General features: G+C 64.3%; 46 protein-coding genes, 3 tRNA genes, 1 pseudogene and 2 riboswitches (1 of these 52 running past the window's edge). Of the genes and pseudogenes, 27 read left to right on the top strand and 23 right to left on the bottom strand.

Annotation, left to right across the window (positions count from 1 at the left end):
- Positions 1-88 precede the first annotated feature (88 nt).
- Entirely contained in the window at positions 89-985 is an 897-nt protein-coding gene (locus ACZ2IA_RS15195) for an ATP-binding cassette domain-containing protein (RefSeq protein ID WP_470293434.1), read from the bottom strand.
- 138 nt (positions 986-1123) lie between these two features.
- Here ACZ2IA_RS15195 and rnk point away from each other — a divergent pair, with 138 nt between their 5' ends.
- Positions 1124-1537 carry a nucleoside diphosphate kinase regulator gene (rnk, locus tag ACZ2IA_RS15190; RefSeq protein ID WP_470293433.1) on the top strand — a complete coding sequence of 138 codons (414 nt, stop codon included), beginning with the start codon at positions 1124-1126 and terminating at the stop codon, positions 1535-1537.
- Between the two features lie 69 nt (positions 1538-1606).
- On the opposite strand, the gene ACZ2IA_RS15185 is transcribed toward rnk, so the two are convergent.
- From ACZ2IA_RS15185 to ACZ2IA_RS15170, 4 genes are all read right to left on the bottom strand, one after another.
- Positions 1607-2218 (bottom strand): alpha/beta hydrolase, encoded by a 612-nt coding sequence (locus ACZ2IA_RS15185; RefSeq protein ID WP_470293432.1) that lies wholly within the window; start codon positions 2216-2218, stop codon positions 1607-1609.
- The gene (locus ACZ2IA_RS15180) at positions 2218-2526 is read right to left on the bottom strand and encodes a (2Fe-2S) ferredoxin domain-containing protein (RefSeq protein ID WP_470293431.1); all 309 of its coding nucleotides are present in this window, start codon (positions 2524-2526) and stop codon (positions 2218-2220) included. The genes ACZ2IA_RS15185 and ACZ2IA_RS15180 overlap by 1 nt, the downstream gene beginning before the upstream one ends.
- A gap of 43 nt (positions 2527-2569) precedes the next feature.
- Positions 2570-3973: a replicative DNA helicase gene (dnaB, locus tag ACZ2IA_RS15175; RefSeq protein WP_470293430.1), complete on the bottom strand. Its 1404-nt coding sequence runs from the start codon at positions 3971-3973 to the stop codon at positions 2570-2572.
- Between the two features lie 109 nt (positions 3974-4082).
- A complete protein-coding gene (locus ACZ2IA_RS15170; protein WP_470293429.1) occupies positions 4083-5258 on the bottom strand; it encodes a BaiN/RdsA family NAD(P)/FAD-dependent oxidoreductase in 1176 nt (391 codons plus the stop codon).
- A gap of 113 nt (positions 5259-5371) precedes the next feature.
- Here ACZ2IA_RS15170 and ACZ2IA_RS15165 point away from each other — a divergent pair, with 113 nt between their 5' ends.
- Positions 5372-5953 carry a superoxide dismutase gene (locus ACZ2IA_RS15165; protein ID WP_470293428.1) on the top strand — a complete coding sequence of 194 codons (582 nt, stop codon included), beginning with the start codon at positions 5372-5374 and terminating at the stop codon, positions 5951-5953.
- 93 nt (positions 5954-6046) lie between these two features.
- Here ACZ2IA_RS15165 and ACZ2IA_RS15160 read toward each other — a convergent pair whose 3' ends face one another.
- From ACZ2IA_RS15160 to tig, 8 genes are all read right to left on the bottom strand, one after another.
- Positions 6047-7879 carry a SurA N-terminal domain-containing protein gene (locus ACZ2IA_RS15160; RefSeq protein ID WP_470293427.1) on the bottom strand — a complete coding sequence of 611 codons (1833 nt, stop codon included), beginning with the start codon at positions 7877-7879 and terminating at the stop codon, positions 6047-6049.
- A gap of 78 nt (positions 7880-7957) precedes the next feature.
- Positions 7958-8034: transfer RNA gene (locus ACZ2IA_RS15155), tRNA-Asp, on the bottom strand.
- 5 nt (positions 8035-8039) lie between these two features.
- A tRNA-Val gene (locus ACZ2IA_RS15150) sits at positions 8040-8116 on the bottom strand.
- Positions 8117-8146: 30 nt separating this feature from the next.
- On the bottom strand, positions 8147-8416 hold the full coding sequence (locus ACZ2IA_RS15145) for an HU family DNA-binding protein (RefSeq protein WP_470293426.1): 270 nt from the start codon (positions 8414-8416) through the stop codon (positions 8147-8149).
- Positions 8417-8573: 157 nt separating this feature from the next.
- Complete coding sequence (gene lon, locus ACZ2IA_RS15140) at positions 8574-10991, bottom strand: endopeptidase La (protein WP_470293425.1); 2418 nt, start codon at positions 10989-10991, stop codon at positions 8574-8576.
- A gap of 154 nt (positions 10992-11145) precedes the next feature.
- Positions 11146-12426, bottom strand: coding sequence for an ATP-dependent Clp protease ATP-binding subunit ClpX (gene clpX, locus ACZ2IA_RS15135; RefSeq protein ID WP_470293424.1), 1281 nt, complete (start codon positions 12424-12426; stop codon positions 11146-11148).
- Between the two features lie 23 nt (positions 12427-12449).
- Positions 12450-13076, bottom strand: coding sequence for an ATP-dependent Clp endopeptidase proteolytic subunit ClpP (gene clpP / locus ACZ2IA_RS15130; RefSeq protein WP_470293423.1), 627 nt, complete (start codon positions 13074-13076; stop codon positions 12450-12452).
- A 22-nt stretch (positions 13077-13098) separates the two neighbouring features.
- A complete protein-coding gene (gene tig / locus ACZ2IA_RS15125; protein ID WP_470293422.1) occupies positions 13099-14406 on the bottom strand; it encodes a trigger factor in 1308 nt (435 codons plus the stop codon).
- Positions 14407-15521: 1115 nt separating this feature from the next.
- On the opposite strand from tig, the gene ACZ2IA_RS15120 reads away from it, so the two are divergent.
- From ACZ2IA_RS15120 to ACZ2IA_RS15105, 4 genes are all read left to right on the top strand, one after another.
- Entirely contained in the window at positions 15522-17030 is a 1509-nt protein-coding gene (locus tag ACZ2IA_RS15120) for a M4 family metallopeptidase (RefSeq protein WP_470293421.1), read from the top strand.
- Positions 17031-17122: 92 nt separating this feature from the next.
- Complete coding sequence (locus tag ACZ2IA_RS15115; RefSeq protein WP_470293420.1) at positions 17123-18391, top strand: M28 family metallopeptidase; 1269 nt, start codon at positions 17123-17125, stop codon at positions 18389-18391.
- Between the two features lie 193 nt (positions 18392-18584).
- A tRNA-Leu gene (locus ACZ2IA_RS15110) sits at positions 18585-18669 on the top strand.
- A 281-nt stretch (positions 18670-18950) separates the two neighbouring features.
- Positions 18951-19646: a Bax inhibitor-1/YccA family protein gene (locus tag ACZ2IA_RS15105; protein ID WP_470293419.1), complete on the top strand. Its 696-nt coding sequence runs from the start codon at positions 18951-18953 to the stop codon at positions 19644-19646.
- A 136-nt stretch (positions 19647-19782) separates the two neighbouring features.
- On the opposite strand, the gene ACZ2IA_RS15100 is transcribed toward ACZ2IA_RS15105, so the two are convergent.
- Positions 19783-21240, bottom strand: coding sequence for an aminoacyl-histidine dipeptidase (locus ACZ2IA_RS15100; RefSeq protein WP_470293418.1), 1458 nt, complete (start codon positions 21238-21240; stop codon positions 19783-19785).
- Positions 21241-21403: 163 nt separating this feature from the next.
- A riboswitch (TPP riboswitch) is annotated at positions 21404-21498 on the top strand.
- Positions 21499-21540: 42 nt separating this feature from the next.
- Between ACZ2IA_RS15100 and thiM the strand changes: the two genes are divergently transcribed.
- From thiM to thiD, 3 genes are read left to right on the top strand one after another with little or no spacing between them, the layout of a single operon-like run.
- Positions 21541-22341, top strand: coding sequence for a hydroxyethylthiazole kinase (thiM, locus tag ACZ2IA_RS15095; RefSeq protein WP_470293417.1), 801 nt, complete (start codon positions 21541-21543; stop codon positions 22339-22341).
- Entirely contained in the window at positions 22338-22988 is a 651-nt protein-coding gene (thiE, locus tag ACZ2IA_RS15090; RefSeq protein ID WP_470293416.1) for a thiamine phosphate synthase, read from the top strand. Before thiM ends, thiE begins: the two co-directional genes overlap by 4 nt.
- The gene (gene thiD, locus ACZ2IA_RS15085) at positions 22985-23782 is read left to right on the top strand and encodes a bifunctional hydroxymethylpyrimidine kinase/phosphomethylpyrimidine kinase (RefSeq protein ID WP_470293415.1); all 798 of its coding nucleotides are present in this window, start codon (positions 22985-22987) and stop codon (positions 23780-23782) included. Before thiE ends, thiD begins: the two co-directional genes overlap by 4 nt.
- A gap of 89 nt (positions 23783-23871) precedes the next feature.
- On the opposite strand, the gene ACZ2IA_RS15080 is transcribed toward thiD, so the two are convergent.
- Both ACZ2IA_RS15080 and apaG read right to left on the bottom strand, forming a co-directional pair.
- Positions 23872-25668 carry an ABCB family ABC transporter ATP-binding protein/permease gene (locus ACZ2IA_RS15080; protein ID WP_470293414.1) on the bottom strand — a complete coding sequence of 599 codons (1797 nt, stop codon included), beginning with the start codon at positions 25666-25668 and terminating at the stop codon, positions 23872-23874.
- Between the two features lie 224 nt (positions 25669-25892).
- Positions 25893-26270 (bottom strand): Co2+/Mg2+ efflux facilitator ApaG/CorD, encoded by a 378-nt coding sequence (gene apaG, locus ACZ2IA_RS15075; protein WP_470293413.1) that lies wholly within the window; start codon positions 26268-26270, stop codon positions 25893-25895.
- A 179-nt stretch (positions 26271-26449) separates the two neighbouring features.
- Here apaG and rpe point away from each other — a divergent pair, with 179 nt between their 5' ends.
- The 8 genes from rpe to trpE all read left to right on the top strand — a co-directional run bounded on the left by rpe (position 26450) and on the right by trpE (position 33052).
- Positions 26450-27130, top strand: a complete 681-nt coding sequence (rpe, locus tag ACZ2IA_RS15070; protein WP_470293412.1) for a ribulose-phosphate 3-epimerase — start codon at positions 26450-26452, stop codon at positions 27128-27130.
- Entirely contained in the window at positions 27130-27885 is a 756-nt protein-coding gene (locus tag ACZ2IA_RS15065) for an SDR family NAD(P)-dependent oxidoreductase (RefSeq protein WP_470293411.1), read from the top strand. The genes rpe and ACZ2IA_RS15065 overlap by 1 nt, the downstream gene beginning before the upstream one ends.
- On the top strand, positions 27882-28787 hold the full coding sequence (locus ACZ2IA_RS15060) for an RluA family pseudouridine synthase (RefSeq protein ID WP_470293410.1): 906 nt from the start codon (positions 27882-27884) through the stop codon (positions 28785-28787). Before ACZ2IA_RS15065 ends, ACZ2IA_RS15060 begins: the two co-directional genes overlap by 4 nt.
- Before the next feature lie 108 nt (positions 28788-28895).
- Positions 28896-29447: a fasciclin domain-containing protein gene (locus tag ACZ2IA_RS15055; protein WP_470293409.1), complete on the top strand. Its 552-nt coding sequence runs from the start codon at positions 28896-28898 to the stop codon at positions 29445-29447.
- 97 nt (positions 29448-29544) lie between these two features.
- Entirely contained in the window at positions 29545-30108 is a 564-nt protein-coding gene (locus ACZ2IA_RS15050) for an RNA polymerase sigma factor (protein WP_470293408.1), read from the top strand.
- Positions 30105-30773, top strand: coding sequence for an anti-sigma factor (locus ACZ2IA_RS15045; RefSeq protein ID WP_470293407.1), 669 nt, complete (start codon positions 30105-30107; stop codon positions 30771-30773). Before ACZ2IA_RS15050 ends, ACZ2IA_RS15045 begins: the two co-directional genes overlap by 4 nt.
- Positions 30774-30790: 17 nt before the next feature.
- The gene (locus tag ACZ2IA_RS15040) at positions 30791-31459 is read left to right on the top strand and encodes a phosphoglycolate phosphatase (protein WP_470293406.1); all 669 of its coding nucleotides are present in this window, start codon (positions 30791-30793) and stop codon (positions 31457-31459) included.
- Positions 31460-31588: 129 nt separating this feature from the next.
- Complete coding sequence (gene trpE, locus ACZ2IA_RS15035; RefSeq protein WP_470293405.1) at positions 31589-33052, top strand: anthranilate synthase component I; 1464 nt, start codon at positions 31589-31591, stop codon at positions 33050-33052.
- 65 nt (positions 33053-33117) lie between these two features.
- On the opposite strand, the gene ACZ2IA_RS15030 is transcribed toward trpE, so the two are convergent.
- Positions 33118-33708, bottom strand: a complete 591-nt coding sequence (locus tag ACZ2IA_RS15030) for a TMEM165/GDT1 family protein (protein WP_470293404.1) — start codon at positions 33706-33708, stop codon at positions 33118-33120.
- A riboswitch (yybP-ykoY riboswitch) is annotated at positions 33709-33883 on the bottom strand.
- Positions 33884-34042: 159 nt separating this feature from the next.
- On the opposite strand from ACZ2IA_RS15030, the gene dmeF reads away from it, so the two are divergent.
- A complete protein-coding gene (gene dmeF / locus ACZ2IA_RS15025) occupies positions 34043-35320 on the top strand; it encodes a CDF family Co(II)/Ni(II) efflux transporter DmeF (RefSeq protein ID WP_470293403.1) in 1278 nt (425 codons plus the stop codon).
- A gap of 38 nt (positions 35321-35358) precedes the next feature.
- Here the strand turns inward: dmeF and aguB are convergent, their stop codons facing one another.
- From aguB to ACZ2IA_RS15010, 3 genes are read right to left on the bottom strand one after another with little or no spacing between them, the layout of a single operon-like run.
- Entirely contained in the window at positions 35359-36249 is an 891-nt protein-coding gene (gene aguB, locus ACZ2IA_RS15020) for an N-carbamoylputrescine amidase (RefSeq protein WP_470293402.1), read from the bottom strand.
- Between the two features lie 21 nt (positions 36250-36270).
- Entirely contained in the window at positions 36271-37368 is a 1098-nt protein-coding gene (locus tag ACZ2IA_RS15015) for an arginase family protein (protein WP_470293401.1), read from the bottom strand.
- Between the two features lie 10 nt (positions 37369-37378).
- Positions 37379-38470 (bottom strand): polyamine ABC transporter substrate-binding protein, encoded by a 1092-nt coding sequence (locus ACZ2IA_RS15010; RefSeq protein WP_470293400.1) that lies wholly within the window; start codon positions 38468-38470, stop codon positions 37379-37381.
- A gap of 125 nt (positions 38471-38595) precedes the next feature.
- Between ACZ2IA_RS15010 and ACZ2IA_RS15005 the strand changes: the two genes are divergently transcribed.
- On the top strand, positions 38596-39522 hold the full coding sequence (locus ACZ2IA_RS15005; protein WP_470293399.1) for a LysR family transcriptional regulator: 927 nt from the start codon (positions 38596-38598) through the stop codon (positions 39520-39522).
- A gap of 472 nt (positions 39523-39994) precedes the next feature.
- A complete protein-coding gene (locus tag ACZ2IA_RS15000; RefSeq protein WP_470293398.1) occupies positions 39995-40687 on the top strand; it encodes an ETEC_3214 domain-containing protein in 693 nt (230 codons plus the stop codon).
- On the opposite strand, the pseudogene ACZ2IA_RS14995 reads toward ACZ2IA_RS15000, so the two are convergent.
- The 3 genes and pseudogenes from ACZ2IA_RS14995 to ACZ2IA_RS14985 form a co-directional block, all read right to left on the bottom strand.
- A pseudogene (locus tag ACZ2IA_RS14995) lies at positions 40684-40743 on the bottom strand (hypothetical protein); the annotation flags it as partial. The gene ACZ2IA_RS15000 and the pseudogene ACZ2IA_RS14995 sit on opposite strands and share 4 nt — an antisense overlap.
- A 408-nt stretch (positions 40744-41151) precedes the next feature.
- Positions 41152-43017, bottom strand: a complete 1866-nt coding sequence (locus ACZ2IA_RS14990; protein ID WP_470293397.1) for a M3 family metallopeptidase — start codon at positions 43015-43017, stop codon at positions 41152-41154.
- Positions 43018-43172: 155 nt separating this feature from the next.
- Entirely contained in the window at positions 43173-43931 is a 759-nt protein-coding gene (locus ACZ2IA_RS14985) for an FCD domain-containing protein (RefSeq protein ID WP_470293396.1), read from the bottom strand.
- Positions 43932-44241: 310 nt separating this feature from the next.
- Between ACZ2IA_RS14985 and ACZ2IA_RS14980 the strand changes: the two genes are divergently transcribed.
- From ACZ2IA_RS14980 to ACZ2IA_RS14950, 7 genes are all read left to right on the top strand, one after another.
- Positions 44242-45024, top strand: a complete 783-nt coding sequence (locus ACZ2IA_RS14980) for a (Fe-S)-binding protein (protein WP_470293395.1) — start codon at positions 44242-44244, stop codon at positions 45022-45024.
- Entirely contained in the window at positions 45021-45719 is a 699-nt protein-coding gene (locus ACZ2IA_RS14975; RefSeq protein WP_470293394.1) for a LutC/YkgG family protein, read from the top strand. The genes ACZ2IA_RS14980 and ACZ2IA_RS14975 overlap by 4 nt, the downstream gene beginning before the upstream one ends.
- Positions 45716-47167, top strand: coding sequence for a LutB/LldF family L-lactate oxidation iron-sulfur protein (locus ACZ2IA_RS14970; protein ID WP_470293393.1), 1452 nt, complete (start codon positions 45716-45718; stop codon positions 47165-47167). Before ACZ2IA_RS14975 ends, ACZ2IA_RS14970 begins: the two co-directional genes overlap by 4 nt.
- A gap of 13 nt (positions 47168-47180) precedes the next feature.
- The gene (locus ACZ2IA_RS14965) at positions 47181-48671 is read left to right on the top strand and encodes an FAD-linked oxidase C-terminal domain-containing protein (RefSeq protein WP_470293392.1); all 1491 of its coding nucleotides are present in this window, start codon (positions 47181-47183) and stop codon (positions 48669-48671) included.
- Between the two features lie 9 nt (positions 48672-48680).
- Complete coding sequence (glcE, locus tag ACZ2IA_RS14960) at positions 48681-49754, top strand: glycolate oxidase subunit GlcE (protein WP_470293391.1); 1074 nt, start codon at positions 48681-48683, stop codon at positions 49752-49754.
- 14 nt (positions 49755-49768) lie between these two features.
- A complete protein-coding gene (gene glcF / locus ACZ2IA_RS14955; protein ID WP_470293390.1) occupies positions 49769-51004 on the top strand; it encodes a glycolate oxidase subunit GlcF in 1236 nt (411 codons plus the stop codon).
- 175 nt (positions 51005-51179) lie between these two features.
- Positions 51180-52114, top strand: the 5' portion of a protein-coding gene (locus tag ACZ2IA_RS14950) for a lactate permease LctP family transporter (protein ID WP_470293389.1). It continues 760 nt past the right edge of the window; only the first 935 of its 1695 coding nucleotides appear in the window; its start codon is at positions 51180-51182; its stop codon lies beyond the right edge, outside the window.

Genomic DNA, 52114 nt, shown 5'->3' with positions numbered 1-52114 from the left:
AGCAAGCTTCGATCCATGCTCTGCACCCCAAAAGGCTGAATCAGAGCACAAATCCTCTACTGTGAACACGCCCTAGGGCGAAAGTCACTCAGTCGCGCAATTCGCGCCCGGTCAGCTTCAGGAACACGTCCTCCAGGTTGGCCGGACGGCGCACATAGCGCAGCCCGGTTTCGGGCAATTGAGCGACCAATCGGTCGAGTTCTTCGCCGTAGAAAAACACCGTTTCGCCGCTTTCCTCGCGCCGGGTGCCGGGGTGCAGCAGCGGCATCCAGCCGAGCGCACCGTCGCCATAGACCTCCAGCACGTCCGGCTCGATATGGCTGTTGATTAGCTCGCGCGGGCTGCCTTCGACGATCAGCCTGCCGTTGTCCATCACCGCCAGTCGTCCGGCCAGCCGCTCGGCCTCGTCCATGAAATGGGTGGTCAGCACCAGCGTCTTGCCCTGCTGGGTCAGTCGACGCAGTCGCTCCCAGATCAGGTGGCGGGCCTGCGGGTCGAGGCCGGTGGTAGGCTCGTCGAGGAAGATGATGTCGGGGTCGTTGACCAGCGCCCTCGCCAGCGTCAGCCGGCGTTTCATTCCGCCGGACAATTCGCCGACCTTGGCGTCTGCGCGGCCGGTGAGGCCGGCGAACTCGAGCAGTCGCGGCACTTGCGCATAGAGGCCGGGGTCGGGCAGGCCGAAGTAGCGTCCCCACACCACCAGGTTCTCCGCCACGGTGAAGTCCGGGTCGAGGTTGTCGAACTGCGGTACCACGCCGACCCGGACCCTGGCCTCGCGCGCTCGTTTCGGAATCGACTCGCCACATAGGCTGATCGTACCGGCGTCCGGATCGATTAGCCCGAGGGCCAGTTTCATTGTGGTGGTCTTGCCGGCGCCATTCGGCCCCAACAGCCCGAAGCATTCGCCGGCTTGGACATGAAAGCTCACATCGTCGACCACGGCGCGGCCGTTGTAGCGTTTCACCAAACCGGCGATTTTTAGCATGTCCGCTCCTTGAGGCTACTCAACAATGCCATACGCAAGCCTTTCGAGCCCGCTGTGAGTTGGATATCATGGCGTCTCGGCCGTGGTGTTTGTCGCATCACGGCCTGCTTTTTTTGATGTTGAACGAGGAGTGTAGTGATGTCGACCCTGCCGCCGATTACCGTTTCCAGTCTTGACTACGATCGCCTGACCGACCTGATCGCGTCGGTATCGGCTCGTGACGTGCCAGGGGTGTCCGCGCTGGAGCGAGAGCTGGAGCGGGCGGAGGTCGTCGAACCTTCCGCCATGCCGGCCAATGTGGTCACGATGAACAGTCGGGTGCTGGTCAGCGATGCCCGTGACGGTGAGGAGCGTGAGCTGACGCTGGTTTATCCGCGCGACGCCGACTTCGAACAGGGGCGGATCTCGATCCTGGCACCGGTCGGCAGCGCCCTGCTCGGCCTGTCGGTAGGTCAAAGCATCGTCTGGCCGCTGCCCGACGACAAGGAAACCCGGTTGACCGTGCTGGCGATCCATTACCAGCCCGAAGCCGCCGGTGACCTGCACCGCTGACGCGCCCATCGCTTGCCCGGTAACGCATTCGGCCAACCTCTGCAGGTTGGCCGAAGTGTTTTTTGCTGCTTACAGGCAGCGCTGGATCATCTGCGCCAGCGGCACCAGCTTGCCGTGGAAGAAGTGGCTGGTGCCAGGGAATACCACCACCGGCAGCCCTTGTGGACGCGCCCAGTCGAGCACCGCCGACAGAGGAATCACCTCGTCTTCCTCGCCGTGGATCACCAGCGTATCGGCCGGCACGTCGGGGGTTGGAATCGGGTACTTGCCGACCGCCACGCCCATCAGCAGCAGCTTGTCGGCGTCGATGCGCGCGCGGGTGCGGGCGGCGACGAAGCCGCCGAATGAGAAGCCGGCCAGCACCAGCGCGGCGTCGGCACCGTGTTCGCGGCGAGCGTGCTCGACCACCGCGATCGCGTCGTCGACCTCGCCCTGGCCGTAGTCGTGCGTGCCCTCGCTTTCGCCGACGCCGCGCAGGTTCGGGCAGTAGCAATGGTAGCCGAGCTGCGACAGCGCCTTGGCGGTAGTCTGTACCACCTTATTGGTGTTGGTGCCGCCCTGGGTCGGGTTCGGGTGACAGATCACCGCGATGCCGCGGACGTCGCCCTGCGCCGGTACTACGATGGTTTCCAGGCCGCCGACCGGGCCGGCGATGGTGATTTTTTCTGGTTGCTTCAGCATCAGACTTTCAGCCTTTCCACCTCGCGGCCGTTGACCAGGTGTTCATCGACGATTTCGTCGATATCTTCCTTGTCGACGAAGGTGTACCAGGTGCCCTGCGGGTAGATCACCAGCACCGGACCGTCGTCGCAACGCCCCAGGCAGCCGGACTTGCTGACCCGCACCTTGCCCGGGCCGTTCAGCCCCAGCGCCTTCACCCGGTCTTTCAGGTGGCCGAGCATCTCGGCCGAGCCGAAGTCGGCACAGCAGCCCTCGCCCGGCGCGCGCTGGTTGCAGCAGACAAACACGTGATTTTCAAAGAAGCTCATTTTCAATTCCGCAGTGTCTCGATAAATCCATTCGGCCGACCGCTTATTCGCTGTCGGCCCAGCCGGTGGCGCCATGCAGTGCGGCGTTCTCGAACTTGGCGTAGTGGCCGACGAAGGCGAGCCGCACCTTGCCGGTCGGACCGTTACGGTGTTTGCCGATGATCGCCTCGGCCAAGCCCTTGTCCGGCGAGTCCGGGTTGTAGTATTCGTCGCGGTACATGAACAGGATCAAGTCGGCGTCCTGCTCGATGGCGCCCGATTCGCGCAAGTCGGACATCATCGGGCGCTTGTCGGTGCGCTGCTCAACGGACCGCGACAGCTGCGACAAGGCGATCACCGGCACCTGCAGCTCTTTGGCCAGGCCCTTCAGGCCGCGCGAGATCTCGCCCAGCTCCGACGCCCGGTTGTCGTTGCGACCGGAGCCGCTCATCAGCTGCATATAGTCGATCACGATCAGGCCGAGCTTGCCGCCGAACTGGCGGGCCAGGCGGCGGGCCCGGGCACGCAGTTCGAGCGCGGTCAGCGCCGGCGTTTCGTCGATGTACATCGGCGCCTCGGACAGCTTGCCGATTGCGGTGGTCAGCTTGCTCCAGTCCTCGTCCTGCAGACGGCCGGTGCGTAGCACGTGCTGGTCGAGTCGCCCCACAGAACCGAGCATACGCATCACCAACTGGGTGCCGCCCATCTCCATCGAGAACACGGCAACCGGCAAGCCCGCTTCGACCGCCACGTGCTCGGCGATGTTCATCGAAAACGCGGTCTTACCCATCGACGGGCGACCGGCCACGATAATCAGGTCACCCGGTTGCATGCCGGAGGTCTTGGCATCGAGATCGACAAAGCCGGTCGGGATCCCGGTCACCTCGTCCGGGTTGTCACGGCTGTAGAGCATGTCGATGCGGTCGACCACTTCTTTCAACAGTGCCGGCATCTCGAGGAAGCCCTGCTTCGACTTGGCGGTGCTCTCGGCGATCTGGAACACCTTGTTCTCGGCTTCATCGAGCAGCTGCGCCGCGTCGCGTCCCTGCGGGTTGTACGCCGATTCGCTGATTTCGGTGCCGACCTGCGCGAGCTGGCGCATGACCGAACGCTCGCGGACGATCTCGGCGTAGCGGCGGATGTTGGCGGCAGACGGCGTGTTCTGCGCCAGCGTGGCGAGGTAGGACAGGCCGCCGATATTGCCGAGTTCGCCATTCTGGTCGAGGTGCTCAGACACGGTGACCACGTCGGCGGCACGTGCTTGCTCGATCAGCCGGGAGATGCTGCGGTAGATCAGCCGGTGGTCATGGCGGTAGAAGTCGCCCTCGCTGACCACGTCCGCGATCTTGTCCCAGGCCTGGTTGTCGAGCATCAGGCCACCGAGCACGGATTGCTCGGCCTCGATCGAATGCGGTGGTGTGCGCAACGCCACCATGGCGCTGTCGGTACTTAGGTCGAAATCGTTCATCAGGAAAACTGGTTGGCGTGCCGTTTGCACGGTGCGATGTGGGGAGGCAGTGATTTTATCATCGAAGCGGGTAGCCTCGCCGGGTGGATACGGGCTGGAATGTACGCGCTCAGCAATGTTGCCCCGCCACATAGCCGGACGACCACGCCCACTGGAAGTTGTAGCCGCCCAGCCAACCGGTCACGTCGACCACCTCGCCGACGAAGAACAGCCCCGGCACCGACTTGGCCATCATCGTTTTCGAGTCGAGCTGCTTGGTGTCGATGCCGCCGCGGGTGACCTCGGCCTTCTTGTAGCCCTGCGTGCCGTTCGGCAACAGCGTCCAGCGCGCTACCGTTTCGGCCAACTGGCGGCGGCGCTTGGCCGACAGCTCGCGTACCCGGATGTCCAGCCCCTGCCCGGCCAGCCACACTTCGGCGAACCGCTTCGGCCAGCCCAGCTCGGCCAGTGCGTTGGCGAGCTTCTGCTCGCTGCCCTCGCGTTCGGCCAACTCGGCGTCCAGATCGACGCTCGGCAGTAGGTCGAGCGTCAGCGATTCGCCCGGTCGCCAGTACGACGAGGCCTGCAGGATCGCCGGGCCGGACACGCCCTTGTGGGTGAACAGCACGTTCTCGCGGAACTTTGCCTTGCCGGCACGGGCCTCGACGTCGAGCGCGATGCCGGCCAACGGTGCGAAACGCTCAGCATCGTCGACGTGGAAGGTCAGCGGAACCAGCGCCGGCGCCAGCTCGGTGACGGTCAGGTCAAACTGTTCGGCTAGCCGATAGCCAAACGGCGTCGCGCCGATCTGCGGGATCGACAGGCCGCCGGTCGCCACCACCAGCGATTCGCATGCGAACTCCCCGAGCGAGGTCTTCAGCATGAAACGATCGCTTCGGCCGACCTCGTGGACGATCACCCCCATCGCCCGCTCGACATTGCCGGCGCGGCACTCGGCGTCGAGCAGGCCGATGATCTGTTGGCTCGATTCGTCGCAGAACAACTGGCCGAGCGTCTTCTCGTGGTGGGCGATGCCGTAGCGATCGACCAGCGCGATGAAGTCGTGCTGGCTATACTGCGCCAGGGCGGAGCGCACAAAGTGCGGGTTGGCCGAAAGGTAACATTCCGGACGTACATTCAGGTTAGTGAAGTTGCAGCGGCCGCCGCCCGAGATGCGGATCTTCTCTGCCAGCTTGACCGCGTGGTCGAGTAGCAGCACGCGTCGACCGCGTTGGCCGGCGCTGGCGGCGGCCATCAGGCCCGCCGCACCCGCGCCGAGCACGATGGCGTCGAAATATCGAGACATAACGAGATAAACCCTAGTTATTTAGTCAACTATTGGCGAGAGTCTGCTAATTCCAGTAATATTTCCCCTGTCAGTCGAATCATGCTGATTAATTCAACAACAAGGAGCTTTAGATGGAACACAAACTCCCGGAACTGCCCTACGCGCTTGATGCCCTCGCCCCGTACATCTCCAAGGAAACCATGGAATACCACTACGGCAAGCACCACCAGACCTACGTTACGAACCTGAACAACCTGATCAAGGGTACCGAGTTCGAGAACGCTACTCTGGAAGAGATCGTCAAGAAATCGTCCGGCGGCGTGTTCAACAACTCGGCACAAGTTTGGAACCACACCTTCTACTGGTTCGGCATGGCTCCGAACGCCGGCGGTGCACCGACCGGTGCCCTGGCTGACGCGATCAACGCCAAGTGGGGCTCGTTCGACGAGTTCAAGAAAGCCTTCAACGCCGTAGCGGCCGGCACTTTCGGTTCCGGCTGGGCCTGGCTGGTGAAGAACACCGATGGTTCGCTGGACCTGGTTTCGACCAGCAACGCCGCTACTCCGCTGACCACCGACAAGACCCCGCTCTTGACCTGTGACGTGTGGGAACACGCCTACTACATCGACTACCGCAACAGCCGCCCGAACTACCTCGAGTCGTTCTGGAAGCTGGTGAACTGGGACTTCGCCGCGAAAAACTTCGCGGCCTGATCGACCCGGTAGTACGATAAAAAACGCGAAGCCTTCGGGCTTCGCGTTTTGTTTTGGGTGTGGCGGGCGACGCGGTACGCCCCCGCCTTGCCGTCACGGCTGTTCGGCCACCTGTTTCGGCTGGGTGACCTTGTACGTTTCGCGCAGCGTCTGCAGGTAGGCTGCCAGCTGCGCGTTAGCCGACACTTCGCCCAACACGTTGCCCAGTTGCGCGCGCTCGGCGTCGCTGGCGGCCGGCACCGGGGTTACCGCATTGATCTGGTAGATCACGTAATCGCCGTTGTCGTGTTTCACGCCAGCGTAGGCCGGCAACTTGGCGGTCGCGATCGAGAACACGCTACGGGCATCGACCGGCGGCAGACCCGCCAGGTTGTTCCGCGATACCTGGTGCGAGGTGCTCCAGGTCAACGTCGGCGAACCACCCTTCTGCAGTTCAGCCAAGGCGGCTTGGCCGCGCTTCTCGACCAGCTTGGCACCTTCGCGGGCGATCAGCTCGCTGCGAACCTGGGGCTTCACTTCGTCCAGCGTCAACTGGCGCTCCGGTTGGTGCTCGGCGACGCGCACTACCAGCAGCGTGTTATTGCCGATGTCGATCGGCTCGCTGTTGTGCTTCTTCGTCAGCACGTCGGCGCTGAACGCCGTTTCCAGCACCTTCGGATTGGCCAGGCGCGGGTCGCTACCGCCTTTGCCGCGACTGAGCCAGTCGCTGGTTTCCGGCTTCAGCTTCAATTTGTCGATCAGGACCTGCAGCGAGTCGCCATTCTGGTACGCCAGTTCGGTCAGCTGCTCGGCCTCTTGGCGGTACTGCGCACCGGCCTTGTTCTGCTTCAGGCGGTTGATCACTTCGGCTTTGGCAGCAGCGAAGTCCGGGGTCTTAACCTCGTCCAGTTTCAGGATGTGATAACCGAACGGCGTTTCGACCACTTCGCTGATCTGGCCCGGCTTCATCTGGAACGCTACATCTTCGAACGGCTTCACCATCACGCCGCGGCCGAAGAAGCCGAGGTCGCCGCCGTTAGTGGCCGAGCCCGGGTCTTGCGAGCGCGTCTTGGCGATCTCGGCAAATCTCGCCGGATTGGCGCGCACTTCCTTCAGGATAGCGTCGGCCTGTGCCTTGACCTGCGCCTTTTGCGCCGCGGTGGCATTCTGCGGTACGGTCAGCAGGATGTGCGACACGCGTCGCTCCTCCTTGGCAAAGTCGGCGCTATGCTCGCCGAAGTACTTCTGTGCTTCGGCATCGCTGACGGTGATCGCATCGGCGAGTGCCGCCTGCGACAGCACGACATACTGCAGCTTGACCGCTTCCGGAGCACGGAACCGTTTCGCGTTGGCGTCGTAGTAGGCCTTCAGCACGGCGTCGTCGAGCTTCAGGTCGGCGGCCACGCTCTGCGGCTGCAGTACGGCCGCCTGCACGGTGCGTTGCTCACCCAGCAATTTGGCCAGCGCTTCGACCTGGGTGCGCGACACGAACTGACCCGCCACAAAAGTCGATACCTGACCTTGCAGCAGCACCTCACGGGCAATCTGCGCCTCGAAGGCCTCGGGGGTCATGTACCGTGCCTGCAGGAACTCCTTGTAGCGCGAGGCACTGAACTGACCGTTTTCCTGAAGCGTAGGGATCGCGGCGATGGCTCGGCGGATTTGGTCGGGCGAGGCGGCAAGACCAGCTTGCTTGGCGTCGGCCAGCAGCAGGTCCTGGCGAATCAGGTTTTCCAGTGCGGCTTGACGGGTGGCGGCATCGGCCGGCTGCCCCCCCAAGGCGCGATCCAGGTCCTTCTTGTAGATCTTGGTGCCGTCTACCTTGGCAAGGTAGTGGTCGTCGACGATTGAGGTGTAGCTGCTCACGCCAAAGCCGACAAAAGTCAGCGCGACGGCGCCGAGAATGACTTTGATGGCAACGCTGTTGTTTTGTACAAAATCGAACATGGCAATCCGAATAGCTGAGCGTACCGAGACGGGTGAAAAAAAAGGTGAACGCGAGTTCGTTCACCTTTTTTGCTTGACTGGCGGAGCGGACGGGACTCGAACCCGCGACCCCCGGCGTGACAGGCCGGTATTCTAACCAACTGAACTACCGCTCCAGATTTGGTGGGAGATACTGGACTCGAACCAGTGACCTCTGCCGTGTGAAGGCAGCGCTCTACCAACTGAGACTAATCACCCAAACGCCCTATTGGTCCAGGGCGGAACAAATTATAGCGCGTCTTTCAGGGCTTTGCCAGCGCGGAATTTCGGGGAGCGGGCCGCCGGAATGGTGATGGTTTGACCGGTCTTGGGGTTGCGGCCGCTACGCTCGGCGCGTTCGCCAACGTAGAAAGTGCCAAAGCCAACCAGCGTTACCGAGTCACCTTTTTGCAGAGCTTCGGTTACGGCAGCAACGACGCCATCCAGTGCTTTGGTGGCCGATGCCTTGGAGATATCGGCGTGTGAGGCGATAGCGTCGATCAATTCAGACTTGTTCACGTAAGTCCCCTTTCGTCGTTCTTCGTTGTACGTCGTTCGGATAAAAACCGCTTGCTTTATAGCAAGGCTAAAATCCTTGTGTCAAGCGGCTTCCAGGGGCATTCTGCCACTTCGCAGCGCCGACTGGAAGCCCTCTTTTTGCCAGGAAAATACCCGCTCAGTGGGTCAGTTTGGCGGTCGCCGTCGCACCCTCTTCCGCTTTGATGCCAGGAAGATCGGCGACGTCATCCACGTCGAGCGGTTCGGGCTGTCGCTCGAGCGCCAGGGCCAACACTTCGTCGATCCACTTAACCGGATGAATTTCCAGCTTTTGTTTGATATTGGCCGGAATCTCGACCAAGTCCTTGGCATTGCCTTTCGGAATCAGCACGTGCTTGATGCCGCCGCGATGCGCCGCCAACAGCTTCTCCTTCAGGCCACCGATCGGCAATACTTCGCCGCGCAGGGTGATCTCGCCGGTCATCGCGACATCGGCGCGCACTGGGATGCTGGTCAACACCGAGACGATAGCCGTCGTCATCGCAACACCGGCACTCGGACCGTCTTTAGGCGTGGCGCCCTCCGGCACGTGGATGTGCATGTCGCGCTTCTCGTAGAAGTCGGGCTTGATGCCCAGCGCCCCGGCACGGCTGCGCACCACCGACAGCGCGGCTTGGATCGACTCCTGCATAACTTCGCCGAGCTGGCCGGTGCGGATGATGGCGCCCTTGCCCGGCAGCGCCACCGCCTCGATGGTCAGCAGCTCGCCACCGACCTCGGTCCAGGCAAGGCCGGTCACTTGGCCGACACGGTTTTCTGCCTCGGCGACGCCGTAGTCGAAGCGCTGTACGCCAAGGTACTTGTCGAGGTTCTTTGCCGATACGGTGGTCTTGGTGGTCTTGCCCTTCTTCAGCGACTGTGCCGTGACCACCTTGCGGCAGATCTTGGCGATCTCGCGGTCGAGGCTGCGCACGCCGGCCTCGCGGGTGTAATAGCGGACGATGTCGCGCAGCGCCGACTCCTGGATGGTAACCTCTTCTTCACCCAGACCGTTGGCCTTAACCTGCTTCGGCACCAGGTACTTCAGTGCGATGTTGACCTTCTCGTCCTCGGTGTAGCCTGATAGGCGAATGATCTCCATCCGGTCGAGCAGCGCTGGCGGGATACTCAAGGTGTTGGCGGTGGCGACGAACATCACGTCCGACAGGTCAAACTCGACTTCGGCATAATGGTCGACGAAGGCGTGGTTCTGCTCCGGATCGAGCACCTCCAGCAGCGCCGACGACGGGTCGCCGCGGAAGTCCGCGCCCATCTTGTCGACCTCGTCGAGCAGGAAGAGCGGGTTCTTTACGCCAGCCTTGGTCATGTTTTGCAGCACCTTGCCCGGCATCGAGCCGATGTAGGTGCGGCGATGGCCACGGATTTCCGACTCGTCGCGCACGCCGCCGAGCGCCATGCGCACGAACTTGCGGTTGGTGGCACGGGCAATCGACTGGCCGAGCGAGGTCTTGCCGACCCCCGGTGGGCCGACCAGGCACAGGATCGGCGCCTTCAGCTTGTCGACGCGCTGCTGCACCGCGAGGTATTCGAGGATGCGTTCCTTGACCTTTTCGAGGCCGAAGTGGTCCGCTTCGAGTACTTGCTCGGCGTTGGCCACGTCCTTGTTGATCTTGGTCTTTTTCTTCCAGGGCAGATCAAGCAGGGTGTCGATATAGTTGCGAACCACGGTGGCTTCGGCCGACATCGGCGACATCATGCGCAGCTTTTTGAGCTCGCCCAGCGCCTTTTCCTTGCCTTCCTTGCTCATGCCGGCCGCGTCGATGCGCTTTTCCAGCTCGTCGAGCTCGCTGGTTTCGTCGCCTTCGCCGAGCTCTTTCTGGATCGCCTTGACCTGCTCGTTCAGGTAGTACTCGCGCTGACTCTTTTCCATCTGCCGCTTAACGCGGCCGCGGATGCGCTTTTCAACCTGCAGGATGTCGATCTCGCCTTCCAGCTGCGCGAGCAGGTGCTCGAGGCGCTTCTTGGCCTCGAACATCTCGAGCACTTCCTGCTTCTGCTCGAGCTTGAGTGGCAGGTGGGCGACGATGGTGTCGGCCAGTCGGCCGCCCTTCTCGATGCCCGATAGCGACGACAGAATTTCCGGCGGAATCTTCTTGTTCAGTTTGACGTACTGTTCGAACTGGGCGAGCAGCGCACGGCGCATCGCCTCGGTTTCGGTACCCTCGTCGTCTTCGAGCGGCACGAACGACAGATCGGCGACGAAGCAGCCATCCTCGTCGCGCACCTCTTTCACCAGGGCACGCTGGCGGCCTTCGACCAGCACCTTGACGGTGCCGTCCGGCAGCTTGAGCATCTGCAGCACCGACGCGACGGTGCCGATGCTATAGAGATCGTCGGCGCTAGGCTCGTCCTGCGACGCCGAACGCTGGGCAACCAGCAGGATCTGCTTGCCTTCGTCCATCGCGGTTTCGAGCGCGCGAATCGACTTGGCGCGCCCGACAAACAGCGGGATCACCATGAATGGGAAGACAACCACGTCGCGCAATGGCAGCAGTGGCAAGGTTGTCGGTTCGTTCAGTTCGGTGGGTTGCGGCATATCACCTAACCTTTATTTTCGTCATTGTGTATGGCTTGATTTTGGGGGTGGGGAGTAAAAATCAAGTTCTCCCATACTAATTCAGATCGCCGGGGGCGCAAATAAAAAACCGCCCCGTTAATCGGAGCGGTTTTGAGTGGCGCATCGATGCGAATCAGGCCGACTGGGCAACCTCGCCCTTGTCACGGTAGATCAAGAGCGGCTTGTCACCCTTCTCGATCACCTTCTCATCGACCACCACCTTGACCACGTCGGTCAGCGCTGGCAGCTCGTACATGGTGTCGAGCAGCGAGCGTTCGATGATCGAGCGCAGGCCGCGGGCACCGGTCTTGCGCGCCAGTGCCAGCTTGGCGATGACGCGCAAGGCCGACGGGCGCATCTCCAGCTCCACCCCTTCCATCGAGAACAGCCGCTGGTACTGCTTGACCAGGGCGTTCTTCGGCTGGGTCAGGATGGTGACCAGCGCTTCCTCGTCCAGCTCTTCGAGGGTAGTGACCACCGGCAGACGGCCGATCAGCTCCGGAATCAGGCCGAACTTGATCAGGTCTTCCGGCTCCACTTCCTTGAACAGCGTGGACAGGTTCTTGCTCTCGTCCTTCGACGCCACCTGGGCGCCAAAGCCGATGCCGCCCTTTTCCGAACGCTGGCGAATGATCTTGCCGAGGCCGTCGAAGGCGCCGCCGCAGACGAACAGGATGTTGGTCGTGTCGACCTGGATGAATTCCTGATTCGGATGCTTGCGGCCACCTTGCGGCGGCACCGACGCCACCGTGCCCTCGATCAGCTTCAAGAGTGCCTGCTGCACGCCCTCGCCCGACACGTCACGGGTGATCGACGGGTTGTCCGACTTACGCGAAATCTTGTCGATCTCGTCGATGTAGACGATACCGCGCTGCGCCTTCTCCACGTCGTAGTCGCACTTGGCGAGCAGCTTCTGGATGATCTGCTCGACGTCTTCGCCTACATAGCCGGCTTCGGTCAGCGTGGTGGCGTCTGCCATCACGAACGGCACGTCCAAGAGGCGTGCCAGCGTCTGCGCGAGCAAGGTCTTGCCCGAGCCGGTCGGCCCGATCAAGAGGATGTTGCTCTTGGAGAGCTCGACCTCGTCCTTGTCCGACGCCGGAGTGTAGAGCCGCTTGTAGTGGTTGTACACCGCCACCGCCAGCGATTTCTTGGCGTGCTCCTGGCCGATCACGTACTGATCGAGCGTGGTGCGGATTTCCTGCGGAACCGGCAGCGGTTGCGCATCGGCACTCTCCGTCACCTCGCCCAGCTTGGCCTGGTTCAGTTCTTCACGCACGATGTCGTTGCACAGCTCGACGCACTCGTTGCAGATGAAGACCTGCGGGCCTGCGATCAGGCGCTGCACTTCGTGCTGGCTTTTGCCGCAGAACGAGCAAAACAGCAGTTTGTCGTTACCGGATTTGTCTGACATGCGTTGGTTTCCGTGCCTGGGGCTTAGCCCTGTACATCTGCGCGACTGGTCAGTACCTTGTCGATCAGGCCGTAGGCCTGCGCTTCGGCAGCCGACATGAAGTTGTCGCGGTCGGTGTCGCGCTCGAGATCCTGAACGGTGCGGCCGCTGTGCTGCGCCATCAGCGCATTCAGGTGGGCCTTGATCTTCAGGAGCTCGCGCGCATGAATTTCGATATCCGAAGCCTGACCGCCCAAGCCGCCAAGTAGCGGCTGGTGGATCATGACTCGGCTGTTCGGCAGCGCATAGCGCTTGCCCTTCGCCCCTGCCGACAGCAGGAACGCCCCCATGCTGGCCGCTTGGCCGAGGCACAGCGTCGAGACGTCCGGCTTGATGAAGTTCATCGTGTCGTAGATCGACATGCCGGCGGTGACCGAGCCGCCCGGGGAGTTAATGTAAAAATAGATGTCCTTGTCCGGGTTTTCCGACTCAAGGAACAGCAGCTGTGCTGCCACCAGGTTGGCCGATTCGTCGGTGACCGGCCCAACCAGGAACACGATGCGTTCCTTCAGCAGCCGCGAGTAAATGTCGTAGGCGCGTTCGCCCCGACCACTCTGTTCTACCACCATGGGTACGAGACCCAGTGCTTGCGGATCCATCATCGACTTCATCGGCCACTCCGGTTGATTGCAATTAGGCTTGGTTGCCCATCAGTTCGTCAAAAGCGACGGCTTTCTCAACAACTTTGGTCTTGGACAGCACAAATTCAACCACATTGTCTTCCAGAACCATCGAGGTCGGGCCTTCCAGGCGGTCCGGGCTGGCGTAGTACCACTGGATCACGTCTTCCGGTTGCTCGTAGCTGTCGGCGAACTCTTCGATCATCGCCTTCACTTGTTCCGGCTTGGCTTCCAGCTTGTTGGCCTCGACCACTTCGGCCAGGATCAGGCCCAGGGCGACGCGACGTTCGGCCTGCTTTTCGAACAGGTCGGCCGGCAGCGGCATGTCTTTGGCGTTGATGCCGCGCTGCGCCAGGTCCTGACGAGCTTGCTCCATCAGACGGCCGATTTCGAGCTGAACCAGTGCCTTCGGCAGTTCGATTTCGGTGGTGTCCAGCAGCGTCTGCATCACGTTTTCCTTGATGCGGGCGGCCAGGCGGCGCTTCACTTCGCGCTCGACGTTCTTCTTGATCTCGGCGCGCATCTTTTCCACGTCGCCGTCGGCGATGCCGAGCGACTTGGCGAATTCGGCGTCGACTTCCGGCAGGGTCGCTTCGGCCACGTTCTTCACGGTGATCTCGAACACGGCCGTCTTACCGGCTACGTCCTTGCCGTGGTAGTCCTCCGGGAAGTTCACCTCGACGTTCTTGGTTTCGCCTTCCTTCAGGCCGGTCACGCCGGTTTCGAAGTCGGCCAGCATCTGGCCCTGGCCCAGCACGAACGGGAAGTTCTCCGAGGAGCCGCCGTCGAAGGCGACACCTTCGATGGTGCCCTTGAAGTCGATGATCACGCGATCACCGGTAGCGGCAGCGCGTTCGACGCGGTTGAAGCGGGTGCGCTGCTTGCGCAGGATCTCGATGGTCTTCTCGATCTCGGCGTCGGTCACGTCGGCGGCCGGCTTTTCCACTTCCTTCTCGGCGAGTTCGCCGACTTTCACTTCCGGGTAGATCTCGAAGGTGGCCGAGAACTTGAAGTTCTCCTTGTCAGCCTGTGCGGCGGCCGGTTCGAAACGCGGGTAACCGGCAACGCGCAGCTTCTGCTCGGTCACGGCGCGGTAGAAGCCTTGCTGTACGGCTTCGCCCAGTACTTCGTCACGCACTTCGGCGCCGTAGTTGGCTTCAACGATCTTCAGCGGCGCCTTGCCCGGGCGGAAACCCTGGATCTTGGCGTTGCGTGCCACGCGCTTCAGGCGTTCGGTCACTTTGGCATCGATATCGGCCATCGGCAGGGCGATATCCATGCGGCGTTCGAGATTGCTCAACGTTTCCAATTGTACTTGCATGCTAAATCCTTGAACTTGTGCGAGTTGAGTAACCCAGGAAAGAGTGGCACGACGCTTATCGTGCCGCCAACGCATCACGCTGACTCAAGAGTCTTGCGGCGCGGCGCCAAGAGGCGAAGCCCTGACATTCTGCTTTCGGGTCAAGGGTCAAACCCATGTTTACACGAAGAAAAACCAGTCTGCCGCCCGTTAAGCGGGCGCGGCGAACGGGTGCTTCTCCCGAACCAGCCTGTGTTCCCGACAGTAGCGCCAGCAACCCAGAGCAGAATTATAAAGGACCAAAGTATACAAGGAACGATCGCGCATGGCTAACGTCTGCACCTGTGCGCGGCCTTACTCCGATCCTTAGCCGGCAAGGCTTGGCGCAATGGCAAAGCAGCAGAAGCGGGCCGCCCCGCTTCTGCTGTGCTCAGCTTGCAGTCCGGCCGGCGGGCAGCGTGGGTCGACCTGCGAATTGCGCCGACCCCGGGCCGGCCCGCCCAGCAGCGTCAGTACGCTAGCGGCGCCCTCGGCGCGGCGCACGAAACCGTGCACTTCGTAAACCCAGATGCGCCGGCAAATGGTGCGGCGTGCCTAGCCTGACCAGAACACCACCATTCCGACCCGTTCGCTTCTTGCCGTTTAGGTGCTATCCAACACAGGCTCTTTGGGCGTTCGGCCGACCTAGCGTGGACAGCCCGCATGACGGCTTCACCAATCAGACGGTCCTACGCCCCCTCCGAGTGCTGTCCTGCGCGACGCCATGTTGCGCAAATGCAAATCACTTGCAAATTCAAATGGCATTTTCAAGAAGCCGCGCCAGCTTTTGCGCAAGGAAATGCGCCGCAAATTTCGAAAAACCCCAAAAAATATCTTTATGACAAATTGCCAAAAATTGGGGTTAGACTCAAGTCCATTGTCATATATACATGGCCTATGCCATTTGACTCGCGATCGCTGGTCGATGGCTGTTGCCGCAGCGATGCCGCCACCCTCCATCCAGAGAGCAATGAGTTGGCGGCAAGCGTGCGGTGTTCATCTACCCGTGCGACGTGCCCACAAAGTCGTGCAGCGCGGGCGGATACCGGGGCCTGGGCCCCGGATTAGCCAACACGAATAAGAGGGAGATTCATCTGATGAAGCCACGTTTTACCGTACGTCCACTGGCGCTGATTGGCGCCGCTTTCTTGCTGCCGGTGCTGGCATCGGCCGCCACCCTGGTCGATGTTGCCAAGCTGCCGCAGACACGCACCCTGAGTGGAGCCAGTAGCGCTGGCGGCGAGTTGTACGATGCCTTGGGCGTCAACGCCAGCGACCTCAAGCCGCTGCGCACCGTCGCCCTGCCCAATGGCAAGACGGTGACCCGCTATCAGCAGTACTACCAGGGCGTGCCGGTGTGGGGCGAGGCAGTGGTCGAGGAAAAGGCGCCGGCTGGCATTGCCGCCAGTGCACCGGTGCGCAGCGGCCGTTTCGTTGCCAATATCAGCACCGACCTCGCCTCGGCCAAGCCAGCGCTGAGCCGCCAACAGGTGCTGGCGCAGGCGAAGAGCCTGAAAGCGCCGGGTTACACCACGCAAAACGACAAGGCCGAGCTGGTGGTGAAGCTTGGCAAGAACAATGTGGCTCAGCTGGTTTACCTGGTGTCGTTCTTCGTGCCGGGCAAAACCCCCACCCGTCCGCATCTGGTGATCGACGCCAATACCGGCGTGGTGCTCGACCAGTGGGAGGGCCTGACCCACGCCGACGCACAGGGCCCGGGGGGCAACCAGAAAACCGGACAGTACGAGTACGGCACCAACTACGGCCCACTGAAGGTCACCAGCGACTGCCAGATGGACAGCGGCGATGTGGCGACGGTCGATCTGAAAAACGGCGGAGACGACACGCCAGTCACCCCGTTCAAGTTTGCTTGCTCGCGCAATACCTACAAGCCGACCAATGGCGCGTACGCGCCGCTCAACGACGCGCACTACTTCGGCAACGTGGTGTTCGGCATGTACAAGGACTGGTTCAATCTGCGCCCGATTAGCCAGAAGCTCTACATGAAGGTGCACTTCAGCAGCGGCTACGAGAATGCCTACTGGAACGGCCAGGGAATGGTCTTCGGCGACGGCGCCAGCACCTTCTACCCGCTGGTGGCGCTGGACGTGTCGAGCCATGAAGTCAGCCATGGTTTTACCGAGCAGAACTCGGGGCTGGTCTACAAGGGGCAGTCCGGCGGCATGAACGAGGCGTTCTCGGACATGGCCGGCGAGGCGGCCGAGTACTACATGAAGGGCAAGAACGACTGGAAGGTCGGCCAGGAGATCTTCAAGGCTGCCGGCGCGCTGCGCTACATGGACACCCCGACCAAGGACGGCCGCTCGATCGACAACGCCTCGAAGTACCGGGACAGCCTGGACGTGCACTACAGCAGCGGCGTGTACAACAAGGCGTTCTATCTGCTGGCCACCAAGCCGGGCTGGAACACTCGCAAGGCGTTTGAAGTGTTCGTCGACGCCAACCGCCTGTACTGGACGCCGACCAGCACCTTCAACCAGGGCGCATGCGGCGTGACTCAGGCGGCACAAAGCCGCGGCTATGCGGCGGCTGACGTGACGGCTGCGTTCAAGTCGGTAGGAGTGACTTGCACTAGCAGCCTGTAACCCCTCTCTGAACGGCCGGCCCTGAGGGGCTGGTCGTTTCTCATTCTGCTTCGGCCAACCCTGGCCAGAGCGCCCCAGTCCCGGAGAACACCATGTCCCGACTGAAGCCCCTCTTCGCCCTGATTGCCGGACTCGCCGTGAGCGGCGCCGCCCACGCCGGCCCCAAGGTGTGGATCACCCTGGGCGATGACGCCTACCAGCTGCTGCGCCAGATCAACCCGCAAGCGCAGAGCAGCGAAAGCCGCCGGCTGAATACCGGTGTGGTCGCCAAGGGCCTGACCGGTCAGGCCGCCCCGGTAACGGAAAAAGTCCACGTTGTGGAGGTGGACGAAAGCCTGTTGCCGAAACTGTCTGACGCCATCCATGACAATCGTCGTCATTGCGGCGGCTATATCGTGCACGACACGTTGGCCGACGCCCGCTCGGCACTGGCGCCAGCCGCCAAGCTGGCGGCCACCATTGCACCGAGCTATCAGATCAACGGCCAGGCCGTGGTCAACCAGCTGCTGCCGCAACTGCAGGACAGCAACATCCTGGGCACCATCCAGACCCTATCTGGTTACCAGAACCGCTTCTACACCACCAGCCACGGCAAGGCCGCGTCGGACTGGATTGCCAGCAACTGGAAGCAGCTGGCCGGCAGCCGCAGTGATGTGACGGTCGAGCAGCTGGCGCACAGCGGCTATCCGCAGAAGTCCGTGGTGTTCACGATCAAGGGCAAGGACAACGCGGCCGAGGCCTTGGTGCTCGGTGCTCACCTTGATTCCACCATCGGCAGCAGCACCGGCGAAAACAGTCGTGCACCCGGCGCCGACGACGACGCCTCCGGCGTGGCCAGCCTGACCGAAGTGATCCGCGTGTTGATGGCCGGCAATTACCAGCCGCGCCGCACCATCAAGTTCATGGCCTACGCCGCCGAAGAAGTCGGCTTGCGCGGTTCGAACGATATCGCCGTCCGTCACAAGCAACAGAAGGCCAATGTGGTCGGGGTGCTGCAGCTCGATATGGCCAACTATCAGGGCAACGCCGAGGACATCTTCATCTACACCGACTACACCAACGCGGCGCAGAACGCCTTCCTCGCCAACCTGATCAAGACCTATCTGCCGACGCTGAAGGTGGGTTACGACCAGTGCGGCTACGCCTGCTCCGACCATGCCTCGTGGAACAAGCAGGGCTATGCGGCGTCGCTGCCGTTCGAATCCGGCTTCAGCAATTACAACCCCAATATCCATACCACCCAGGACACCCTGGCCAATATGGGCAACCAGGCGAGGCATGCGCTGAAGTTCTCCAAGCTGGCATTGGCGTATGCGGTGGAGCTGGGTAGTGATGGTCCGGCACTGAAGGCACGGCAGTAAATCCACGGCCCGAGAAAGCACGCTCCGCTAACGGGCGTGCTTTCTCGGGTGCCCGGGCACGGGTTGAAGACGCGGGGAGCCGGTTTGGCCAAGGCAAAGCCGCCGATCGCGTCTTGCCCTCGGCGGCGGCTTTCTGTATGCTCCGTGTTCGCTGATTCGGCCAACTCTATTTGGCGGGTCGGCCATCACACATGCGAGCGTGGCGGAATTGGTAGACGCACTGGATTTAGGTTCCAGCGCCTTATGGTGTGGGAGTTCGAGTCTCCCCGCTCGCACCAGCAGTTTTCAAGCTGTCATTCAGTCTTCTCCCCCTGATTTTCCCTTCTGTTTTTCCTGGTGACACACTGGCATTTATGCGATTCCGGCCCGGACTTGGCGCTTTATTTGCCTGTTTATTCGCACCCGATTTACCCTTGGCATGACGCGTCAATTACTGTGTTACAGAATGTACACACAGCGCGCGCCGGGTTTTGCTAGTCTGCGATAGAAACTCTTTCCTATCTGGCTTGTCATAAACGCACTGCGAGTCACCATCCCGTTTAAGAGGAGACCAATCCTTATGCAACCGAACCTTCAGACGACGGCCTATCGGGCTACAACGCTTGCCGAGGCTCGCAACAAGGTTCTGCGCAATACTTATGCGCTGCTCGCCTTGTCGCTGGTGCCGACCGTGATCGGCGCCGTGATCGGCACCAATATGAGCTTCGCCTTCATGGCGGCCAGCCCGATGATGTCGACGCTGCTGCTGTTGGCGGTGATTTACGGCCTGTTCTTCGCGATCGAAAAGAACAAGGACAGCGGCCTCGGCGTCGTGCTGCTGCTCGGCCTGACGCTGTTTATGGGCGTGCTGCTCGGCCCGCTGCTGCAAGTGGCGCTGCGCCTGGCCAACGGCCCGCAGCTGGTGGTGATGGCCGGTGGCCTGACAGCGGTGGTGTTTTTCGTGATGGCGGGCATCGCCACGACGACCAAACGCGATCTGTCCGGGCTGACCAAGTTCATGACCGTCGGTGCGGTGGTGCTGATGGTGGCGGTGATCGCCAACGTCTTCCTGCGCCTGCCGGCGCTGCAACTGACGCTGTGCGCGGCGTTTTCGATCTTCAGTTCGCTGATGATCCTGTGGCAGGTGAAGACCATCGTCGACGGCGGCGAAACCAATTACGTGTCGGCCACGCTGACGCTGTACGTCAGCATTTACAACCTGTTCACCAGCCTGCTGCAGTTGCTGATGGCCTTTACCGGCAACGACCGTAACTAAGCTGTGCCTGTCAGCAATACAGAAGCGCCGGAATCATCCGGCGCTTTTTTCATGGCCGCTTGAAGCTTGGCCGAAGAGCCCGGCCATGAAAAAAGGGAGCGCATCGCGCTCCCTTCTCTTTCGGCCAACCTTGTCGTCAGGCCTTGGCCGGTACCGCGGCCAGCACGGCCTTGAGTAGCTGCCAGGCCTTGCCGACCGACTCGACGTTGACCCGTTCGCCCGGCGCGTGCGCGCCGCGGATGTCCGGGCCGAACGACACCATGTCGAGGTGCGGGTACTTGCTGCCGAGAATGCCGCACTCGAGGCCGGCGTGGATCACCTGGGTCTTAGCCTCGCCGCCGAACTCCTGACGGTAGACGTCCTGGAACAGCGCGAGCAGTTTCGACGCCGGGTTCGGTGCCCAGCCCGGGTAGCCACCTTCGCGCTCGACGTCGGCGCCGATCAGGTTCCACAGGCTTTCGATTTCATCGGCGAGCGCCACGAAACCGCTGTCGAGCAGCGAGCGCACCATGAAGTTGGCGAACAGCTTGCCGTCGCCGAGCGACACCACGCCAAGGTTGTTCGAGGTCTCGACCACGCCCGGCACGCGCTGACTCATCCGCTTCACGCCGTGTGGCGCCGCGTGCAGCGCGGCGAGGATCGCCACCTGGTATTCGTCGGCCATCATCTTGTCGGCGGCAGCTTCGGTGACGGTCAGCGCAATGCCGTCGTCGACGTCGGCGAGCTCGAAGCGCATCAGCGCCTGGAACGCGTCGACCGCGGCGTCGAGTTTTGCGGCGTCGGCCGCCTGGACGGCCAGCACGGCGAACGCTTCGCGCGCCAGCGCGTTGCGGGCGGTGCCGCCCTTGATCGACGCGACGTGCAGTTCGATCTGGCTCGACAGCTCCTGGATCAGGCGGATAAGGATCTTGATCGCGTTGCCACGACCGAGGTGGATGTCGGCGCCGGAGTGGCCGCCCTTCAGACCGCGCACGGCGATCTGGCGCACCGCGAAGCCGGCCGGCACGTCGACCTCCGGGTATTCGCGACGCACGTTGACGTCGACGCCGCCGGCGCAGCCGAGGTAGAACTCGCCCCACTCTTCGGTATCGATGTTGATCAAGAGTTCGCCGTCGAGGATGCCGGTGTCGAGGCCGAGCGCGCCGCCCATGCCGGCCTCCTCGTCGAGGGTGAACAGCGCCTCGACCGGGCCGTGTTGCAGATCGTCGCTGTCGAGCACCGCCAGCGCAAACGCCACGCCGATGCCGTTGTCGGCACCGAGCGTGGTGCCTTCGGCGATCAGCCAGCCGTCTTTCAGCACCGGGCGGATCGGGTCATTGAAGAAGTCGTGCACGGTGTCCGAGTTGGCCTGGCACACCATGTCGAGGTGGCCCTGCAGCACCACGCCCGGGCGGTTCTCGTAGCCCGGGGTCGCCGGTTTGCGGATGATCAGGTTGCCGACCGAATCGACGTGGGTGGTGAGGCCCTTCAGCTCGGCCCAACCCTTCAGATAGTCGCGCAGCTGTTCTTCGTGCTTGGACGGGCGCGGAATCTCGCACAGGGTCTGAAAATGCTTCCAAATCAGTTCGGGTTGCAGATCGGCAAATACGCTCACGGAAGGGTCCTTATTGTCATACTCGGCGCCGGATCGCGGCAGCCGACTCTCGGTGTGTGTGGGTAGCTCGGCACTCTATCACGGCGCCGGATGTCTATCCATGCGGGGCCGACCGTCGCCGTTGCTGGCGTTGACGGGCGCCGCGGCGCTCTGCACAATGGATTTCGATGACTCGGGGTGCCGCCTTGTGCGGCTGAGAAACACCCGTAAGCACCTGATCTGGATCATGCCAGCGTAGGGAAGTCACGATGGCCATCCTGCCCGGCCGTCGCTTCCCGCGCGATTTGCCGCGAGGATGCGATGACCTACCCTTCCCTGTCCGGCCGCGATGCCGGCTGCGAACTGAACCGCGTGCGCGCCGCCGCGCCGCTGGTGCACTGCCTGACCAATACCGTCGTGACCAACTTCACCGCCAATGTGCTGCTGGCGTTCGGTGCCGCGCCGGCGATGGTGGTGGCACGCGAGGAAGCGGCTGACTTCGCCGCGATCGCCGGCGCCTTGTCGGTCAACGTCGGCACGCTGACCGCGCCGCAGGCCGAGGCGATCCGCCTCGCCGTCGCTTCGGCCAACCACGCGGGCACGCCGTGGGTGCTCGATCCGGTGGCCGCCGGTGCCTTGGCGTACCGCACCGAGTTCTGCCGCGAGCTGCTCGACGCCCATCCCGCCGCGATCCGCGGCAACGCCTCGGAAATCCTTGCCTTGGCGGGGCTGTCCAGCGCCGGTCGCGGCGTCGACAGCCTGGATAGCAGCGAGGCGGCGATCGACGCGGCGCGGACCTTGGCCGAACGCAGCGGCGCGGTGGCGGCGGTGACCGGCGCGGTCGACTATGTGACCGACGGCGGCCGGGTGCTGGCGATCGAGGCCGGCGATGCGCTGTTGACCCGTGTCACCGGCACCGGCTGCTCGCTGTCGGCACTGGTCGCCGCCTTCCTGGCCGGTGCCACCGACAGGCTTGCCGCCGTGGCCGGCTCCTGTGCGACGATGGCGGTGGCCGGCCAGCTGGCCGCCCGTGAGGCGAGCGCGCCGGGCCGCTTCGCCGTCGCCCTGCTCGACCAGTTGTCCCTTATCGATTCCGCCGCCCTGGAGGCCGCCCTGCCATGAAACCCGTTCTCGACCTGAGCCTCTACCTGGTCCTCGACCCCGATATGTGCGGCGGCCACGCCGCGGCGCTGCGCACCGCCGACCTCGCGACCCGCAACGGCGTCACCGTCGTGCAACTGCGCGCACCGGAGTGGAAGAAGCGCGCCTGGCTCGCGCTGGCGCTCGAGCTGAAGGCGCTGCTCGCGCCGCGGGGCGTACCGCTGATCATCAACGACCATGTCGATATCGCCTTGGCCGTCGACGCCGACGGCGTGCATGTCGGCCAGAAGGATCTGCCGGTCGACGTGGTGCGCCGGCTGATCGGCCCGGACAAGCTGCTCGGCCTGTCGGCGTCGAGCCTGGCCGAGCTGCGTGCGGCCGACACGGCGCTGGTCGACTACCTGGGTGTCGGCCCGGTGTTCCCGACCGGCACCAAGAAGGACGCCAACCCGGTGCTCGGCGTAGCGACGTTGGCCGAACTGCTGGCCGAGAAGCCGCTGCCGGCGGTGGCGATCGGCGGCATCGGCATCGCTCAGGCGGCCGAGGTGATCGCCGCCGGTGCCGACGGCGTGGCGGTGGTGTCGGCGATCTGCGCCGCGGCCGACCCGGCCGCCGCCAGCGTGCAACTGAGCGCGACGATCGCCGCCGCGCGCGAGGTGGCGGCATGATTCCGAATGCGTTGACGATCGCCGGTTCCGACTCCGGCGGCGGTGCAGGCATCCAGGCCGACCTGAAGACCTTTTCCGCGCTCGGCGCCTACGGCCTGTCGGTGATCACCGCCTTGACCGCGCAGAACACTCGCGGTGTGCAAGCGGTGCACACGCCGCCGCCGGAGTTCGTGCGCGCGCAGTGCGATGCGGTGTTCGAGGACATCCGCGTCGACGCGGTGAAACTCGGCATGCTCGCCAACGCCGGCATCATCCGCGCGGTGGCGGCGGCGCTGGCCGACTGGCAGCCGCCGTTCGTGGTGCTCGACCCGGTGATGATCGCCAAGGGCGGCCACCCGCTGTTGCAGGACGACGCGACCGTGGCGCTGCGCGACGAGCTGCTGCCGCGCGCCAGCCTGATCACGCCGAACCTGCCCGAGGCGGCGGCGTTGCTCGGCGAGGCCGAAGCGCAGGACGAGGACGCGATGGTGCGCCAGGGCGAGAAGCTGCTGGCGCTCGGCGTCGGCGCGGTGCTGATGAAAGGCGGCCACCTCGGCGGCCCGACCAGCCCGGACTGGCTGATCACGCCCGACGGCGTGCAGCAGTTCAGTGTGCCGCGCTTTACCACCCGCCACACGCACGGCACCGGCTGCACGCTGTCGGCGGCGCTGGCTGCCTTGCGTCCGCAGCAGCCGGACCTGGCCAGTACCGTTGCCGCCGCCAAGCACTGGCTGAACGGCGCGCTCGCCAACGCGGATCGGCTGCAGGTCGGCCACGGCATCGGCCCGGTGCATCACTTCCACGCCTGGTGGTAGCGGAGTGAGGTTGGCCGAACGGTTCGGCCAACCTTGGACACGAAAAAGGCACGCCCATGAGCGTGCCTTTTTCGTGATGGGTCGGCGGATCAAGCTGGCTCTTCTTCCTGATGCTCGCTCTCCTGCTGCAACCGCCACATCTCGGCGTAGCGGCCGCCCTGCTCGACCAGCTCGCGGTGCGTGCCGGCCTCGATCACCCGTCCGCCTTCCATCACCACGATCTGGTCGGCGTCGACGATGGTCGACAGCCGGTGTGCGATCACCAGCGTGGTGCGGTCGGCCGAAATCTCGGCCAGTTCCTGCTGGATCGCCCGCTCGGTTCGCGAGTCGAGCGCGCTGGTGGCCTCGTCGAAGATCAGGATCGGCGGGTTCTTCAGCAGGGTGCGGGCAATGGCGACGCGCTGCTTCTCGCCGCCGGACAGCTTCAGGCCGCGCTCGCCGACCATGGTGTCGTAGCCGTCTGGCAGCGTCACCACGAAGTCGTGGATGTGCGCCGAACGCGCCGCCTCGATCACCTCGTCGCGGCTCGCCTCGGGTCGGCCGTAGGCGATGTTGTAGTAGATCGTGTCGTTGAACAGCACAGTGTCCTGCGGGACGATGCCGATATGCGCGCGCAGGCTGTCCTGGGTCAGGTCACGGATATCGGTGCCGTTGATGCGGATGCTGCCGGCGTTGACGTCGTAGAAGCGGAACATCAGCCGCGACAGCGTCGACTTGCCGGCGCCGCTGGCGCCGACCACCGCCAGCGTTTGGCCGGCCGGGATGTCCAGGCTGACCTTGTCGAGGATCTGCCGCTTGCTCTCGTAGCCGAAGTCGACCTGCTCGAAGCGCACCGCCGCATGCTGGGTGGCGAGCGGCTTGGCCTCGGCCCGGTCGGCGACTTCGGCGCCGGCGCCGAGCAGCTTGAACATCCGCTCCATGTCGGCGAGCGAATGCTTCATCTCGCGGTAGACGAAACCGAGGAAGTTGAGCGGCGCGTACAGCTGGGTCAGGTAGGCCGACACCAGCACCACGTCGCCGACCGTCATCGTGCCTTTCACCACCCCGTCGGCCGACAGCCACAAGAGCGCGGTGACGCCGCAGACGATGATGAAACCCTGGCCGGCGTTGAGCAGGTTGAGCGACACCTGGTTCTTGATCGCCGAGTACTCCCACGACGCCAGGTTGCGGTCATAGCGCTCGGTCTCGTAGCGCTCGTTGCCGAAGTACTTCACCGTTTCGTAGTTGATCAGCGCGTCGATCGCCTTGGCGTTGGCCTTGGAATCGAGGTCGTTCATGCTGCGCCGGTAGACCATCCGCCACTCGGTGACGAGCAGCGTGAACACGATGTAGAACGCGATGGTGCCGAGCGTCACCGCGGCGAACCAGCCGCTGTAGCGCGACAGCAGGATCGCCGTGACCATCGCGATCTCGACCAGGGTCGGCAGGATGTTGAACACCAGGAAGTTGAGCAGGAAGCCGATACCCTTGGTGCCGCGATCGATGTCGCGGCTCATCCCGCCGGTCTGACGCTCCAGGTGGAAGCGCAGCGACAGCGAAAACAGGTGCTGGAACACCGAGTTGGCGATGCGCCTGATCGCACCCTGCGTCACCCGCGCGAACAGCGCATCGCGCAGCTCGCCGAATACGCTGGCCGCCAAGCGCGCGATGCCGTAGCCGGCCAGCGCCGCGACCGGCAGCACCAGCAAGCTGGTCTTGATCGACAGCGCGTCCACCGTGCCCTTCAGGTAGAGCGGCACGCTGACGTTGGCCACCTTGGCGATCACCAGACAAGACAGCGCGAAGATCACCCGCCACTTGAACGTCCAGATGTAGGGCAGCAGGGTTTTAAGGGTTTGCAGGTCGTTACGGTTCGTCGGCGCCGGGCCGGAATGTGTCAAACGCATGAAGTGTATTTCTTGTTAACGCCCCTGTCTTGACCGAAGATGAACCGGGGTTCCGGTTCGGCCAACCTCATTAAGGGGCGGAGGTGAGAATGTGGATTGTGTTGCTCGAGGCGTTGCTGGCTTTGGGGCTGGCGGTGTTCATCGTGTGGTGGACCTGGCCGCGCCGCAAATAGCGCGGTCTGCCTGCAGGCTAGACCTAGCCAGACCCGGCACCCGTCTTGTGCTCAGTGCAGCACGCGCGGCGCGGTCAGCACGAATTCGGGAATCTCGGCGTCGAACCGGGTGCCGTCTTCGGCCAACATCTGGTAGCTGCCGTGCATCGTGCCCCACGGCGTGGTCAGCGTGACACCACTGGTGTATTCGTAGCTTTCGCCGGGCGCCAGGTCCGGGTGCTCACCGACCACGCCCATGCCGCGCACCTCCTGTTTCTGGCGATTGGCGTCGGCGATGATCCAGTGCCGGCTGACCAGCTGTGCCTGCACCGTGCCGGTGTTGGTCATACGGATGCGATAGCCGAATACGTAGCGATCGCCGGTGACGTCCGATTTGTCCGCCAGGTAGAACACCTCGGTTTCCACCTGCAAGCTGTACTGCTTTTCCATTGTCGGTTCCATTGTTTTTCGTGGCGCGGCGCCGGCGGCGCAGCTGAACGACAGTCCTGATACTGACCATCTTAGCCCCAACCGGCGCGATCAGGAATGTGCATTGCCGCGACAGCCCGGCCCGCCCGGCTTTGCGTTAAAATTACGGCTTCGTTGCAAACTGCCTTCACGAGTCCCCCATGCCGAACTTTCGCATTGCCCCGAGCCTGCTGTCCGCCGACTTCGCCCGCCTCGGCGAAGAAGTGAAAAACGTCATCGCCGCCGGCGCCGACATCATCCACTTCGACGTGATGGACAACCACTACGTGCCGAACCTGACGATGGGGCCGATGCTCTGCGAGGCGATCCGCCCGCACACCACCGCGCTGATCGACGTGCACCTGATGGTCAAGCCGGTGGACGCGTTGGCGGCGATGTTCGCCAAGGCCGGTGCCGACATCATCACCTTCCACCCGGACGCGAGCGATCACGTCGACCGCACCCTGGCGCTGATCAAGGAAGCCGGCTGTAAGGCGGGCCTGGTGTTCAACCCAGCCACTCCGCTGCACTACCTCGACCACGTGATGGACAAGATCGACATGGTGCTGATCATGTCGGTGAACCCGGGCTTCGGCGGCCAGAAGTTCATTCCCGAGGCGCTCAACAAGATCCGCAAGGTACGCACCCGCATCGATGAGTACACCGCGCGCCACGGTGGCGAGATCTGGCTGGAGGTCGACGGCGGCGTGAAGGTCGACAATATCGCGCAGATCGCCGCGGCCGGTGCCGACACCTTCGTGGCCGGTTCGGCCATCTTCAACACCCCGGACTACGCCGCCACCATCGCGGCGATGCGCGCCGAACTCGCCAAGGCCGACTGATGACGCACGCCAGCATCGTCACCGGCGCGTCGCGCGGCCTGGGCCTGGCGCTGACGGCCGCCCTGCTCGCCGCCGGCCACCGCGTGGTCGCCGCCGCGTGCAGTCAGAGCAGCGAGTTGGCCGAACTGCAGGCCCGCTACCCGGCGCAGCTCTTCTGGCGGGCGGTCGACCTGGCCGACCCGGCCGCCGCCGCGGCCTTGCTGCCGGCGGCGCTGGCGCAATTGGGCGCCGGGCCGTTTGCCTCGCTGACGCTGATCAACAACGCCGGCGTGGTCACGCCGATCGGTCAGGTCGGCCAGTGGGACGAGACGGCGGTCGCGCAGGCGGTGGCGATCAACCTGACCGCGCCACTGCTGCTGACCAACGCCTTCATCGCGCAGACCGCAGGGTTGGCCGAACGGCGCCGGGTGATCGGCATCTCGTCCGGTGCGGCGGTCAAGGCGATTTCCGGCTGGGGCGTGTACGGTGCGACCAAGGCGGCGCTCGACCACTTCACCCGCCACGCCGCCCTTGAGCAGGCGGAACATGGTGACGGCGTTCGCATCGTGTCGCTCTACCCCGGTGTGGTCGATACCGGCATGCAGGCGACGATCCGCGGCAGCTCGACCGACGCCTTCCCCAATCGCGAGCGCTTCGACGCGCTGAAGGCCGACGGCGCACTGAGCAGCCCGGCCGACACGGCGCAACGCATCCTCGCCTACCTCGACAGCCCGGCGTTCGCCAGCGTGCCGGTGGTCGATATCCGCACGCTGTGAGCTCCGCCCGCAGCCAAACCGTCGCACCGCTGCCGATGCGCGATGGCGTCAGCCCGAGCTACGTCTGGGTGCAGGACGGCGCTGGCGCGGCCTTGTTGCCGTTTCTGGCGGCGCGCTTCCCGGACGTGCCGGCCGCGGTCTGGCTCGACCGGATGGCGCGTGGCGAGCTGGTCGACCGGTACGGCCAGGCGCTCGTGCCGGACAGCACGATCCGGCGCGGCGACTGCCTGTTCTACTACCGCGAGCTGGCGCAGGAGACGCCGGTGCCGTTCAGCGAGACCGTGCTGTTTCGCGACGAGCACCTGCTGATCGCCGACAAGCCGCACTTCCTGCCGGTGATCCCGACCGGCCGCCACCTGCAGGAGACGCTGCTGGTGCGCCTGAAGCGCCGGCTCGGCCTTAACGAGCTGACGCCGATCCACCGCATCGACCGCGACACCGCCGGCCTGGTGGTGTTCTCGCTCAATCCGGCCAGCCGCGGCGCCTACCAGTCGCTGTTCCAGCAACGCGCGATCACCAAGACCTACGAGGCGGTTGCGCCGGCGCTGCCGGGCAAGACCTTCCCCTTCGTTCACCGCAGCCGCATGGTGCCGGGCACGCCGTTCTTTCGCATGGAGGAAGTCGCCGGCGAGCCGAACAGCGAGACCTGGATCGACCTGATCGAGCAGCGCGATGGCGTGTGCCGTTATCGACTGCAGCCGGTCACCGGCCGCAAGCATCAGCTGCGCGTGCATCTGGCCGGCCTCGGCGCGCCTATCGTCGGCGACGTGTTCTACCCCGAGGTGCGGCCGGTGGCGGACGACGACTTCTCACGGTCGCTGCAATTGCTGGCCCGCGCCATCGCCTTCACCGACCCCTTGAGCGGCGAGCCGCGCCGGTTCGTCAGCCAGCGCGATCTCTGACGTATCGCTGTAAATTTTTGCTTCACCCCGCATCCGTTTCGCTTCGGCCAACGTAGTAGCTAGTGCAGACCGTACTGCATCGCTAACTCGAGCCGAAGGAGAAACACCATGAAAACCACCCCCCGTCTGTTGCTCATCGCTGCGCTGTTGGCCACGCCGCTGGCGTTTGCCGAATCGACCGTGTGGGTCGGCGGTCAGCAAATGCTCCCGAGCAAGGACATCGTCGACAACGCGGTCAATTCGGCCGACCACACCATGCTGGTCACCGCCGTGAAGGCGGCCGGCCTGGTCGGCACGCTGAAAGGCCCTGGCCCGTTCACCGTGTTCGCCCCGGTCAACTCGGCGTTCGCCGCGCTGCCGGCCGGCACCGTCGACGGCCTGCTGAAGCCGGAAAGCAAGGACACGCTGATCCGCGTGCTGACCTACCACGTGGTGCCGGGGCGTTACGACATGGCGGCGCTGAGCCAGGCCATCAAGAAAGGCGGTGGCACCGCCGAACTGACAACCGTGTCCGGCGGCAAGCTCTGGTTCATGTGGAACGGCCCGCACAACATCGTGATCAAGGATGAAAAGGGTCAGATCGCCAACATCACCACCTACGACGTCTATCAGAAGAACGGTGTAATCAACGTTGTCGACAAAGTGTTGCTGCCGATGTAAGGCGGGATGAGGCGGCCACGGTGGCGGTCGCCTCGTTGTTTTTTGGTTTTTAGCTGCCACAATCGAATTCAGGCTGCATGAAACCAGGGGCCCCTCTGTGGACCGTCGTCATCCGGATGCAAACGAAGAACTGATCGAACTGCTCGCGCGTACCGCGCTTGGCGAACGCAAGGCCTTCGCCCGGCTCTACCGTCTGGCCGCGCCGCAGTTGTTGGGCATCTTGCGGCGCTACGTGCGACAGCGGGCGTTGGCCGAAGAGCTGCTTCAGGACTGCTTCATCGAGATCTGGCACCATGCGCCCGACTATCGCCCGGAGCGCGGCGTGCCGTTGGCCTGGATGAGCCGGATCGCCCGCAACAAGGCGATCGATGCGCTGCGCCAGTGGCCGGACGAAGTCTCATCGGACGAATTCGAGTTTCCCGAGCCCAGCGCCGCCGCCAGCGATGAACCGCTCGCCGTGCTGAGCGAGCGCAGCGAGGCCAGTACGCTTTTCGACTGCCTGCGCCATCTACCTGCCGCGCAGCGCCAGAGCGTGGTGCTGGCCTATTTTCACGGCCAGTCGCACAGCGAAATCGCCGCCATCCTGGGGAGCCCGCTCGGCACGGTGAAGAGTTGGGTCACCCGGGCGATCGCCCATTTGAGAGAGTGCGTCGGCGTATGAACTACCTGCTCCCCGAACGCTATCAGCCGCTAGCCGCCCGCTACGTCAGCGGCGTGCTGCGCGGCGCCGCGCGCTCCCGATTCGAAAAGCTTGCCAGCGTCCACTCGCTGCTGCAGCAAGAAATCGTCGCCTGCGAGAATCTGCTCGCCCCGCTCGATGCCGCGACCGTGCCGGTGAAACCGCGTCGCCGCACCTGGCGGCAGATTGAGAAACGGTTGGGTTTTCGGCCGCGGCGGCGATCGCATCCGGTGTTCTGGTTCCTCACCGGCACCATCACGGCGTTCCTGATGAGCGCGGCGGTGGTGAACTTCTCGCCGCAGCTGCTGCCGCAACCCGAGCTGCCGACCCCGGTCGCGGTGCTGAACGATCCCACCGGCGTCGCCGGCATGGTGGTCAGCCGCGACGCGGCACGGCGCACGCTGGCCGTGACGCTGCTGCAACCGGTCGACCTACCGGCGGGCAAGGTGCTGGAACTCTGGGCGCTGCGCCGCGACGGTACGCCGCGCTCGCTCGGCCTGTTGCAGGGCAAGACACCGCGGGTGACGATCAGCCGGCCGCTGTCCGACGCTAACCAGCTGGCGGTGTCGATCGAGCCGGAGGGCGGCTCTCCCGAGGACAAGCCGACCGGACCGGTGGTGTATACTGGCCCGCTGATTCTCAGCTGACATGCATTGACATCGCCATGACGCTTTCCAACATCCGCGCCGTTGCCTTCGACCTCGACGGCACCCTGGTCGACTCGATCCCGGATCTGGCCGCCGCTGCCAACGCGATGCGCCAGCATTTTGATCTCGCGCCGCTGCTGGCCGAGCGCATCCAGTCGCACGTCGGCGACGGCATCGCCAGCCTGGTGCACCGCGCGCTCACCGACGAGCGCGACGGCCAGGCGCCGATCGAGACCTGGCAGGCCGGCTTCGCCTTCTTCGTGAAGTACTACCACGAGCACCTGTGCGACTACAGCCACCTCTACCTGGGCGTAGAAGCCGGCCTGGACCTACTGCGTGCACGCCAGCTGCCGCTGGTGGTGATCACCAACAAGAGCGAACGCTTCGCCGTGCCCTTGCTGCAGCAGTTGGGCCTCGCCGACCGCTTCAGCCTGATTCTCGGCGGCGACAGCCTGCCGGAGAAGAAGCCGTCGGCGCAGCCGCTGCTACACGCCTGCGAGGTGCTCGGCATCAAGCCGGCCGAACTGGCGATGGTCGGCGACTCGGCCAACGACATATTGGCCGCGCGTGCCGCCGGCAGCGCGGCGATCGCGGTCAGCTACGGTTACGGTGACGCGGCCCAGCTTGGCGCCGACGCGGTGATCGGCAACCTTGCCGAGCTGTACGATTTGATGAAGAATAACTAACGTTTTTGCCAAGAATCCATTCGATACGAGTCATGAAGTTTCTGCCCAACCTGGCCAGCTGGCGATGGCATCGCTGATCTCGCACCGCCGTTCCGCCTTACGACAACAACGACCTATTGGGAGAAATTCATGACTCACGACGAGTTCCAGACGCTCGCCGCCGCCGGCTACAACCGTATTCCTGTCACCCTCGAACTGTTCGCCGACCTCGACACGCCGCTGTCGGTCTACCTGAAGCTCGCCAACGCGCCCTATTCCTACCTGCTCGAATCGGTGGTCGGCGGCGAGCGCTTCGGTCGTTACTCCTTCATCGGCCTGCCCGCCACGACCCGCTTGCGCGTCAACGAGCGCCGCGTCCAGGTCGAGTACGGCGACAAGGTGATCGAACAGCACGACGGCGACCCGCTCGCCTTCATCGAGGCGTTCCAAGCGCGCTTCCGCACCCCGCCGGTCGAGAGCCTGCCGCGCTTTACCGGCGGCCTGGTCGGCTACTTCGGTTACGACACGGTGCGTTACATCGAGAAGCGTCTGGCCGAGACCCGCAAGCCCGACCCGGTCGGCACGCCGGACATCCTCTTGATGTTGTCCGAGGAACTGGCGGTAGTCGACAACCTGTCGGGCAAGCTGTACCTGGTGGTCTACGCCGACCCGGCGGTGCCGAACGCGCTCGCCAAGGCCGAGGCGCGCCTCGCCGCGTTGCGCACCAAGTTGCGCGAGCCGGTGCCGCTGCCCTTGTCGCTGCCGACCGCGGTGACGCAGGCGCAGTCCGAATACGGCGAAGAAGAATTCAAGCAGGCGGTGGTCGACGCCAAGCGCTACATCACCGAAGGCGACATCATGCAGGTGGTGCTGGCGCAGCGGCTGGCGATGCCGTTTGCCGAATCGCCGCTGGCGCTGTATCGCGCGCTGCGCAGCCTCAACCCCTCGCCGTATATGTTCTTCTACCACTTCGACGACTTCCACGTGGTCGGTGCCTCGCCGGAAATCCTGGTGCGCCGCGAGGGTGAGACGATGACGGTCCGCCCGATCGCCGGCACCCGCCCGCGCGGCAAGACCCGCGAGGAGGACCAGGCTTTGGCCGAAGACCTGCTGGCCGACCCGAAGGAAATCGCCGAACACGTGATGCTGATGGACCTGGGCCGCAACGACGTCGGCCGCGTCGCCGAAACCGGCAGCGTGCGCCTGACCGAGCAAATGGTGATCGAGCGCTATTCGCACGTGATGCACATCGTTTCGAGCGTCGAGGGCACCGTGGCGCCGCAAGTGTCGAACATCGATGTGCTGAAGGCCGCCTTCCCGGCCGGCACTCTGTCCGGCGCGCCGAAGGTGCGCGCGATGGAGATCATCGACGAATACGAGCCGACCAAGCGCGGCATCTACGGCGGCGCGGTCGGTTATCTGGGCTTCTCCGGCGACATGGACCTGGCGATCGCGATCCGCACCGCGGTGATCAAGAACCAGACACTGTACGTGCAGTCGGGCGCCGGCATCGTCGCCGACTCGGTGCCCGAGTCGGAATGGTTGGAAACGCAGAACAAGGCGCGCGCGGTGGTGCGCGCCGCCGAGCTGGTGCAGAGGGGTCTGGACGGCTGATCGCTGATCGAACCGCCATCACGAGAAACGCGCCCGCTGGGCGCGTTTTGCATTGTCAGGCGGAATCACGGCGCCAAGGACGTGCCGGCAAGCGCGTTACGCAGCGCCAAGCCGCCCAGCACGACAAAGATCAATGCGGCGACGATATGGACCGCCTTCGCCGGCAGTCGGTCGGCGAAGCGGTGGCCCAGATAGATCACGGGTACATTGGCCAGCATCATGCCCAGCGTGGTACCGCCGACCACGCCAACGAAGTCATGGAACCGTGCCGCTAAGGCGATGGTGACGATCTGGGTCTTGTCGCCCATCTCGGCCAGGAAGAAAGTGAACACGGTCGTGCCGAAAATGCCCATGGGCCGTTTGGGCATGGCGACTTCGCCTTCGTCGAGCTTGTCGGGCACCAGGATCCAGCCGGCCATCAGGGCGAACGAGGCAACGATGGCCCAATTCAACACCGCGGGATTCAGCACGCCGGATAGCCACGTGCCTATGCCCCCAGCGCCGGCATGGTTGACGAGCGTCGCTACCAGTACGCCAAGAATGATGGGAACAGGCTTGCGGTAACGTGCGGCAAGGACGAGGGAAAGCAGTTGCGTCTTGTCGCCGACTTCGGCCAAGGCGACCACGCTGGTGGAAACGAGGAAGGACTGCATCATGAAGACTCCTGGCCGGCAGAAAACCATGACCGCATTGCTTCCCCGGCCACGCAGAGGCAATGCAGTCAAAGGTCTTGCCAAATCCGGGATCACTTACGCCATGCCGCGAACGGCAAGTCTGTTGACGCAAGTCCCTCTCATAGACGGAGGGCGGCTACTCCCCAATGACGGCCGCCATTCTACCTCGCCGGCCGATCAGAGGAAAGCAGGCCGGTCTGAAAGGAGAGTTCATCCAACGGCGTCGCAGATAGTATACTCCCCCATACTATACGACAGGCGTCATGAGGTATCCCCTCCATGACAAGCCGGGACGTTGTGAATAGCTATTTCAAGTATGAGAGTGATCATCATGCGGGACCAGACACAAGCGGGTATGGCGGGCACACACAGCCATGTATTTCTAGGGGCCGGCCATGAACAGAACGAGCGCAAGACATGGGCGGTGATTGTCCTATGTAGTGTGATGATGCTGGTGGAAATCGTCGGCGGGAGCCTGTTCGGCTCCTTGGCGCTGGTGGCCGACGGCTTGCACATGTCCACCCATGCGGGGGCGATGCTGATCGCCGCGATGGCGTACACCTACGCGCGCCGCCATGCCAACGACCCCCGCTTTGGCTTCGGCACCGGCAAGCTGGGCGATTTGGCGGGTTTCTCCAGCGCCATCGTGCTGGCGATGATCGCGCTGTTGATCGGTTATGAGGCGCTTGTACGTTTCTTCTCCCCGATCCCGATCCATTTCTCCGAAGCCATTCCGATCGCGGTGGTGGGTTTGGGCGTCAACATCGTCAGTGCCTGGCTGTTGAGTGGGGACCATCACGGACACAGCCATGGGCATAGTCATGGCCACGGTCATGATGCGCACGAGCATGGAGACGAGTCCCAGCGCATCGAGAGACGCAACGGCACCGTCGAGCTGTCGGTGTACGAAGACGGCGTGCCACCCCGCTTCCGCTTGGCCTTCGATGGGGAGAAGCCGGCGGCTTCCGCCGTGTCGCTGCAGACGATCCGGCCCGGTGGCGAGAAGCAATCCTTTGCCTTCGTCGATTGCGGAAGCCATCTGGAATCAGTGGACGAGATTCCCGAGCCCCACGCCTTCGAGGTGAGGGTGAGCCTGTCTGGCGAAGAGCATGCGCTAACGTTCGTCGAACACGACCATCATGCCGGGGCGGGGTCGGTTTCCACGCATCGCGACAACAACATTCGGTCGGCGTATCTCCATGTGATCGCCGATGCGGCGGTTTCGGTGCTGGCCATTGTCGGTCTGGTGCTCGCGCGCCTGTTCGGCTGGGTCTGGATGGACCCGCTTGCCGGCATTGTCGGGGCGGTCGTTATCGCCAACTGGTCATACACGCTGATCCGCGACACGGCGGGCGTCCTGCTCGATGTCGTCCCGGATCAACGCATGCAAGGGCAAATCAGGAAGGTCATCGAGCAGGACGGCGATCAACTTGTCGATCTCCACCTCTGGCGCTTGGGGCCAGGCCACCTTGGAGTCATGGTGTCGGTCGTGGCCGAGGCCCAGCGCACGCCGGCCTACTATCGTGCCAAGCTCGACCGCTTCAAGGCGCTGTCACACATCACCGTTGAGGTGCAGCCTCGCGGCAGCCATTAGCAGGATCAGCACCGGCCGGGCGGCCATGCCGAAGACGGTCAGCCGGCCATGCCCCTCTGCGGCTGGTGTCCATCGAGTGTCAGCAGCGTGCGGTAGTGCTCGGGACGGCGGTCGCGAAACACGCCCCAGCTGCGGCGTTTCTCGGCCAGCGCATCCAGATCGAAGCTGGCGAGCAGGATCTGACGCTCGTCGCGACTGGCTTCGGCCACCAGCTCGCCGTCCGGCCCGGCGATGAACGAGCTGCCGTAGAAGGTGATCTGGCCGTCGGCGCCGTGCTCGGTGCCGATCCGGTTGCTGGCGATCAGCGGCATCAGGTTGGCGGCGGCATGGCCGCGCTGGGTGTTCTGCCAGTGGCGGCGCGAGTCGATGCCGGCATCGTGCGGCTCGGAGCCGATCGCGGTCGGGTACAACAGCAGCCCCGCCCCCATCAGCGCCATGCTGCGCGCGCATTCGGGGAACCATTGGTCCCAGCAGATGCCGACGCCGATCCGGCCCACGGCGGTATCCCACACCTTGAAACCGAGATCGCCCGGCGAGAAGTAGTACTTCTCCGTGTAGCCCGGCCCGTCCGGGATGTGCATCTTGCGGTAGTGGCCGAGCAGGCTGCCGTCGGCGTCGATGATCGCGATGCTGTTGAACTGGGTCTGCCCGGCGCGTTCGAAGAAGCTGACCGGCAGCACCACATTCAGTTCGCGCGCCAGAGCCAGGAAGCGCGGCAGCCAGGGGTGGCCCTCGAGCGGGCGCGCCAGCTCGTTGTGGCGGGCGATCTGGTCGATGCAGAAATACGGCGTCTCGAACAGTTCCTGCAGCAGCACGACATTGGCGCCCTGCCCGGCCGCCTCGCGTACCAGCGCCTCGGCGTTGGCGAGGTTGGCGTCAGTATCCCAAGTGCAAGCCATCTGGGTGGCGGCGACGGTAATGTTGCGCATGGTGGGGTCTCCTAAATTCTATTATTCGGCCAACGTCGGCCAGTAGCGGGCATGTTGATGGCGCAGCGCGTCGAGCGTGGCGCGCTCCTGCGGCGCAATCGGCCGAGCCGGGAAATGGTGCGGGTCGGTGAAATCGCAGGCGATGCCGCTCAAGCCCTCGATCACGCCGAGCGTGGCTATCGGCAGGTACGGCAGGCTGTAGCCACCTTCCTGCAGCGCGACCAGCCGGCCATCGCAGATCTGTTCGGCCAACGTTTTCAAGCGTGCCGCCAGCGCGGTGTAGCCGTCGCGGGTCAGCCGCATCCGGCCCAGCGGATCGTAGGCGTTGGCATCTTGGCCGGCCGAGATCAGGATCAACTGCGGGCGATATTGCCGCAGTACCGGCAGCACGATCTCGTCGAACGCGGCGAGATAGCCGCGGTTGCCGGTGCCGGCCGGTAGCGGCAGGTTGAGGTTGTGACCGCGCCCGGCGCCCTCGCCCGCTTCGTCGCTTGAGCCGCCTTCCAGCGGGTAGTTGTCCTCCTCGTGCAGCGACACGAACAGCACCGACGGGTCGTCGTAGAACAGCGACTGGGTGCCGTTGCCGTGGTGCACGTCCCAGTCGATGATCGTGACCCGCTCCAGCCCGTGCATTGCCTGAGCGTGGCGCGCCGCGGCCGCGACATTGTTGTAGTAGCAATAGCCCATCGCGAAGTCGCGGCTCGAGTGATGGCCGGACGGCCGGATTAGCGCGTAGGCATTGTCGACCTGCCCCTGCAGCACCGCGTCGACCGCCGCGCAGGCCGCGCCGGCGGCGAGCCGCGCGGTGCGTTCGGTCGCCTCGTTGCCGCGCGCGTCGTCGCCGAGTTGGATCGTCTTACCGCTTGCGGCGGCGCAGCGGGCAGCGAGGCTCGCCAGATAGTCGGCCGAATGCACGCGCAGCAGCTGTTGGTCGCTCGCCGCGTCGAAGGCCAGCGGCGTGAGCTGCGCCGTCAGACCGACCGCATCGAGCAGCCGCTTGGTGTGTACCAGACGCAGAGGGCTGTCGAATTCTTCGCCGCAGTCGGCGCCTTGATAGACCTGGCGGCCGGCGTTGTGCTCGAGAAAGCGCTCGTCGTAGATGAAACCCGTTGTCGTCATCGCCGCTTCCTCACTGACCGGTCTTGAAACGGGTCCACAGGCGGGTCTGCAGGCGCAGCGTCGCCGGGTCGAACGGGCGCTGCACCCACAGCGTCTCCATCCGCTTGGCGTCCGGGTAGATCATCGGGTCGCTGATCAGCGAGGCGTTGAGCAGCTTCTTCGCGCCGGTATTCGGGCTCGGGTACATCACCGAGTTGCTAATCTTGGCGACCACGTCCGGGCGCAGGATGTAGTTGATGAAGGTGAGCGCGCTGTCGACGTTCTTGGCGTCTTTCGGAATCGCCATATTGTCGAACCACAGCTGGGCGCCGATCGACGGCAGGCTGTAGCCGATCTGCTGGCCGTTCTTCGACGACTGGGCGCGCAGCTTGGCGACCAGCACCGCGCCGGAATAGCCGGTGGTGACGCATACCTCGCCGGTGGCCAGGTCGTTCATCACCGGCGTGGCGATGAAGCGGCGGATGTACGGGCGCACCTTCATCATCATCGCGTAGGCGTCCTGGTAGTCCTTGGGCTTGGCCGAATTGGGGTCGCGGCCGAGGTAGCGCAGTGCCATCGGGAAGATCGCGCTCGCCGAGTCGGTGAGCGCGATGCCACAGGACTTCAGCTTGGCCGCGTACGCCGGGTTGAACACCAGGTCGAAGCTGTTGGCCGGCACCGGCGCACCGAGCGCCTTCTGCACCTTGCCGGCGTTGTAGCCGATCGCGGTGGTGCCCCACATATACGGCACGCTGTACTGGTTGCCCGGGTCGGACTGTTGCGCTTTTTGCATCAGCACCGGGTCGAGGTTGGGGTAGTTGGACAGCTTGCTCTTGTCGAGCTTCAGGTAGACGCCGCTCTGGATCTGCCGCGCCAGGAAGTCGTTGGACGGGAACACCAGGTCGTAACCGGTGTGGCCGGTGAGCAGCTTCGATTGCAGCACTTCGTTGCTGTCGTACACGTCGAGGCGCACTTTGATGTCGGTTTCTTTTTCGAAATTGGCAATGGTGTCAGGCGCGAAGTATTCGCCCCAGTTGTAGATGTTGAGCTCCTTGGCGTTGGCCGAACCGGCCAGTCCCAGTGCCAGCAAGGCGAGCCAGAGCGGCTTTCTTCCTGTGTTCATCGCTTTCTCCTCTGCTTGTTATCCGGCCGCATCGTGGCTGCCGTGCTTTCGATTCTAGGCAGTGGGCGAGAAATGATAAGACAATGGATCGGAACTACTTTTTTTCCTGACAGGAAATACTGGCCATGGACATGCTCGCCGCACTCGACGCCTTCATCGCCGTTGCCGACACCGGCAGCCTCAGCCGCGCCGCCACCCGGCTCGGCAAGACCCCGTCGGCGATCACCAAGGCGATCCACGCGCTCGAAGCGTCGCTAGGCGTGCGGGTGCTGGAGCGCACCACCCGCCACGTGGCGCTGACCGAGGCTGGACGCATTTATCTCGAAACCGCCGGCGAGGTGCAGCAACGGTTGGCCGAAGCGCGCCAGCGCATCGCCGAACTGGACGGCCGGCCGCGCGGGCTGCTGCGGTTGACCGCACCGCTGTCGTTCGGCCGCGCGGTGCTCGCCGAATTCGGGCCGCGCTTCCTGCAGCGCTACCCCGAGGTGGAGCTGAACGTGTCGCTGTGCGACCGTTTCGTCGACATGGTCGCCGAGGGCTTCGACCTGGCGTTGCGGCTCGGCCGCCACGACCTGCCCAACCAGATCGTCAAGGTGGTCGGCAACAACCGGGTGTTGATCTGCGCGAGCCCCGCCTATCTCGCTAGCCACCCTCCGATCACCACGCCGGAGCAGTTGGCCGAACACGCCTGCCTGCTCTACCGCCATCCGATGCTGAATCCGGGATGGCTGCTGCGCCGCGACGGCCGCAGCTGGCAGGTGGCGCCGAGCGGGCCGATGGTGTCGGACAACTACGATCTGTTGCTGGACGCGGCGCTGGCCGGACTCGGCATCTTCCCCTGCCCGCAGTGGAGCGTGATCCGCCATATCCGCGACGGGCGCTTGGTGCCGCTGTTGACCGACTACGAATTCGAGGGCGAGAGCTTCGGCCGCGAGCATGTCTACGCCGCCTACCCGAGCACCCGGCGCGACTCGCCCAAGGTGCGGTTGTTTGTCAGCGAGCTGAGCGAGTGGATGGCAGAGCATTTTTGTTATCGGCCGGAGGGAGAGTGAGAGGGCAAGGAGCTTTGCGGGCTCTAGGTCGTAGGGAATGTCGGTGGGGATGGAGCTTTGTCGGTCTCGCCCGACTGGCGAGGTACTTTCTTTGCTTCGCCAAAGAAAGTACCCAAAGAAAGGCGCCCCCAACGACGCCGGCCCGCTGACGCGGGCTGCCCTGCGGGCGGACGCGGCCAACGGGCGGCTGCGCAACTCGCGTCGGCAAAAGCCGACACTCGGACAGTGCTCGCCGACGTCTCCCGTTGGCCACGCCCGTCCTCGGCGGCGTCGAAGGGGATTGGGTGACGGTCGGCAGCATTCGTCGGCTCGTTCTGTTTGGCAAATGTAACGCGGCGCGCGATTTGGCACCGTTTCACGCTGCTTTTGGTACCACATTCCGCCCGGATTGTCAGGGCATGGTGGAAGAGGGGCGGAGCGGAAGGAGTTCAGTACCTTATACTGTGGGATATACGTACTTGAAAGGAGATTCATGGAGCCAAACACTTCCATCATGACAGGGCTGGTGAAGTCTGCACTCACTCCCGTTAAATGGGCATGGAGTAAGTTTAGCCAGACCTCTATCAAGTACGAAAAAGCGCCAAAGAATATTCTCCAACTTACATACCCGTACACTTCAAAACGCCATGTTGAGAGTAAGTTCGGCGTGCCTGTGTATGAGCAGAACCTAAGCAATGGCGAGACCCTTGTCGCCTACGTGTTCTCAAACGCACTCGTACAAATCGAGTATGCTCAAGACGATATGGTCGATGCAGTCATGCTTGTGAGCCTTGAGACTGGTGCATTTCTCAAATGGCCTTTGAATCGACTCAGGAACTTCTCTATCCCTCGCTTGAACTACGTACTAGGGAAAACAACTCTTGGCGACGTATTCGATTCTAACGAACTCACTCTGTTCAAAGACTACTCAACCAAGTTTTTCATCCTTTGGCAGAAATTCTATGGGGGCAATCCCGGACGCTATTGCACTTTTCAATTCGGGCTATTCGCAGGTGAAGGCACTGAAGCCAATTTCCCGAACTATGAAGACGTAGATGATGGCTCAATTCAGGGAAGTGCAAGGATTAACACCGCTAACGAATGTCTCTTCAATGCGATAAGGATCACGCGCGAAGACTATGAGAGTCTTGGTGGCTTCGGTTACTGCTACGGTGTTTTCCCCTAATTGGGAACACCCGTTACCCCGCCTGAATCTCCTGGGTGAGTGTGGCGAATCAGGCTCTTCCCACCCGGTGGTCAGCACCGGGGTGTTGAAATCGGTTCTGTCGGCCGCGTTCACTGTCATTTTGAAACCTTCCAAATCCACAACTGCAGCAATCATCCTGCCGATCCCCTTTGCGCTGCCGAGCGATCGTCAAACGGCCAGGTCTTAAGCCGCCGCTTGTTCGAGCGGGCGGACGTTAGCCGCCCGCGAGTTCGGCGGCGCCTGGCCGCTTGGCAGGCGCGAGGGGAGCCGAAGGCCAGCGCACTGGGGTCGCCTTTCTTTGGGTACTTTCTTTGGCGAAGCAAAGAAAGTACCTCGCCAGTCGGGCGAGACCGACAAAACCACAACCCAAGCTCACCTTCCTTAAAATCCGCGAAAACAAAAAGCCGGACGATGTCCGGCTTCGCTATTGGTAAAAGGCAGCACTAATGCACGCTCACTGGATAACGCTCCGCCACCCACGCCTCGAACCGCTCGCACATCGCTTCATCCGACTCGGCGTTGTCGGCGATCAGCTCGGCGCCATGCACCAGCCGGATCCGTGCGCCCAGCTCGGGCGGGTAGTCGCTCGGCTCGCCGCGCGCCGCCGCCGCGATCTGCCGCTGCGCCTCGTCCCACGCCTGTTCCACCGTCAGGTTGCAGACGTCGGCCAGGTGGCGCGCGTTGAACGGCTCGCCGGTCAGGCTCAGCAAGGTGGCGTTGTGGCTGACGCTGTTGCCCGGTGCCCAATAGTGTTCGGCCAACTTCGGTCCGATCGCCGGGTTGTCGGTCAGGTAACCGTATTCGCGCTCGAAGTAGGCGCGGGTCTGGTACACCGCCATATTGGCGAGCAGGTAGCCGTGGTAGGCGGCGGCCGACTCCTGGTTGAGCAGGTGCGGGATCGACAACACCGGGCGCGGGCTCGCTTCGATGCCGAGGATGCGCTGCTCGGTGGCGCGGGCCAGTTTTAACGCCGCTTCCGGCGTCAGCTCGTCGTCGGACAGTTGGTACAGCGCCCATTCGAAATTGGCGACGATCAGGATCATCCGCTCCATGAAGGCGCGGAACGGCTGGCTGATCTCGATCTGCGCGCGGATCAGTGCGTCCGGCACTACCTCGCCGGCGCTGTTTTTCGCGTAGCGCTTCAGCCAGTCGGCGTCGCCGAGCAGGCTGTCGCAGAACATCGACTGCGTCTCGGCGTAGGCCATCGAGGTCGGCGCAAACTCCTGCGAGAAGCACGGCGAGTTCTGCGTGACGTTGGCGAAGTGCGCCGCGTGGCCGCCCTCGTGGAACAGCGTGGTGATCGCGCGGTCGCCGCTGCCGATCTGGTCGGGCTTGGCGTCGGAGGTGAAGTTGATCTGCGCCGGCACCCAGCGGCCGGTCTCGTCGTAGAAGCTTGGAATCGGGCCGTGGCAGAAGCCGTTCTGGTACTTGCCCTTGCGCTCCAACAGGTCCAGCTGCATCAGCGCGCCACGGTAGCCGATGCCGAGGCGGCGGAAGCTCAGCATCCATCGCTCCACCGCCTTGGCGAACGGCAGATAGGGGTCGAGTTGGCGCGTGACGTCGCCGCTCATGTGAAAGCGCAGGTTCCACGGTTTGAGCGCCGACTCGCCCTTCTGTTCGGCCAAGGTGTTCAGCGCGCGCAGATTGGCGTCGCGGGTGCGCGCCTCGAAGTCGTCGAGGATCACGAACAGCGCCTCCGGGCTCATCCGCTCGTTCTTGTTGACCTTGTAGTCGAAGTAATTGCGGTAGCCGAGCGTGCGCGCCATCCGGTTGCGCTGGCGCACCAAGTCGAGGAAGCCGTTGTCGAGCACCCAGCGCTCCTGCCCCAGCAGCGCGTCGTGCGAGCTCTTGCGCGCCGTCTCGTCGGGGTTGGTGGCCATATTGGTGGCGAGCATGCCGAGCGTCGCCTCCTCGCGCACTCCCAGCTCGTTGAAATGATGGAGCGCGTGCTGCTGGTTCTTGGCGAACAGCGCCGACTCCATCTCGATCAGCTCGCGCATCTCATCGCGCGCCGTGTCGCTGTCGAGGATGTTGCACTCGAACAGGGCCTGCCAGCCCTGCAGGCCGTGCTGCAGCTGAGCCTTGTCGCAGGCATCCGGCGTGCTGCCCAGCTCGGCCAGTGCCGTGCGCACCGCCGTCAGCCGTTCAGGGCTGGAAATAAAGTCCTTGTACGTCTGCTCGGCACGGGCAAAGCCGGCATGGTCGTCTGAGATGCCCATATAGGTGTCCCAGAACAGGTCTTCCTTGGCCTTGTGGACTGCCAGGTAGTCGCGATTGAGCTGGTCGAACAGCTCGCGGGGGCTAGACATTAGTTTCTCCTCGGGTGGCGAGCCGGCTCGGCTCCGGGTCGGTGCGGCCGGCTTCGGATCGGCTGCGTGGGTCAGATTGGATATTGTATTGGCATGAGCGGCAAAACAAAAAGGCAGCGATGCGGTCGCTGCCTTTTTTGGTCTTCCGTGTTGCCTCAGGCGCCGGCCATCCGTCGCCGCGCCCGGTCGGTGCGCTCCTTCTCGTCCTTGAACTGCGCCATCGTGCTGGCGACGAAGTCGATGTGCGCCTCGGCGGCGCGCCGGGCCGCCTCCGGGTCGCGCGCCACGATCGCCCGACACACCGCCATATGTTGCTCGAGCAGCTCGCCCGCCACCGGGCCGCTGGCGAACAGGCTGGTGATGTTGTCCTCGATATGTCTGTGCAGCATGTGCAACAGGCTGCTGATCAGGTGGGCGAACAGTACATTGTGCGAGGCCTCGGCCACAGCCCGATGAAACTCCACGTCGATCGCCGCCCGGGTGCTCATGTCGCCCTGTTCATAGGATTGCTCGAGCTGCTCGATCAGCCCCTGCAGCCGCTCCAGGTCGGCATCGGTGGCACGCCGCGCTGCCACGCTGGCGACAGTGCCCTCCATCGCGCGGCGAAACTCCAGCACGTCGCCCTGCAGGCCTGCGTCCTGGTTGATCAACTGCTCCCACGGGTCGGAAAACGCCGTCTCCAGCTGGTCGGTGACATAGGTGCCGCCGCCCTGCCGGCTGGTCAACAGGCCGCGCGCGGTCAGCTTCTGGATCGCCTCGCGCAGCGACGGGCGCGACACGCCGAATTGTTCGGCCAGGGTCCGCTCGGCCGGCAGCCGCGAGCCGGGCTTCAACACCCCTTCAAGGATCTGGTCTTCCAGCTGTTTCACGATCGCGTCCGCTAAGCGCGGCACGTTCACCTTTTGGTACGCCATATCTGTTCTCTCGATTTCCCACCGTTAACCCCGGGCGGCGCCCATCATCCTCCAGCCTCGCCGGTGAAACAAGCGGGCAAAGATCCTGGCGATGACGTTGTCGCGGCGCGACAAACGGCACGGCATGCTGCAACACGGCAAAGCCGCGCCGTCGTTGTGTTTGCGTAAATTGGTAAGACCAATAATAGCAGTGTCTGGCGCGGAGCTATACCGGATTCTATAAAACGGCTATTGACTCATAGCGAGCATTCGCTCTACAGTCGATTCCAACAATAAATATTGGTCTTACCAATTATCCAAAGGAGAGAGGATGCAGCCCAATACCGCAGCGCGGCCGGCCCCCGGCGCTACGCGCCCGACCGACGTCTACTTCTTCGGCACCTGTCTGCTCGACCTGTTTCTGCCCGCGGCGGGCATGGACGCGATCACCCTGCTCGAGCGCCAAGGCCTGCGCGTGCACTTCCCCCAGGCGCAAAGCTGCTGCGGCCAGCCGGCCTATACCAGCGGCCACCCCAAGGAGGCCCGCGCGGTGGCGCGCGCGCAGCTGGCGCTGTTCCCGAACGACTGGCCCATCGTGGTGCCGTCCGGTTCCTGTGGTGGGATGATGAAGCACCACTGGCCGCGACTGTTCGCCGGCGAGCCGGAGCAGACCTTGGCCGAAGCGCTGGCGGCGCGGGTGGTGGAGCTGTCGGATTTCCTGCTCAACGTGCTGGACTTCCGCCCCGAGGATCGCGGCCTGCCCACCCGGGTGGCGGTGCATACCTCCTGTGGCGCGCGGCGCGAGATGAATGTGCACCTGACCAGTTGGGCGCTGGTCGACCGGCTCGCCCATGTCGAGCGCGTGGTGCACGACCACGAGTCGGAGTGCTGCGGTTTCGGCGGCACCTTCTCGGTGAAGCACCCGGACATCGCCGGCGCGATGGTCGGCGACAAGGCCGCGTCGCTGCAGCACAGCGGCGCGCTCGAATTCGTCACCGCCGACGGCGGCTGCCTGCTCAACATCAACGGCAAGCTCGCCAAGGACGGCGAGCGGGTGTTCGCCGGCAAGCATCTGGCCACCTTTCTGCTGGAACGCACCGGAGGCAAGGTATGAGCGCGCGCGACACCATCCTTGCCAAGCTACGCGCCGCGCCGCGCTCCGTCCCGGTCGAGCCGGACGTCGCCGCGCACTTCGAACGCTTCGGCCCGCGCTGGAGCGAGCTGGAAGCCTTGCGCCACTGGGCGGCGATGATGCGCTCGGTGAAGACCGACATCGTCTGGTGCAGCGAGGGTGACTGGCCGCAAAGCTTGGCCGAACAGGTGAAGGCGCGGCCGATCCGCAGCCTGCTGCTCGCGCCGCAGACCCCGCATGGCCGCCTGGCGCAGGAAGCGCTGCAGCACAATCCGCTGCTGAAGCTGAAGACCTTCGACCGCGTAGTCGACGACTGGAAGGATGAGCTGTTCAACGACACCGACGCCGCGTTCACCGCGGTGCGCTGCGGCATCGCCGCCACCGGCACGCTGGTGCTGTGGCCCGACGCCGACGAGCCGCGCACGATGAGTCTGGTGCCGCCGACCCACTTTGCGCTGTTCGACACCCGCACCCTGCACCCGGACTTCTACACCACGATGAGCGCTGAAGGTTGGCCGAACGGCATGCCGACCAATGCGCTCTTGGTGTCCGGCCCGTCCAAGACCGCCGACATCCAGCTGACGCTGGCCTATGGCGCGCACGGCCCGCGCGAGCTGGTGGTGCTGGCGGTGCTGCCGCCCCACATCGACGTGGCTCAATTGGAGGACGCGGCATGAGCGACGCGCAAACGATCACCGTCTACCCGTCCCGCCAGTTCAAGGACAACGCCCGCGCGGCATTGCAGGATGGCGAGTTGCGCCACAGCCTGCGCACCGCGATGGACTACCTGATGGCCAAGCGACTATCGGCGTTTCCGGACGGCGACGAGCTGGAGACGCTGCGAAGTTTGGGCGAGACCATCCGCCAGCGCTGCCTCGCCAAGCTGCCCGAGCTGCTCGAACAACTGGAGAGCAAGCTCACCGCCAACGGCGTAAAGGTGCACTGGGCCGAGACGACAGAGCAGGCCAACGAAATCATCCACGGCCTGATCGCCCGGCGCGGCGGCACGCTGGCGGTGAAGGGCAAGTCGATGGTCAGCGAGGAGACCGAGCTCAACCACTATCTGGAAGCGCGCGGTGTCACCGCGGTGGAAAGCGATATGGGCGAGTACATCGTGCAGCTGGCCGGCGAGAAGCCCACCCACATCATCATGCCGGCGATCCACAAGACCCGCGCCCAGATCGCCCGGCTGTTCCACGAGCACATCCCTGACACGCCGTATACCGAGGACGTCGACGCGCTGATCAAGATCGGCCGCAACGTGCTGCGCGATCTTTATTTAAAGGCCGACGTCGGCCTGTCCGGCGTCAACTTCGCGGTGGCCGAGACCGGCACGCTGTGCCTGGTGGAAAACGAGGGCAACGGCCGGATGTGCACCACCGTGCCCGACATGCACATCGCCATCACCGGCATCGAAAAGGTGGTCGAGAAGCTGACCGACGTGGTGCCGCTCTACAGCCTGCTGACTCGCTCGGCGATTGGCCAGCCGATCACCACCTACTTCAACATGATCTCGTCGCCGCGCAAGCCGGGCGAAAAGGACGGCCCGCGCGAAGTGCACCTGGTGCTGCTCGACAACGGTCGCTCGCAAGCCTACGCCGACGAGCAGCTGCGCAAGACGCTGCAGTGCATCCGCTGCGGCGCGTGCATGAACCACTGCCCGGTCTATACCCGCATCGGCGGCCACGCCTACGGCACCACCTACCCTGGCCCGATCGGCGAAATCATCTCGCCGCACCTCTTGGGCCTGGAGAACACCCGCGATCTGCCGACCGCCTCGAGCCTGTGCGGCGCCTGCGGCGAGGTCTGCCCGGTGAAGATTCCGATTTCCGAGATGCTGATGCGGCTGCGCGAGGAGGCACAGCGCCCGGCGACCGAGACGGTGCCGCACCCGTTGCGAGGCCAGGGCGCCGCGCACACCGGCAAGGAGGCACTGGCCTGGCGCGCCTGGCGCGGCCTGTTCGGCCAACCTTCTGTCTACAAGCTGTTCGGCTGGGCCGCCACCCGGCTGCGCGGCCTGACCCCGCCGGGGCAGCTCGGCTGGACGCAGAACCATGTGCCGCTGAAGCCGGCCGCGAAGACGCTGCACCAATTGGTGCGCGAACGCGACGCCGCACGCCGTTAGCCCTGGAGCCACCATGACCGAGACCGTCGTTTTGCCGCATGCCGAACAAGAACACCGCGCCGAACTGGTGCAGAAACTCCGCCAGGCCTTTGCCGACTGCCAGTTCCTTTTCGAGCCGGAGGACACCGTCGTCTATGAAAGCGACGGCCTGGCCGCCTACCGCTGCCTGCCGATGGCGGTGGTGCTGCCGGAAACCGAAGCTCAGGTGCAGCACATTCTGCGAGTGTGTAGTGAATTGAAGGTGCCGGTGGTGCCGCGCGGCGCCGGCACCTGTCTGTCCGGCGGCGCGCTGCCGATCGAGAACGGCATCGTGCTGTCGCTCGCCAAGTTCAAGCACATCGTCGAGCTGAACCCGCTGGCGCGCACCGCCACGGTGCAGCCCGGGGTGCGCAACCTGGCCATCTCCGAGGCGGCCGCACCGCACGGCCTCTATTACGCGCCCGATCCTTCGTCGCAGATCGCCTGCACCATCGGCGGCAACGTGGCGGAGAACTCCGGCGGCGTGCACTGCCTGAAATACGGCCTGACCGTGCACAACATCCTCAGGGTGCGCGCGGTGACGATGGACGGCGACGTGGTCGAGTTCGGTTCGCTGGCGCCGGACGCGCCGGGGCTGGACCTGCTCGGCGTGTTCATCGGCTCGGAGGGCATGTTCGCGGTGGTCACCGAGGTGGTGGTGAAGCTGGTGCCGAAGCCGCAGACCGCGCAGGTGATCATGGCGAGCTTCGACGACGTCGCCCGGGGCGGCGACGCGGTAGCGGCGATCATCGCCGCCGGCATCATCCCGGCCGGCCTCGAGATGATGGACGGCCCGGCCACCCGCGCGGTCGAGGAATTCGTCCATGCCGGCTACGACCTGTCGGCTGCGGCGATCCTGCTGTGCGAATCGGACGGCACGCCCGAAGAGGTGGCCGAGGAAATCGCGCGCACCATCGAGGTGCTCGAGGCGAACGGCGCCACGCGCATCCAGGTGTCGCAGAGCGAGGCCGAGCGGCTGACCTTCTGGTCGGGGCGCAAGAACGCCTTCCCGGCCGCCGGGCGGCTGTCGGCCGACTACTACTGCATGGACGGCACGATCCCGCGCCGCCATATCGGCACCTTGCTGACCCGCATCGCCGAGATGGAGCGGCAGTATGCACTGCGCTGTATCAACGTGTTCCACGCCGGCGACGGCAATATGCACCCGCTGATCCTGTTCAACGGCAACGACGCCGACGAATGGCACCGCGCCGAGTTGTTCGGCGCCGACATCCTGGAAACCTGCGTGGAGCTGGGCGGCACCATCACCGGCGAGCACGGCGTCGGCGTCGAGAAGATCAACTCGATGTGCGTGCAGTTTTCGCCCGAGGAGCGCGAGGCGTTCTTCGCGGTGAAGCACGCATTCGATCCGGCCGGCCTGCTCAACAACGACAAGGCGATCCCGACCCGGGCGCGCTGCGCCGAGTACGGCAAGCTGCACGTGCACCACGGCCAGCTGCCCCACCCCGACCTGCCCCGTTTCTGAGGCCGTGAGATGACCGAGATTCTCCAGCAATTCCGCGACGCGATCCTCAAGGCGTCGCACGACAAGACCCCGCTCTGCATCACCGGCAGCGGCAGCAAGCACTGGTACGGTGAGAGCCCGCAGGGCGAACGCCTCGACACCCGCGGCTATGCCGGCATCGTCGCCTACGACCCGGCCGAACTCGTGATTACCGCACGTTGCGGCACTAGCTTGGCCGAGATCGAGACGACGTTGGCCGAACAGAAGCAGATGCTCGCGTTCGAGCCGCCGCATTTCGGCCCTGCCGCCACGCTCGGAGGTTGCGTCGCCGCCGGCCTGTCCGGGCCGCGCCGGCAGAGCGCCGGGGCGCTGCGCGACTTCGTGCTCGGCACAGTGCTGATGGACGGCAAGGGCCAGGAGCTGAGCTTCGGCGGCCAGGTGATGAAGAACGTCGCTGGCTACGACGTGGCGCGGCTGCTGCCCGGCTCGCTCGGCGTGTTGGGCCTGATCCTGCAGGTGTCGCTGAAGGTGCTGCCGAAGCCATTCGCCGAGGCGTCACTGCGCTTCGAACTGAATGAAACCGACGCGCTCACCCGGCTCAACCAGTGGGCCGGCCAACCGCTGCCGATCAGCGCCAGTGCCTGGGAGGACGGCATCCTGCACCTGCGCCTGAGCGGCGCCGAGGCGGCGGTGGCCGCCGCGCGCCAGAAGCTCGGCGGCGAGCGGCTCGACGACGACGCAGCCCAGCGCCTCTGGCAGGCGCTGCGCGAGCAGACCACACCATTCTTTGCCGAGCGCGGCGAGGCGGAGCCCTTGTGGCGGCTGGCCCTGCCGAGCACCGCACCCGCGCTCGGCCTGCCAGGCAGCCAGCTGATCGAATGGGGCGGCGGCCAGCGCTGGTGGCGCAGCGACGCGCCGGCCGAGCAGGTTCGCGCGTTGGCGCAGCAGGCCGGCGGCCACGCCACCTTGCTGCGCGGTGGTGATCGCAGTGCCGGCGTATTCACGCCGCTGCCTGCCCCGCTGCTGCAGATCCACCGCCGCCTCAAGGCCGCGTTCGACCCGGCCGGCGTGTTCAACCCCGGTCGGCTCTACCCCGAGCTGTAACAGGACATCGATACATGCAGACCCACCTGGCTGATTTCATCAAGGACACGCCCGAGGGCATCGAGGCCGACAGCATCCTGCACAAATGCGTGCACTGCGGCTTCTGTACCGCCACCTGCCCGACCTACCAGCTGCTCGGCGACGAACTGGACGGGCCGCGCGGCCGCATCTACCTGATCAAGCAGGTGGTCGAGGGCGCGACGCCGACCGCGAAGACGCTGACGCATCTGGACCGCTGCCTGACCTGCCGCAACTGCGAATCCACCTGCCCGTCCGGTGTCGAGTACGGCCGGCTGCTCGACATCGGCCGACACGTGGTCGAGCAGCAGGTAGCGCGGCCGTTTGCGGAACGGCTGCAGCGGCGTCTGCTCGCCAGGCTGCTGCCGAACCCGGCACTGTTCGGCCCGGCGTACAAGCTCGGCCAGCGCCTGCGGCCGCTGCTGCCCGCCTCGCTCAAGGCCAAGCTGCTGCCGGCAACGCCGGCCGGTGTGCGCCCACAAGGTCGGCACGCGCGCAAGATGCTGATGCTGGAAGGCTGCGTGCAGCCGGCGATGCAGCCGAACATCAACAACGCCACCGCCAGGGTGCTCGACGCGCTCGGTATCGAGCTGATCTCGCCACCCGCCGCCGGCTGCTGCGGTGCGATTCGCTATCACCTGAACGAGCAGGAAGCGGCGCTAGCCGACATGCGCCGCAATATCGACGCGTGGTGGCCGTATATCGAACAGGGGGTCGAGGCGATCGTGATCAACGCCTCCGGTTGCGGCGCCACGGTGAAGGAATACGGCCACTACCTGCGCCTCGACCCCGCCTACGCTGCGAAGGCGCAGCGCGTCAGCGCACTGGCGCGCGACATCGTCGAAGTGCTGGTGCCGATGACGGCAAGGTTGGCCGAAAAGGTGCGTAACAAACCACTCGAGCGGGTCGCCTATCACCCGCCCTGCACTTTGCAGCACGGCCAGCAGCTGCGCGGCCGGGTCGAGCCGCTGCTGCAGGCGCTGGGCCTGACCGTGCTGCTGCCGGCCGACAGCCACCTGTGCTGCGGCTCGGCCGGCACCTATTCGGTGCTGCAGCCCGAGCTGTCCTACCGGCTGCGCGACAACAAGCTCGCCGCGCTCGCGAAGACCGAGCCGCAGATGATCGTGTCCGGCAATATCGGCTGCATCGCCCACCTGCAAGGCGGCACCGCCACGCCGGTGGCGCACTGGATCGAGCTGGTCGACAGGATGTTGGCCGAACCGGCCGTATAGCTTCACCCGACAGCGAATAAGACGGGACCAACCCGTTAGCACCCTGCAACACAAAGGAGAGAACCCATGCCCGCCCCGATCAAGCCTGACGGCTAAGCACGTCCCGCCCCACATCACCGAGTCCAATCAAAACATCACGCCGCCCACTCGCGGCCGTGAGGAGGAACTGTTGACCATGCAAACCTGGACCCAAGTCTACACCCCGCTCGGCAGCCTCGGCCTGTCGGCGTTGGTGGCCGCCATCCCCATCGTCTTCTTCTTCCTGGCGCTGGCGGTGCTGCGCCTGAAGGGGCACATCGCCGGCACGATCACCGTGCTGATCTCGCTGGCGATCGCGATCTTCGTCTACCGGATGCCGGCCGATATGGCGCTGGCCGCCGCCGGCTTCGGCTTCGCCTACGGGCTGTGGCCGATCGCCTGGATCATCGTCGCGGCGGTATTCCTGTACAAGATCACCGTCAAGACCGGCCAGTTCGACATCATCCGCGCGTCGGTGTTGTCGGTCACCGAGGACCAGCGCCTGCAGATGCTGTTGGTCGGCTTCTCGTTCGGCGCCTTCTTGGAGGGCGCGGCCGGCTTCGGCGCGCCGGTGGCGATCACCGCCGCGCTGCTGGTCGGCCTGGGTTTCAACCCGCTGTACGCCGCCGGACTGTGCCTGATCGCCAACACCGCACCGGTGGCGTTCGGCGCGATGGGCATCCCGATCATCGTCGCCGGCCAGGTGACCGGCATCGACGCCTTCCATATCGGCGCCACCGCAGGCCATCAGCTGCCTATCCTGTCGGTGATCGTGCCGTTCTGGCTGGTGATGATGATGGACGGCGTCAAGGGCGTGCGCGAGACCTGGCCGGCGGTGCTGGTGGCCGGCGGCTCGTTCGCCGTCACGCAATTCTTCACGTCCAACTACGTCGGCCCGGAACTGCCGGACATCACCTCGGCGCTGGTCAGCCTGGTGAGCCTGACCGCCTTCCTGAAGGTGTGGCAACCGAAGAAGGTGTTCAGCTTCGCTGCGGTTGGTGTCGGTGGCGGGGCGGCGGCGATGACGTTCGGCGGCGGTGGCAGCTCGCGCCCGACGCCGAAGCCGTCCGGTTACAGCCTGGCCCAGATCGT

The organism is Crenobacter sp. CS_VA4 (genome assembly GCF_055597485.1).
Note: the sequence above shows the minus strand (reverse complement) of the source record. Positions and strands in the feature narration are given on the sequence as shown.

Excerpts from the sequence above, each read along its gene's own strand:
- ACZ2IA_RS15010 (WP_470293400.1), bottom strand. The coding sequence starts at position 38,470 with ATGAACACAGGAAGAAAGCCGCTCTGGCTCGCCTTGCTGGCACTGGGA.
- ACZ2IA_RS15180 (WP_470293431.1), bottom strand. The coding sequence starts at position 2,526 with ATGAGCTTCTTTGAAAATCACGTGTTTGTCTGCTGCAACCAGCGCGCG.
- clpX (WP_470293424.1), bottom strand. The coding sequence starts at position 12,426 with ATGTCAGACAAATCCGGTAACGACAAACTGCTGTTTTGCTCGTTCTGC.
- ACZ2IA_RS14990 (WP_470293397.1), bottom strand. The coding sequence starts at position 43,017 with ATGTCTAGCCCCCGCGAGCTGTTCGACCAGCTCAATCGCGACTACCTG.
- aguB (WP_470293402.1), bottom strand. The coding sequence starts at position 36,249 with ATGCGCAACATTACCGTCGCCGCCACCCAGATGGCTTGCACTTGGGAT.
- glcF (WP_470293390.1), top strand. The coding sequence starts at position 49,769 with ATGCAGACCCACCTGGCTGATTTCATCAAGGACACGCCCGAGGGCATC.
- tig (WP_470293422.1), bottom strand. The coding sequence starts at position 14,406 with ATGCAAGTACAATTGGAAACGTTGAGCAATCTCGAACGCCGCATGGAT.
- ACZ2IA_RS15030 (WP_470293404.1), bottom strand. The coding sequence starts at position 33,708 with ATGATGCAGTCCTTCCTCGTTTCCACCAGCGTGGTCGCCTTGGCCGAA.
- ACZ2IA_RS15005 (WP_470293399.1), top strand. The coding sequence starts at position 38,596 with ATGGACATGCTCGCCGCACTCGACGCCTTCATCGCCGTTGCCGACACC.
- ACZ2IA_RS15160 (WP_470293427.1), bottom strand. The coding sequence starts at position 7,879 with ATGTTCGATTTTGTACAAAACAACAGCGTTGCCATCAAAGTCATTCTC.
- ACZ2IA_RS14975 (WP_470293394.1), top strand. The coding sequence starts at position 45,021 with ATGAGCGCGCGCGACACCATCCTTGCCAAGCTACGCGCCGCGCCGCGC.
- lon (WP_470293425.1), bottom strand. The coding sequence starts at position 10,991 with ATGCCGCAACCCACCGAACTGAACGAACCGACAACCTTGCCACTGCTG.
- ACZ2IA_RS14980 (WP_470293395.1), top strand. The coding sequence starts at position 44,242 with ATGCAGCCCAATACCGCAGCGCGGCCGGCCCCCGGCGCTACGCGCCCG.
- ACZ2IA_RS15065 (WP_470293411.1), top strand. The coding sequence starts at position 27,130 with ATGACGCACGCCAGCATCGTCACCGGCGCGTCGCGCGGCCTGGGCCTG.
- ACZ2IA_RS15105 (WP_470293419.1), top strand. The coding sequence starts at position 18,951 with ATGCAACCGAACCTTCAGACGACGGCCTATCGGGCTACAACGCTTGCC.
- dnaB (WP_470293430.1), bottom strand. The coding sequence starts at position 3,973 with ATGAACGATTTCGACCTAAGTACCGACAGCGCCATGGTGGCGTTGCGC.
- ACZ2IA_RS14985 (WP_470293396.1), bottom strand. The coding sequence starts at position 43,931 with ATGGCGTACCAAAAGGTGAACGTGCCGCGCTTAGCGGACGCGATCGTG.
- ACZ2IA_RS15120 (WP_470293421.1), top strand. The coding sequence starts at position 15,522 with ATGAAGCCACGTTTTACCGTACGTCCACTGGCGCTGATTGGCGCCGCT.
- ACZ2IA_RS15195 (WP_470293434.1), bottom strand. The coding sequence starts at position 985 with ATGCTAAAAATCGCCGGTTTGGTGAAACGCTACAACGGCCGCGCCGTG.
- glcE (WP_470293391.1), top strand. The coding sequence starts at position 48,681 with ATGACCGAGATTCTCCAGCAATTCCGCGACGCGATCCTCAAGGCGTCG.
- ACZ2IA_RS15080 (WP_470293414.1), bottom strand. The coding sequence starts at position 25,668 with ATGCGTTTGACACATTCCGGCCCGGCGCCGACGAACCGTAACGACCTG.
- dmeF (WP_470293403.1), top strand. The coding sequence starts at position 34,043 with ATGAGAGTGATCATCATGCGGGACCAGACACAAGCGGGTATGGCGGGC.
- ACZ2IA_RS15115 (WP_470293420.1), top strand. The coding sequence starts at position 17,123 with ATGTCCCGACTGAAGCCCCTCTTCGCCCTGATTGCCGGACTCGCCGTG.
- ACZ2IA_RS15000 (WP_470293398.1), top strand. The coding sequence starts at position 39,995 with ATGGAGCCAAACACTTCCATCATGACAGGGCTGGTGAAGTCTGCACTC.
- ACZ2IA_RS15045 (WP_470293407.1), top strand. The coding sequence starts at position 30,105 with ATGAACTACCTGCTCCCCGAACGCTATCAGCCGCTAGCCGCCCGCTAC.
- thiE (WP_470293416.1), top strand. The coding sequence starts at position 22,338 with ATGAAACCCGTTCTCGACCTGAGCCTCTACCTGGTCCTCGACCCCGAT.
- rpe (WP_470293412.1), top strand. The coding sequence starts at position 26,450 with ATGCCGAACTTTCGCATTGCCCCGAGCCTGCTGTCCGCCGACTTCGCC.
- apaG (WP_470293413.1), bottom strand. The coding sequence starts at position 26,270 with ATGGAAAAGCAGTACAGCTTGCAGGTGGAAACCGAGGTGTTCTACCTG.
- trpE (WP_470293405.1), top strand. The coding sequence starts at position 31,589 with ATGACTCACGACGAGTTCCAGACGCTCGCCGCCGCCGGCTACAACCGT.
- ACZ2IA_RS15185 (WP_470293432.1), bottom strand. The coding sequence starts at position 2,218 with ATGCTGAAGCAACCAGAAAAAATCACCATCGCCGGCCCGGTCGGCGGC.
- ACZ2IA_RS15165 (WP_470293428.1), top strand. The coding sequence starts at position 5,372 with ATGGAACACAAACTCCCGGAACTGCCCTACGCGCTTGATGCCCTCGCC.
- rnk (WP_470293433.1), top strand. The coding sequence starts at position 1,124 with ATGTCGACCCTGCCGCCGATTACCGTTTCCAGTCTTGACTACGATCGC.
- thiD (WP_470293415.1), top strand. The coding sequence starts at position 22,985 with ATGATTCCGAATGCGTTGACGATCGCCGGTTCCGACTCCGGCGGCGGT.
- ACZ2IA_RS15040 (WP_470293406.1), top strand. The coding sequence starts at position 30,791 with ATGACGCTTTCCAACATCCGCGCCGTTGCCTTCGACCTCGACGGCACC.
- ACZ2IA_RS15015 (WP_470293401.1), bottom strand. The coding sequence starts at position 37,368 with ATGACGACAACGGGTTTCATCTACGACGAGCGCTTTCTCGAGCACAAC.
- ACZ2IA_RS14965 (WP_470293392.1), top strand. The coding sequence starts at position 47,181 with ATGACCGAGACCGTCGTTTTGCCGCATGCCGAACAAGAACACCGCGCC.
- ACZ2IA_RS15170 (WP_470293429.1), bottom strand. The coding sequence starts at position 5,258 with ATGTCTCGATATTTCGACGCCATCGTGCTCGGCGCGGGTGCGGCGGGC.
- ACZ2IA_RS14970 (WP_470293393.1), top strand. The coding sequence starts at position 45,716 with ATGAGCGACGCGCAAACGATCACCGTCTACCCGTCCCGCCAGTTCAAG.
- ACZ2IA_RS15055 (WP_470293409.1), top strand. The coding sequence starts at position 28,896 with ATGAAAACCACCCCCCGTCTGTTGCTCATCGCTGCGCTGTTGGCCACG.
- thiM (WP_470293417.1), top strand. The coding sequence starts at position 21,541 with ATGACCTACCCTTCCCTGTCCGGCCGCGATGCCGGCTGCGAACTGAAC.
- clpP (WP_470293423.1), bottom strand. The coding sequence starts at position 13,076 with ATGAAGTCGATGATGGATCCGCAAGCACTGGGTCTCGTACCCATGGTG.